The organism is Streptomyces sp. NPDC045678, from assembly GCF_056432085.1.
Genome location: NZ_JBWKJS010000001.1, coordinates 1 through 57,671 on the forward strand (window position 1 = coordinate 1; position 57,671 = coordinate 57,671).

The following is a 57,671-nucleotide window of genomic DNA, read 5'->3' on the forward strand; positions in this document are numbered from 1 at the left end:
AGATCTGGAAGCCCGGTAACGGGTGGAGGTGACTGGTACTAATAGGCCGAGGGCTTGTCCTCAGTTGCTCGCGTCCACTGTGTTGGTTCTGAAACCACGAACAACCCCATGCCAGGTCACGGTGTGGTGCGGTTGACAGTTTCATAGTGTTTCGGTGGTCATAGCGTGAGGGAAACGCCCGGTTACATTCCGAACCCGGAAGCTAAGCCTCACAGCGCCGATGGTACTGCAGGGGGGACCCTGTGGGAGAGTAGGACGCCGCCGAACTTTTTTTGGGAAAACCCCCGCACCCTTTGGTGCGGGGGTTTTCTGCGTTCCAGGGGGATTTCCGTGCGGCGCCTCTTTACGCTGAAGTGTGCTGGGCTTTCATTTACTTTCCTACAGGCGGCCCGCTGATTTCAGGGTCAAATACGCGTCAGCCAGGGCAGGGGCCAGAGTTTGGGGAGTGGCGTCTACTACTGTGACGCCCCGGTTCCTGAGTTGGTCTGCCGTGCGGTGGCGTTCCGACCGGGCCTGGGCGGCTGATGCTGCGTCGTAGACCGCTTCCGCCGTTCCGCGTGCGGCCGCCATTTCCTCGATGTGAGGATCGGCGACCGAGGCCACCACGACCTTGTGGCGCTTTGTCAGGCGGGACAGGACAGGGAGCAGGCCCTCCTCGATGGGGGCCGTGTCGAGGCCGGTGAGCAGCACGATCAAAGAAGCCCGCGGGGCGGTGCGGAGAGCTGTCGAGGTCAGGCTTCGGGCGTCTGTTTCGACGAGTTCCGGCTCCAGCGTCGCCAGGGCGTTGACCAAGGAGGGAAGTACGTCTCCGGCGGAGCGGCCCTGGACCAGGGCGCGTACTCGGCGGTCGTAGGCGAGGAGGTCCACGCGGTCGCCGGCGCGGGAAGCGAGAGCTGCGAGGAGCAGGGCCGCGTCCATGGAAGCGTCCAGGCGTGGGGCATCGCCCACGCGGCCGGCCGACGTACGGCCGGTGTCGAGGACGATGAGGATGTGACGGTCGCGTTCCGGGCGCCAGGTGCGGACCGCGACGTTGGAATGCCGGGCGGTGGCGCGCCAGTCGATGGAGCGGGTGTCGTCACCGGGAACGTATTCGCGGAGGCTGTCGAATTCTGTGCCCTGGCCGCGCGTCAGCACGCTGGTGCGGCCGTCGAGTTCGCGGAGGCGGGCCAGTTTGGAAGGGAGATGCTTCCGGCTGGCGAAGGGCGGCAGGACACGCAAGGACCAGGGGACTCTGTGGCTGCCCTGGCGGGTGAAGAGGCCCAGGGGACCGTACGAGCGGACCGTTACGCGGTCGGCCTCGTGGTCGCCCCGGCGGGTCGGCTGCAGGCGTGTCGTGAGGCGGCGTCGTTCGCCCGGAGGGATGGCCAGGCGGTGACGTGATGCCGTGACCTCTGTTCCGGGCCGCCAAGTGCTCGGGGGCCAGGCGTCGCGCAGGTCGGCGCGCAAGGTGCGGCCCGAGGGGTTGGTGACCGTGAGGTCGACGTCTGCGGTCTCGCCCAGACGTACCGACGTATCGCCGGAGCGGGTCAGGCCGAGGCGGCGTACCGGGGTGGCCAGGGCGAAGTCGCAGGCGCAGGCCAGGGCCAGTGGGGCGTTCACGGCGAGGATGCCGGTCCAGCCGGGGCCCCAGAGGCCGACGGGGAGCGTGCCGAGGGCCGCCAGGAGTGCGGCGCGTCCGGTGAGGGCCATCAGCGGGGGACCGGGACGTGGGCGAGGATCGCCTTGATGACGGAGTCGGTGGTGACGCCCTCCATCTCTGCTTCCGGGCGGAGCTGGATCCGGTGGCGGAGAGTGGGGAGGGCGAGGGCTTTGACGTCGTCGGGGATGACGTAGTCGCGGCCGGTGAGCCAGGCCCATGCGCGGGCCGTGGAAAGCAGGGCCGTGGCGCCTCGGGGGGAGACGCCGAGAGTGAGGGAAGGGGACTCCCGGGTGGCGCGGCAGACGTCCACGACGTACGCGGTGATCTCGGGGGAGATGGACGTTTTCGCGATGTCGGCGCGGGCGGCCTCCAAGTCGGCGGCGCCCGCCACGGGGCGTACGCCGGCGGCGCGCAGGTCGCGCGGATTGAAGCCTTCCGCGTGCCGGGTGAGGACGTCGATCTCGTCCTGGCGGGAGGGGAGAGGGACCGTCAGCTTGAGGAGGAAGCGGTCCAGTTGGGCTTCGGGGAGGGGGTATGTGCCCTCGTACTCGACCGGGTTCTGGGTGGCCGCGACGAGGAAGGGCTCGGGGAGCGGGCGCGGTGTGCCGTCGACGGTGACCTGGCGTTCTTCCATCGCTTCGAGGAGCGAGGACTGGGTCTTCGGCGGGGTGCGGTTGATTTCGTCGGCCAGCAGGAGGTTGGTGAAGACCGGGCCGGGCTGGAAGGAGAACTCGGTGGTGCGGGCGTCGTAGACGAGGGAGCCCGTGACGTCGCTCGGCATGAGGTCCGGGGTGAACTGGACGCGCTTGGTCTCCAGTTCGAGGCTCGATGCGAGGGCGCGCACGAGCAACGTTTTGGCCACCCCAGGGACTCCTTCTAGTAGGACATGGCCACGGCAGAGCAGGGCGACGACGAGTCCGGTGACGGCGGGGTCCTGGCCGACCACGGCCTTGGAGATCTCGGCGCGCAGGGCTTCGAGGGAAGCGCGTGGGCTGCGGGAAGCTCCGGTGGGCCCGGTGTCAGTGGTCGGGTCCATCATGAGTGGCGTACCTCTCTTTCGAGGGCGTCGAGTTGGTCGGCGAGGTCGATGAGTGCTGCGTCGTTGCCGGGTGGCGGTCCGAAGAGGAGGGGGTGCAGGTCTTGGCCGGGGGCGCGCAGGCGGGAGGAGAGCGCGGGGAGCAGGGTCTCGGGCGCGTGTGCCTGGGTGGGGGGTACGCCGACGAGGGAGGCGAGACGGGTGCGGGAGGCGGTACGTAGGGCGGCGGCTGCGCGGTCGCGGGCGTTCACCTTGCGGTACAGGCGGGCGCGTCCCTCGACTGCCTCGGAGGCGCGGATGACGACAGGGAGGCGTTCGGCGACGAGGGGGCCGAAGCGGCGGGCGCGCCACAGGGCGGCGAGAGCCGCGGCGATGGCGAGTTGCAGGACGCCCCAGAGCCAGCCGGACGGAATCAGGTCGAAGAAGCCGCGGCGTTCGGATCCGGTGGCTGCCCGGTCGTCGGAGAGGGAGGGGAGGTACCAGACCAAGTGGGGTCGGGAACCGAGGAGTTGCAGGGCTAGCGAGGCGTTGCCCTGCTGGTCGAGGCGGTCGTTGTAGAGGATGTCGGGGGCGCCGAGGACGACGGTGTCGCCCTTTCCGTGGGGGGCGGGGAGATGCAGCAGGCTGGGCAGACCATCGCTGAGGTAGCAGGCCTCGGCGTCAGGGGCGAGGGTGTCGTAGCGGATTCCGCCCATGTCGGCGGGACCCGCGCGGCGGGCGGCCGGGAGGGAACAGCCGGGGGAGAGCGTGGAGTCGGCGCTGGTCGCGCCGTTCGCGGTGACCCCGGGGGCCAGGGCGCCGATGGAGCGGGCGCTCGGGGCGACGAGGACGGTGCGACCGCCTGCGTCCTCGGTGGCCGCGTGGAGGCGGGAGCGCTGGCGTTCGGTGAGTACGTCGGGGTTGGCGACGAGGAGGGTCGTGTCGGGGCCGGTCGCGGAGCGGGCCTCTTCGGTGCTGGTGACCACGCGGGTGGACACCCCCCGGTCGGCGAGCAGTTCGGCGACGGCCCGGCTTCCGCGGGAGTCGGCGGAGCGGGGATCGAGGCGGCCGTGCTCGGTGCCGGAGCGGACCGCGGCGATGACGACGGCTGTCGCCAGCAGGATGACCAGGGCGAGGACGATGCCTCGAGAGCGGGTCCAGAGCTGGCGGGGTGTGGGGGAGACCGAGGTCGACGCGGCGGGGGGTGGAGTGCCTGTCGCTTGTTCCGTGGCGGTTCGTGGGGCGGGGCCGGTCATTCGGCGGCCCCCTGGGAGCTGTTGCTCGGTGTGGTGTGGGCGGTGCTGGTCAGGACCGGTTTGGTGTTCTCCAGGTCGCGGTCGAGTTCGGCGAGGCGGAGGTATGCCGGTTCGTCGGCGGTGCGGCCGCCGTATGTGACGTCGTCGAACGCGCGGGCGGCTGCGCTGAGCCGGTCGCTGTGGGAGGGGAGGGTGCGGCCCGCTTCCGCCGCGGCTTCGTCCGCGGTGCGGCCCGGGCGGGGGTCCAGGAGTGCGCGTTCCTCCAAGGCGCGGACGACGGCGCGCATGCGTTCCTGGACGGCCTGGTTCCAGTGGGCCCGGGCGGCATGGGCCTCGGAGGCGGCGCGGTGTTCCGCTGCGCTGCGGGGGCGGTCGTCGAAGAGGGCCGGGGCCGACGTGGCGGCACGGCGGGGGGAGCCGAGGCGCCACCACAGGGCGGCGGTCAGGAGCAGTACGGCCAGGACGATGACCAGGAGGCCCAGCGCGCCGCCCGGGGTGGCCCCCGAGGCGGCGGAGAACAGGTCGTCGACCCAGCCCCAGAAGCGGTTCAGGGCGCGCTCGAAGAGGCTGGGGTCGTTCTCGTGGTACATCGGTTTGGACAGTTCGCGTTCGGCGGCCTCCCGCGCGGGGTCGCGCGGGATCGTCACCGGTGGCTCGTCGCCGGTGCGCGGCAGGAGCGGTGCCGCGCCGAGCTCTCTGAGTACTGTTCCCGCCGCGGTCACCGCATCAGCTCCCCGAGGCGCCGGGAGGGGTGGGGCCGTGGCCGGGGAGGCCGGCGGCGCGGGCGAGTTCGAGGTCGAGGGCCTCGCGGCGGATCCGCTGGTCGATGTAGAGGAGCACGGTGACTCCGGCCGTGATCGGGAACGTCAGCATGGAGCCGATGATGGAGCCGACGCCGCTGACGATCAGGAACGTCCAGCCGAGCTCGCCGGTGCTGTCGAGGAAACCGGTGACGCCGTCGCCGCTGACCGCGCCGGCGATGAACGTGAACGGGATGACGATGATCGACGCCACGACGTTGGCGATGATCGCCGCGAGCAGCTGGATGCCGAAGACCCGCCACCAGGAGCCGCGGACCAGTTTGGCGGAGCGGGTGAGGGACTTCTTGATGCCCTGCTTCTCCAGCATGAGGGCCGGGGAGGCGAGGGAGAGCCGGACCACCATCCACAGGGCGGCCACGCCCGCGCCGAGACCGCCGAGTACGGCGAGGCTGGCTCCGGCCTCGGACGCGCCGGCCAGGGCGATCAGCAGGCCGGGCAGGGTGCCGACGGCGACGATGGCGACGCCGATGAGCGGGATGAGCAGAGTCAGGCCGAAGAGCTTGGCCAGTTGCGGGCGGGAGTCCTGCCAGGCCTCGGCGATGGTCACCGACTTACCGAGCACCGCGCGGCTGGTGACCATCGTGAGCAGGGCTGTCGCGACGATCGTGCCGAGCAGGGTGACGAGGAGGACCACTCCGGAGCTGAGCATCGTGTCGCCCAGGGCGCGGGTCAGTTCGCCGACGGTCGCGCTCGGGTCGTCGAGGGCTTCGGTGTCGACGGACTCGTTGAGGACGAGGCCCTGCAGGAGGACGACGACGATCTCCGTGAGCACCGCCACGGACAGGGAGATGCCGAGCACCGTGCGCCAGTGGGCGCGCATGGTCGACACCGCGCCGTCGAGGATCTCGCCGACGCCGAGCGGGCGGAGCGGGATGACGCCGGGCTTCGCGGCGGGCGGGGGGCCCTGCCAGGCTCCCCAGCCGCGGTAGCCGCCCGGACCACCGGGGCCTCCCGGAGCGCCCGGGCCGCCGGGACCCGTGGGGCCTCCGGGGCCGGGGGGCGGGCCGCCCCAGCCCCAGCCGCCGCCCTGGCCGGGCGGAGGGGGCGGCGGAGGCGGTGTCTGGCCCGGGACCGGCTCGCTGGGCGGGGACCACTGGGCGGGCGGCGGCTGCTCCTTGGACCACTTGGACGGGCCGTCCTGTCGGCCGGCGTCCCCGGTCCCGGCGCTGCCGGGCTCGGTGTCCGCGGGACCGGTGGCGTCCGGCTTGCCGGAGTCCTGTCCTTCGGATCCTTCGGAGGGGGCAGATCCGGGCGAGGCCCAGCCCGGAGTGTCGTTCATCGTCGCTCCTTCAAGGTGCCCGTCCGCGGGTGCGGCGGCAGGTTGCCAGCCATCGTGCCACGGGGTGCCCGCGAGGTGACCGGCCGCCGTAGTGGCTGGACACCTTCAATTGTCCGCCGGGTACGGGGCAGACTGGGCGGATGGCTGATCAGTACGCGCAATCCAGCGAGGACAAACGGCCGACAGAGATCCCCGCGGTTCCCGCGATCCGCTGGGACGACCCACCCGAAGGCCCCGTCCTGGTCCTCCTCGACCAGACCAGGCTGCCGGGCGAGGAGAGCGAGCTGGTGTGCACCGACGCACCGGCTCTGGTGGACGCGATCCGGAGGCTCTCGGTGCGAGGGGCACCGCTCCTGGGCATCGCGGGGGCGTACGGCGTCGCGCTGGCCGCGGCCCGGGGTTTCGACGTGGACGAGGCGGCGGACTCGCTGGCGGGGGCGCGGCCCACCGCGGTCAACCTTGCCTACGGGGCGCGCCGGGCCCAGGCCGCGTACCGCACCGCGGTGGCGGGCGGTGCCGATCCGCGGCGGGCGGCGGGGGCCGCGCTCGAGGCGGCGCGGGCGCTGCACGCCGAGGACGCCGAGGCGAGCACCAGGATGGCGGCGCACGGGCTGGCGCTGCTCGACGAGCTGCTGCCCGGTGGCGGGCATCGGATCCTGACGCACTGCAACACGGGGGCGCTGGTCTCCGGAGGGGAGGGCACGGCGTTCGCGGTGGCGCTCAAGGCGCACCGGGAGGGGAGTCTGCGCAGGCTGTGGGTGGACGAGACGCGACCGCTGCTTCAGGGGGCGAGGCTCACCGCATATGAGGCGGCGCGGAACGGAATGGCGTACACCTTGCTCACGGACAACGCGGCGGGTTCGCTGTTCGCGGCGGGAGAGGTGGATGCCGTGCTGATCGGTGCCGACCGCATCGCGGCCGACGGTTCGGTGGCGAACAAGGTGGGGAGCTATCCGCTCGCCGTGCTGGCGCGATATCACCATGTGCCGTTCATCGTGGTGGCGCCGGTGACGACCGTGGACCTGGGCACCCCGGACGGGGCGGCCATCGAGGTGGAGCAGCGGGGTGGGCATGAAGTGACGGAGGTCACGGCGCCGTACGTGCCGGTGATCGGGATGGAAGCGGGGGGCGGGATACCGGTGGCGCCCCTGGGAACGCAGGCGTACAACCCTGCGTTCGATGTGACACCACCGGAGTTGGTGACGGCGATCGTCACCGAAGAGGGCGTTCTGTCACCTGTGACAGCAGAGGGCCTTGCCGAGCTGTGTGCCAGGTCACGCCAGGTAACGATTAGCTAATGGGATGATGTCAGGCATGAAGGGACGAGTCCTTGTCGTCGACGACGACACCGCACTGGCCGAGATGCTCGGGATTGTGCTGCGTGGTGAAGGTTTTGAGCCGTCGTTCGTAGCTGATGGCGACAAGGCGCTGGCCGCTTTTCGGGAGGCCAAGCCTGATCTTGTGCTGCTCGACTTGATGCTGCCGGGGCGTGACGGCATCGAGGTGTGCCGCCTGATCAGGGCGGAGTCCGGAGTGCCGATCGTGATGCTCACGGCCAAGAGCGACACCGTTGACGTGGTGGTCGGTCTGGAGTCGGGGGCGGATGACTACATCGTCAAGCCGTTCAAGCCGAAGGAGCTCGTGGCCCGGATCCGGGCGCGGCTGCGGAGGTCGGAGGAGCCTGCTCCCGAGCAGCTGGCCATCGGTGACCTGGTCATCGATGTGGCGGGGCACTCCGTGAAGCGGGACGGGCAGTCGATCGCGTTGACGCCGTTGGAGTTCGACCTGCTGGTGGCGCTGGCACGCAAGCCGTGGCAGGTGTTCACGCGTGAGGTGCTGCTCGAGCAGGTCTGGGGCTACCGGCACGCGGCGGACACCCGGCTGGTGAACGTGCACGTCCAGCGGCTGCGGTCCAAGGTCGAGCGGGATCCTGAGCGGCCGGAGATCGTGGTGACCGTCCGTGGTGTCGGTTACAAGGCCGGACCGAGCTGACATGTCCCGGGACAGTTCTCCCACGACTCCCGGGGGTTCGGGGGCTCGCTCGGGGCGGACTGGACCGGGGCGACGCTCGTCCGGGTTTGGGCGGCTCGTCGACGGCGGGTTGCTGCTGCAGGGCGGGGTGCAGGGCAGTCCTGTGCTCCGGCTCTTCGTGCGCTGGGTGCGCCGTCCCCTGCTGCCCGCGGTGCGGCTGTGGCGGCGCAACATCCAGCTGAAGGTCGTCGCGACGACCTTGCTGATGTCGCTCGGCGTGGTGCTCATGCTCGGTTTCGCCGTCATGAGCTCGGTGAACAACGGCCTGCTCAAGGCCAAGGTGAAGGCTTCGCAGAGCCAGGCCGACGGTGGTTTCAGGGCCGCGCAGGACAGTGTGAACGCCGCGCGGCAGAGCGCGGGTCAGGGTCAGGGGCAGGGCCAGGACGGCAGTACGGCGGACGGGCGCAACGCCGCCTTGTGGATGTCGGACCTCGTCGAGCAGCTTTCCAGCGGTGGGCAGAACGCCTTCGCCGTCGTGACGCTGAGCCCGACTTCCGCGGGCGACTCCGGGAGCGTGCGGGGCTCGCGTGCCTCGGGCGGTGTGGAGCCGATCCTGAGCGTGCCGGAGGAGCTGCGCCGCCAGGTCGACAACGGCACGGGTGTCTACCAGGCCAATACGCGGGTCATCTACGACGACGGCCGGGAGCCGCAGTCGGGCCTGGTGATCGGCAAGCGCCTCAACGACCTCAACGGCGATCCGTACCAGCTGTACTACCTCTTTCCGCTGACGCAGGAGGAGGAGTCGCTGAACCTGGTGAGGACGACCCTCGCGACTGCGGGGCTGTTCGTCGTGGTGCTCCTCGGGGCCATCGCCTGGCTGGTGGTGCGCCAGGTCGTCACGCCGGTCCGGATGGCCGCGGGCATCGCCGAGCGGCTCTCCGCCGGGCGCCTTCAGGAACGTATGAAGGTCACCGGAGAGGACGACATCGCACGGCTCGGTGAGGCCTTCAACAAGATGGCGCAGAACCTTCAGCTGAAGATCCAGCAGCTGGAAGAGCTGTCGCGGATGCAGCGGCGGTTCGTGTCCGACGTGTCGCACGAGCTACGGACGCCGTTGACGACGGTCCGGATGGCCGCCGATGTCATTCACGAGGCGCGGGTCGACTTCGATCCGGTGACCGCGCGGTCGGCCGAGCTGCTCGCCGATCAGCTGGACCGGTTCGAGTCGCTGCTCGCCGATCTGCTGGAGATCAGCAGGTTCGACGCGGGGGCGGCCGCGCTCGAGGCCGAGCCGATAGACCTCCGTGAGGTCGTGCGCCGGGTGGTCGGCGGTGCGGAGATGCTCGCCGAGCGCAAGGGCACGCACATACGGGTCGTGGGGGACCAGCAGCCCGTGGTCGCCGAGGCCGACGCGCGGCGTGTGGAGCGGGTGCTGCGCAACCTCGTCGTCAACGCCGTGGAGCACGGCGAGGGCAAGGACGTCGTGGTGCGGCTCGCCGCCGCGGGCGGCGCGGTCGCCGTCGCGGTGCGGGACTACGGAGTGGGCCTGAAGCCCGGCGAGGCGACGCGGGTGTTCAGCCGCTTCTGGCGGGCGGACCCGGCACGCGCGCGTACCACCGGTGGTACGGGGCTCGGGCTGTCCATCGCCCTGGAGGACGCGCGACTGCACGGCGGCTGGTTGCAGGCGTGGGGCGAGCCGGGCGGGGGTTCGCAGTTCAGGCTCACGTTGCCGAGGACGGCGGACGAGCCGCTGCGGGGTTCGCCGATACCGCTGGAGCCCGACGACTCCCGCAGGCGCCGCGGTCTGAACGACACGGGGCTGCCCACCGAGGGCGCGGGCAAGCTGGCCACGGTTCCCGCGCAGGCGGCCGCGACGGCGTCCGAGAGGGTGCCGCCGCCCGTGCCGGCGAAGGGGCCCATACCTCCGCGGCTGCTGCACGCGGGACCCGTCGACCCGACGGCGCTGCCCGGCAACGGGTCGAGGGTCGTGCCGCGTCGGCCGGTGGACGGCGAGCCGGCCGGGGAGCCGGGTGGGGTGAACGGGTCGCGTGCGGACGGCGCCGAGGAGTCGGGGCCGGCTGTGGGCCCGGGCAGGGAAGAGGGGAACAGGCGTGGGCGCTGACCACGACGGGCGGCGCGGCCGCCGTGCGGGCCGCGGACGTTCGCTGCGCACCGGGCTCGTGCTGGGCAGCTGCGGGGCGCTCCTGGCGGGCTGTGCCTCGATGCCGGACAGCGGGAACCTGAAGTCCGTCGACGCCTCGCAGCGCCCGGACTCGCAGTCGCAGGTCCGTGTCTACGCGATGCCGCCGCGCGAGGGCGCCCGGCCCATAGAGATCGTGCAGGGCTTCCTTGAGGCTCTGACCAGCGATGATCCGCAGTTCGCGATGGCGCGCAAGTATCTGACGAAGAAGGCGTCGCGGGAGTGGGACCCGGAGGAGTCCACGACGGTGCTCGCCGACGGTCCGAACACGGACGCGGGGAACGCGGGCAACGAGGGCGACGGCAGCCGTCGGTACTCCCTGACCGGCCGGCAGGTCGCGCGGGTCGACGCCCAGCACGCGTACCGGCCGGAGGACGCGGCGTACACGCAGTCCGTGCACCTGAGCCAGAGTGGCGGGCCGGGCGGGAACGAGTGGCGGATCGACAAGCCGCCGCCGGGCGTGGTGCTCGGGGAGTCGGATTTCCTGCGGATCTACCGGTCCGTCAACAAGTACTACTTCGCGGGGCCCAGTGGGGCGGGTGTGAGCGGCAGGACGGGGCTCGTCGCGGACCCCGTGTACATCCGCCAGCGCATCGACCCGTTGACGCAGACGGTGAAGACGCTCCTGGAAGGGCCGACGAACTGGCTGCGGCCGGTGGTGCTTTCGAGTTTCCGTAGCGGTACGGAGCTCAAGGACCCCGACAAGTCGCTGACGATGGACGACCAGAACCGGCTGACCGTGCAGCTGAACAGTCGGTCGGACGGCACCGGTCAGACGAAGTGCAAGGAGATGGCGGCTCAGCTGCTCTTCACCCTGCGGGACTTGACGCCTTCGGGAGTCGAGCAGGTGACGTTGCAGCGTTCCAACGGCTCGATGCTCTGTGTGCTGAGTCAGGAGCGTGCCGCGACCGTCGCGGCCCACCCCAGCACGGACCGGCCCGGCTACCAGTACTTCGTCGACGAGAAGCACCGGCTGGTGCGGATGTCGGCCAACGCGGGGGGCTCGGTCGACCCCGAGCCGGTCACGGGTGCCCTCGGCACGGGTGACCAGCCGCTGCGCTCGGCCGCGGTCTCGCGTGACGAGCAGCGTGCGGCCGGGGTGTCCCTCGATGGCAAGTCGCTGTACACGGGGTCGCTGCTCGCCGACGACACGCTCGGCAAGGTGCGGCTGCGCAGCAAGGCGAAGTCGGAGAAGGACCGTCTCTCCACGCCGAGTTGGGACGGCAGGGGCAACCTGTGGGTGGCCGACCGGGACCCGAAGCGGCCCCGGCTGCTCTGGCTCGAACAGGGCTCGGGCGATCCGGTCGAGGTCGAGGTTCCCGCTCTGGACGGGCACATCCGCGAGGTGCGGGTGTCGGCCGACGGCGTGCGGATCGCCTTCCTCGTGGAGAAGGACCACAAGACGTCCCTGTGGATCGGCCGTGCGGACCGTGACACGCGCAAGGGGGAGCGCCCCGAGATCTCCGTCCTCGACCCGACTCCCGCGGCGCCCCAGATGGAAGAGGTCACGGCCATGTCGTGGGCGGGCGGCAGCCGGCTCGTGGTGGTCGGGCGGGAGACCGGCGGGGTCCAGCAGATCCGGTACGTCCAGTGCGACGGATCCGTGAGGTCGGGCACCGCGCTGCCCGGTCTGACCGGAGTCAGGGAGATCGCGGCGTCCGAGGACGAGCGGCAGCCGTTGGTGGCGCACTCGGACGACGGGATCGTGCGGCTGCCGACGGGTTCGCAGTGGCAGACGGTCGTGAAGGAAGGGCTGGCGCCGGTCTATCCGGGGTGAGCCGGGCTGCCCGGGGTGCGTGTCTGTCCGGGTTGAGCCCGGGTGGGGTGCGCGTCTGTCCGGGGTGCGCGTCTGCACGGCGTGAGTCGGGCTGTCCCGGGTGAGCGGGCCCGTCTCAGCGGCCCGTCTCGGCGGTGTTCGGTTCTGGGTGGGCCGGCGTGCTCGACTCCCTCCCGGGGCGGGTCCGGCGTGCTCCGTCGGTTGTCCACAGGTGGTTATCCACAGGGGTGGTCGCGCCGTCCCGCCCTTGGCACAGTGGGGTCATGCGGGGGTGGTGGCAGGACCTCACCGACCTGGTGTTGCCGACCGAGTGCGGAGGCTGTGGGAGGCCTCGCGCGGCTCTGTGCGCCGAGTGCCGTGCCGCTCTGTGCGGGGCGGTGCCGCGCCGGGTGCGGCCGGATCCGGCGCCGCCGGGGCTGCCGGTGGTGTTCGCGGCCGTGCCGTACGAGGACGCGGGGCGGTCCGTGCTGCTCGCGCACAAGGAACGCGGCTCCCTCGGGCTCGCCGGGCCGCTCGGCGTGGCGCTGGCCGGAGCCGTGTGTGCCGGTCTGCGGGGCGAAACCCGGGCTCCGGGTGATACGGGGGCGCCAAGTGGGGTAGGCGGCACACAGGATGGCCCACAGGGGCGTGTGATGCCGGTGTCGCTCGTGCCTGTGCCCTCGTCGCGGGCCGCTGTGCGGGCCCGCGGGCACGACCCGGTGCGGCGGATCGCGTTCGCCGCGGCGGGTGAGCTGCGGCGGGCAGGTGTCCCGGCGCGGGTGCTCGCGGTGCTGCGTCAACGGCGCGCGGTGGCCGACCAGTCGGGGCTCGACTCCCGGCAGCGGCAGGCCAATCTGGCGGGCGCCCTGGAGGTGACCGCCGACGGCGGACGGTTGCTGGGAGGTGGTGGCCGCTGTGTGGTCGTGGACGACCTGATGACCACCGGTGCCTCTTTGGCGGAGGCCGCCCGTGCATTACGTGCCCTACGCATGGAAAAGAACACGGGAGCGGAGGACGTGCGAGATCCCGTAACGGGGGTCATGCGGAGGACCGTATTGAGCCACGGGAACGCGATCGGTGCGGCCGTTGTCGCTGCTCCACCGGATTCTTTCGAAATAAACCGGAACTGATTGGGAACTTGCATCGTTGCAGGTAGTGAGAGGGTGGATACACCTGAATGGAGGTATGCGTCAGTAGAGGGTGACGACATCCGCCCAGGCGAGATATGTTCGGTTGTATGAGGAAAGGCGGACGCCGGACCTCGTATATCGGAATGCCGGTCCGCGGGTTTTCCGCAATCACCCGGGCCGGTGGGGTGGAGATCTCGCCCACGGGGGAGGAGGAGGTGGACGTCACCGAGTCCGAGGCTCCGGGAGTCACCGGAGCCTGGTGCAAAAGGGAGATGCTCCGCAGCCGAAGCGGGGCGATCCGGGAACGGAGTTCTGCGTGGACATCGTCGTCAAGGGCCGCAAGACCGAGGTGCCCGAGCGGTTCCGCAAGCACGTGGCCGAGAAGCTGAAGCTGGACAAGATCCAGAAGCTCGACGGCAAGGTGATCAGCCTCGACGTCGAGGTGTCCAAGGAAACCAACCCGCGACAGGCCGACCGTTCCGACCGAGTGGAGATCACTCTCCGCGGGCGCGGACCCGTGATCCGCGCGGAGGCCTCGGCAGCCGATCCCTACGCGGCGCTCGACCTGGCCACCGCCAAGCTCGACGCGCGACTGCGCAAGCAGCACGAGAAGCGCCACAACCGGCGTGGCAACGGCAGGCTTTCGGCCGCCGAAGTCGCCGAGCGCGTCCCGGAAGCGGCGTCCTTCAACGGGGACGGATCCCTCGCACGTGACGAAGAGCCGGACGGCGTTCCGGTCAAGAGGATCGGCACCCTCGAGATTCAGGGCGAAGGCCCCCTCGTGGTCCGCGAGAAGACACACGTCGCGGCCCCCATGTCGCTCGACCAGGCGCTCTACGAAATGGAGCTGGTCGGACACGACTTCTACTTGTTCGTCGACTCCGAGTCCAAGGAACCCAGCGTCGTCTACCGACGGCACGCGTACGACTACGGCGTCATCCGCCTGAACACCGACCCCATGGTCGCCAAGGCCGAGTCGGGTGGCGGAGGCGGGGCCCTCGGCGGCTGACCGCCGGCCCCCCGTGACAACCGTGGTGGTGCCCCTGGAGCGCCTGTGCGCCCCCAGGGGCACCACCGTGCGCCCACTGCGCGCACCGCACCGGCGCCGGGCATGAAATCATGGGCGAGCCGGTCAACCGGTGTGCTGCCGCCTGGCGTTGGCGCAGCAGAGGCACAACAGGCCGCGGGCCTTCATGGGGGAGGAACGATGGCGGACAGCTTCGGACCGATGCGTCACGAGGGTGCCGGGGACGGCACCGGCATCGGCACGGATGCGGGCGCCCCACGCAAGGAGCCCATCAGGGTCCTTGTGGTGGATGACCACGCCCTCTTCCGCCGGGGCCTGGAGATCGTTCTCGCCGCCGAGGAGGACATCCAGGTCGTCGGGGAGGCGGGTGACGGCGCGGAGGCGGTGGACAAGGCCGCGGATCTGCTGCCCGACATCGTGCTCATGGACGTACGCATGCCGAAGCGCGGTGGCATCGAGGCGTGCACCTCCATCAAGGAGGTGGCACCCAGCGCGAAGATCATCATGCTGACGATCAGCGACGAGGAAGCCGACCTGTACGACGCGATCAAGGCGGGCGCCACCGGTTATCTCCTCAAGGAGATCTCCACGGACGAGGTGGCCACGGCGATCCGCGCGGTGGCCGACGGGCAGTCGCAGATCAGCCCCTCGATGGCGTCCAAGCTGCTCACCGAGTTCAAGTCGATGATCCAGCGCACGGACGAGCGGCGGCTCGTCCCCGCGCCCCGGCTGACCGACCGGGAGCTCGAGGTGCTGAAGCTCGTCGCCACCGGGATGAACAACCGGGACATCGCCAAGGAGTTGTTCATCTCCGAGAACACCGTGAAGAACCACGTGCGCAACATCCTGGAGAAGCTGCAGCTGCACTCCAGGATGGAGGCCGTCGTCTACGCGATGCGGGAGAAGATCCTCGAGATCAGGTGAGGGCTCGGACCAGGTCGGCCGTCAGTTCGGGGCGGTCGACACGCTCCACCCGTACGGCGTCGCAGTCCACCCAGGACGCCGCTTCCAGCAGCGCCTGCGCCATCGGCGCGACAGCCTTCGGGGAGTCCAGCGACACCTGCCTGGCCACCAGCGTGCTGCCCTCGCGCGCAGGGTCGACCCGGCCGAGGAGCCTGCCCCCGGCGAGCAGCGGCATCGCGAAATAGCCGTGGATCCGCTTCGGCTTCGGCACGTACGCCTCCAGGCGGTGGGTGAAGCCGAAGATCCGCTCCGTGCGCGCACGCTCCCAGATCAGCGAGTCGAAGGGGGAGAGCAGCGTCGTGCGGTGGCGGCCGCGCGGCGTCGTCTCCAGCGCCTTCGGGTCCGCCCAGGCCGGCTTGTCCCAGCCCTGCACCGTCACCGGCACCAGACCGGACTCCGCGACCACCGCGTCGAACTGCTCGCCCTTGAGGCGGTGGTAGTCCGCGATGTCCGCGCGCGTGCCGACTCCCAGCGCCTCGCCCGCCAGGCGGACCAGACGGCGCAGGCACTCCGCGTCGTCCAGGTCGTCGTGGAGCAGGGCGTCCGGGACGGCACGCTCCGCCAGGTCGTACACCCGCTTCCAGGAGCGGCGCTCCGTGCACACCACCTCGCCGTACATCAGCGCCCGCTCGACGGCGATCTTCGACTCGGACCAGTCCCACCACTCGCCCTTGTTCTTCGCGCCGCCCAACTCCGTCGCGGTGAGCGGGCCTTCGGCGCGCAGCTGCTTGATGACCTGGTCGTACGCCCCCGAGGGCAGGTCGTGGTGCCATTGCGGGCGGGTGCGGTAGGCGCGGCGGCGGAAGGCGAAGTGCGGCCACTCCTCGATGGGGAGGATGCACGCGGCGTGCGACCAGTATTCGAAAGCGTGGGTCTCCGTCCAGTACGCCGACTCGACCGTGTCGCGGCCGACGGCGCCCAGGCGTGCGTACGGAACGAGTTCGTGGGAACGGGCCAGGACCGAGATCGTGTCGAGCTGGACCGCGCCGAGGTGGCGCAGGACGCCCCGCACGCCGGACCTGCGGTCGGGGGCGCCCAGAAAACCCTGCGCGCGCAGGGCGATCCGGCGGGCCTCGTCGGCGGAGAGGTCGATGGCGGGACTCGGCAGGCTCGTCATGGTCCGAACGATAGGGGGAGGCACTGACAGTCGACCTCTCAGATCTCCGCGCCGGTCCCGCCCGCCCTCGCGGGCAGGTCCCTCGCGGGCAGGTACGGGTGCGGCGAGCGCACTCCGATGTCCGAGGGGAGCAGCGAACCCACCCAGCAGTCACGGAGCGTGCCCTTGTTGAGCAGGCCCGCGCGGTGCACGCCCTCCACGGTGAACCCGGCCCTCTCCACGACGGCCCGCGAGCCGGCGTTGCCGACCTCGGCACGCCACTCCAGGCGGGTGCACCGCAGCTCCGTGAACGCCCAGCGGGCGAGGCCGAGCACGGCCTCCGTCATGTAGCCGCGGCCCCGGTGTTCCTTGGCCGTCCAGTAGCCGACCTCCCAGGTGCCCGAGCGCGGGTGGTGCAGGCTGGCGGCGGCGAGCAGCGGACCGCCCTCCCGGGGGCGTACGGCGAAGGTGTACTCCACGTCGTCGCGCCAGTCGTCCGGGACCACGCGGTTGATGAAGGCGTCGGCGTCCACGCGCGTGTACGGCGACGGGATGGTCGTCCAGCGCTGGATGTCCGGGTCCTGGCAGGCCGCGTAGGTCTCGTCGGTGTCCTCGGGCGCGAAGGCGCGGAGGAACAGACGTTCGGTGGTGAGAGTGACGGGCTCCATCAATCGATTCTGCTGGGGCGGAGCGTCCGGATCCAGCGTTTTACCGGCTTCCGTGATCACCTCGCACGAGCACCCCACACGAGGCACTCATGGGCCCAACCCGGCACCTTCGGCACTCCTCGTCCGTTGACCTCATGGCACACCTCCCGGCGCGGCCCGGTCCTCGCATACGATGGCCGTTGCCCGACGAGTAAAACCGACCATGCCAGGCCCGACCGGCAAGGAGACCAACCCCCGTGTCCGTCCTCTCGAAGATCATGCGTGCAGGCGAAGGCAAGATCCTGCGCAAGCTGCACCGCATCGCGGACCAGGTCAACTCCATCGAAGAGGACTTCGTCAGCCTCTCCGACGCCGAGCTGCGCGCGCTGACCCAGGAGTACAAGGAGCGTTACGCCGACGGCGAGACGCTCGACGACCTGCTGCCCGAGGCCTTCGCGACGGTCCGCGAGGCCGCCAAGCGCGTCCTCGGCCAGCGGCACTACGACGTCCAGATGATGGGCGGCGCCGCGCTGCACATGGGCTATGTGGCCGAGATGAAGACCGGTGAGGGCAAGACCCTCGTCGGCACCCTGCCGGCGTACCTGAACGCCCTGTCCGGCAAGGGCGTCCACCTGATCACGGTCAACGACTACCTGGCCGAGCGCGACTCCGAGATGATGGGCCGCGTCCACAAGTTCCTGGGCCTCGAGGTCGGCTGCATCCTGGCCAACATGACGCCGGCCCAGCGCCGCGAGCAGTACGCCTGCGACATCACGTACGGCACGAACAACGAGTTCGGCTTCGACTACCTCCGCGACAACATGGCGTGGTCCCAGGAAGAGCTCGTCCAGCGCGGCCACAACTTCGCGATCGTCGACGAGGTCGACTCGATCCTCGTCGACGAGGCCCGTACGCCGCTGATCATCTCCGGCCCCGCCGACCAGGCCACCAAGTGGTACGGCGACTTCGCCAAGCTGGTCACCCGCCTCACCAAGGGTGAGCCCGGTAACCAGCTCAAGGGCATCGAGGAGACCGGGGACTACGAGGTCGACGAGAAGAAGCGCACCGTCGCCATCCACGAGTCCGGTGTCGCCAAGGTCGAGGACTGGCTCGGCATCGACAACCTGTACGAGTCGGTGAACACGCCGCTGGTGGGTTACCTGAACAACGCCATCAAGGCGAAGGAACTCTTCAAGAAGGACAAGGACTACGTCGTCATCGACGGCGAAGTCATGATCGTCGACGAGCACACCGGCCGTATCCTCGCCGGCCGCCGCTACAACGAGGGCATGCACCAGGCGATCGAGGCGAAGGAAGGGGTGGACATCAAGGACGAGAACCAGACCCTCGCGACCATCACCCTCCAGAACTTCTTCCGCCTCTACAAGCGCGACGGCTACGACAGCGGCCTCTCCGGCATGACCGGTACGGCCATGACCGAGGCCGCCGAGTTCCACCAGATCTACAAGCTGGGCGTCGTGCCGATCCCGACGAACCGGCCCATGGTCCGCGCCGACCAGTCCGACCTGATCTACCGCACCGAGGTCGCGAAGTTCGCCGCCGTCGTCGACGACATCGCGGAGAAGCACGAGAAGGGGCAGCCGATCCTGGTCGGCACCACCTCCGTGGAGAAGTCGGAGTACCTCTCCCAGCAGCTGTCGAAGCGCGGCATTCAGCACGAAGTGCTGAACGCGAAGCAGCACGACCGTGAGGCGACGATCGTCGCCCAGGCCGGCCGCAAGGGCGCCGTCACCGTCGCCACGAACATGGCCGGACGAGGCACCGACATCAAGCTCGGCGGCAACCCCGACGACCTCGCCGAGGCGGAGCTGCGCCAGCGCGGCCTCGACCCCGTCGAGCACGTCGAGGAGTGGGCCGCGGCGCTGCCCGCCGCCCTGGAGAAGGCCGAGCGGTCCGTCAAGGCGGAGTTCGAAGAGGTCAAGGAGCTCGGCGGGCTGTACGTGCTCGGCACGGAGCGGCACGAGTCGCGTCGTATCGACAACCAGCTGCGCGGTCGTTCCGGCCGTCAGGGCGACCCCGGCGAGTCGCGGTTCTACCTGTCGCTGGGCGACGACCTGATGCGTCTGTTCAAGGCCCAGATGGTCGAGCGCGTGATGTCCATGGCCAACGTGCCGGACGACGTGCCGATCGAGAACAAGATGGTGACGCGCGCGATCGCGTCGGCGCAGTCGCAGGTCGAGCAGCAGAACTTCGAGACGCGTAAGAACGTCCTCAAGTACGACGAGGTCCTCAACCGGCAGCGCGAGGTCATCTACGGCGAGCGGCGGCGCGTCCTGGAGGGCGAGGATCTGCAGGACCAGATCACGCACTTCATGGACGACACCATCGACGCGTACATCGCCGCGGAGACCGCGGAGGGCTTCGCGGAGGAGTGGGACCTCGACCGGCTGTGGGGCGCGTTCAAGCAGCTCTACCCCGTCAAGGTCACCGTGGAGGAGCTCGAGGAGGACGCGGGCGACCGTGCGGGCCTCACCGCCGAGTTCATCTCCGAGTCCATCAAGGAAGACATCCACGAGCAGTACGAGGCGCGTGAGGCGCAGCTCGGCTCCGACATCATGCGTGAGCTCGAGCGGCGGGTCGTGCTTTCGGTCCTGGACCGTAAGTGGCGTGAACATCTGTATGAGATGGACTACCTCCAGGAGGGCATCGGCCTCCGTGCCATGGCGCAGAAGGACCCGCTGGTCGAGTACCAGCGCGAGGGCTTCGACATGTTCAACGCCATGATGGAAGGCATCAAGGAGGAGTCCGTCGGCTACCTGTTCAACCTGGAGGTCCAGGTCGAGCAGCAGGTCGAGGAAGTCCCCGTCGACGACGCCGCTCCCTCGCTGACGAAGGACGGCGCCCAGGACGCGGTTCCCGCGGGTGCGGGAGCCGGTGCGGGGGCGGGTGGCTCTCGGCCGGAGATCCACGCCAAGGGGCTCGAGGCTCCGCAGCGGCCCGACCGGCTGCACTTCCAGGCGCCGAACGCCGAGGGCGGGGTCGACGAGGGCGACTTCGTCACGGACGGCTCCGGGGTTCGGTCCGAGGCGGACGGGATGACTCGGGCGGAGCGGCGCAAGGCTCAGAAGGGTGGGCGGCGCCGCAAGAAGTAGGCGGTTTCGCTGTCGCTGTGACGTGAGCGGAGGGGCTGGACTTTTGTCCGGCCCCTCTTTTGTTGTGCTGTCCCTCTATCGGTGGGTGGCCTCTCTTTCGGCGGGTGGCGTCTCTTTCGGTGGGTGGTCTCTCTTTCGTTGTGTGGCCAGGTGTGGCCAGGTGTGGCTAGGTGTTTTGGGGTTCTGTTTCTACTGCTGTGCAGCGCCACTTTCGGTCCGCTCCCAGCGTCAGGCGGAACGCCAGCGCGCGCAGTCTCGGGCCCGTCGCGATGCGGGCGAACACCTCGTACGTCTCGGGGTGCGGCTGGTAGTGGCCGATGCGGTGGATCGTGGGACGGTGGCCGTCCGTGCAGAGCGGCCTCAGCTCCGCCAGGCGCGCCAGCTCGTCGAACGCCGTGTTGGCGATGTGGCGGGCCACCCAGTGCATCGGGCGCTGGCCGCTGAGGACCAGGACCAGGCGCTCCGCGAAGATCTCCGTGGGGTGTGGGGGTGGTTGGGCCGGGATCGTGCGGGGTGGCGTGGAGGGCCGTGGTGTGGGGGGCCGTGGTGTGGAGGGGCGTGGTGTGGAGGGGCGTGGTGTGGGGGTGGGGGTGAGCGTGGGGGTGGGGCCTGTGCGGGAGTCCTTTCGGGTGGGAGGCCGGCCTCCGGGTGGGCGGGTTGTGGTCGGGCGGGGGCGGGGCCTTGTCATCACCTTGCGCATGGGTGCCTCTTGTTCGGTCGTGGGGAGGGGGCTAAGGCTGGGGTGGCTGGTACCGGTGGGTAACTTTTTGTTGGGGACCTTGTACGGGGGCGGGGCGTGGGGAGGCAAGGGGCGCGGGGCGTGCGTGGAGGTGGGGTGAGGGTTCACCTATCCGGGGGGTGCGGGGGGTTGTCGGGCTTGGGAGCGTGGGGGCGGGGTGGGTGAGGGCGTGGGGGCGCAGTTGACGGCTGGGGGGTGTGGGTGGGGAGCTCGATGGGGGACTCCCGCACGTATCCTGGAGGTCTTCCGAGCCATCTGATCCGCCCGCGTGCGGACACCGACGAAAGCGGTCAGCCATGCGCGTCTACGTTCCTCTGACCCTGCCCCGGCTCGCCGAGGCGCACGAGGCGGGGGAGCTGGGGCCCGGGCCGCTGGTCGCCTACGCCGTGACCCCCGCGCTGCGGGAGTGGTACGTCTCGGACGACATCGAGGAGCTCGAGTACGCGGCGTTGAATCGTGCCGCGGCGGCGTCGTTGCGGCTGATCGCGGGGGATCCGGGGGCGGCGCGGCGGCGGGTGGTCGTGGCGGCGGACGTGCCGGACGGGGCGGCTGTGGCCGACCCCGACCGGGGGCTCGACCGCGGGGCGCTCGGGGAGGTGCGGATCGCCGAGGCGCTGCCGTTGGCCAAGGCGGCGGCCGTGCACGTGGACTCCGGGGACGCGGAGGGGGACGTGGCCGCGGCGGCTTCCGCGCTGGGGGCGGCGGATCAGGGTGACGATGATGCGCGGTTCGTGGTGGACGGGGTCGAGGATCATGAGCTGCTCTGGTTTGCGACGCAGGAGATTCCTGGGCTGATCGCGGGCTAGTTCTGGGGGCTGGGGGCTGGGGGCTGGGGGCTGAGGGCTGGGGCCTGGAGGGCCTGGGGGTTCTGCGGGTTCTGGCGGGGCGCCTTGGGTGCGTCTGTGGGTGCGGGGCCGCGGGGGTATGTGCGTACTCGCCATCCCTGCGCCGCGTTGCGTGTTTGTGGGCGTCAGGGTGGGCTCGGTGCTCCGTGCGCACATACCCCCGCGTCCCCTCGCGTTTCGCTCGCGGGTGCCGGCCGGGTATGGGTGCGCTCGCGCAGGGGGCGGGCTGGGTGCGGGCCGGGCGTGGGTGTGCTCGCGGGAGCGGGCTGGGTGCGGGCCGGGTGTGGGTGTGCTCGCGGGCGTCGGCTGGGTGCGCTCGCGGTGGGCCGGGTGTGGGTGTGGTCGCGGGTGGGGGCTTCGGGTGGTTGGGCTCGCGTCTTGGTTGTGGGGGTGGGTAAGTTCTTGGGATGGGGAAGCTGCTGCGCGGGGCGCATATCGTGTGGGACTGGAACGGGACCTTGCTGCATGACATTCATGCGGTGATCGAGGCGACCAACGCCTCATTCGCTGAGCTCGGGCTCGAAGCGATCACGTTGGAGCGGTACCGCGATCTGTACTGCGTGCCGATTCCCCGGTTCTACGAGCGGCTGATGGGGCGGCTGCCCACCGATGCCGAGTGGCGGGTCATGGACGCCGTCTTCCACAAGCACTACTGGGCCCGCGCCGAGGTCTGCGGGCTGGCCGAAGGGGCTGCCGAGTTGTTGGCGGCGCGGCGGAACGACGGGCGTACGCAGTCGTTGCTGTCGCTCGCCCCGCACGAGCGGCTGATTCCGATCGTGCGTCGGCACGGCATCCACGAGTACTTCGTACGGATCGACGGGCGGACCGACGAGTCGCACGCCGGCAAGGCCGAGCGGATGGTGCGGCATCTGGATGCCTTTGACGAGCCTCTTGATGTGGGGCGGGTCGTCGTGGTGGGCGATGCGGTCGATGACGCCGTCGCCGCTGATCACGTGGGGGCGCAGGCCGTGTTGTACACCGGCGGATCGCACAGCCGGGCCAGTCTTGAGCTTGCCGGGGTGCCCGTCGTCGACAGTCTCGCGGAAGCCGTCGACGTGGCCGAACGGCTCGTCGCCTGAGGGTGGTTGCGGGGATTTCCGCTTACGCTCCGCGCTGATCTGCGTACGCTGAGGTGAGTTCCCAGGCCTGGCGGGACGACGTGACGGGGGCGGTTTCGCGATGGGTTTCGGCTTCGGGCAGCGACGGGGCGGGCAACTCCCCGCCGAACTGACCTCGTTCGTCGGTCGGGTGGACGAACTGGCGCAGGTGCAGGCGGCGTTCGAGTACGCGCGGCTCGTGACGTTGGTGGGGCCGGGCGGGGTGGGCAAGAGCCGTACCGCGCTGCGGGCCGCCGCGGGGCTCGGGAAGCGGTTTCCCGACGGGGTGTGGCTGGCGGAACTGTCCGCGTTGCGGGACCCGGAGCTCATTCCGGCGACTCTTGCGGCGGTTCTCGAACTGCCGGAGCAGTCGGGGATGGCGCCCCTCGACGCGGTGGTCGCGCACTTGCAGGGGCGGCGGCTGCTCATCGTGCTCGACACCTGTGAGCACCTCGTCGACGCGTGCGCGATGCTCTCCGACATCCTGCTGCGCGAGGCCGCCGACGTGTGTGTGCTCGCCACCAGCCGGCAGCCGCTGGACGTGCCGGGGGAGCACTGTTGCCCCGTCTCGCCGCTCGCGCCGGACGACGCGGTGGAGCTGTTCGCACAGCGGGCCGCCTCCGTGGTGCCCGGATTTCGCGTGAGCGACGCGAACCGGGAGCGGCTGGAAGCGCTGGTGCACCGGCTCGACTGCATTCCGCTCGCTCTGGAGCTCGCGGCGGTGCGGTTGCGGGCCGTCTCCGTGGAGGAGCTGGTGGCGCGGCTGGACGATCGGTTCCAGGTGCTCACCGGGGGGCGGCGCACCGCCTTGTCGCGGCATCAGACGCTGCGTACCGCCATCGACTGGTCGCACGACCTGTGCGCCCCGGACGAGCAGGTGCTGTGGGCGCGACTGTCGGTTTTCGCGGGCTCCTTCGAGCTGGGCGCCGCCGAGCAGGTCTGCGGGGACGAGGCCCTGCCCGTGGGGGAGGTGCTCGGGCTGCTCATCGGGCTCGTCGACAAGTCGGTGGTGCAGCGGCTCGGCGAGTCCGGGAGCCGGTACCGGCTCCTCGACACGCTTCGGGAGTACGGGGCGGAGCGGCTCGACGCCGTGGAGGCCGACGGAGGCGCCGCGCTCCGTGCGCGGCACTTCGCGTACTACCGGGATCTGGGGCGGCGTTTCGAGGACGGGCTGCTGGGGGCCGGTCAGCCCGGGCTGCACCGGGTCGTGCGGGCGGAGATGGCGGGTCTGCGGGCCGCCCTCGAGTACGCGTACGAGACGGATGGGCGGGCGCGCGAAGGGCTCCGCCTCGCGGCGCGGCTCTGGCCGCACTGGCGGGCCTCCGGGACGCTCTCGGAGGGTGGGTACTGGATCGAGAAGGGGCTCGAGCGCGTTCCCGAGGACTGTTCGGCGCGGGCCTGGGGGCTGCTGGCGACCGGTGCGTTCGGGGTCTGGACCGCGGATCTCGCGACCGCGGTCGAGCGGATGGCGCTGGCGCGGGAGTCGGCGGAGCGGGCGGGTGACGAGACGGTCGCGCAGCTCGCCGAAGGGTACGTCCACGGGCTCGCGGTGCTGTGCGGTGACGGGGCAGGGCTGGAGCGGCTCGCGGACGTGCGGCGGCGGATGGCCGAGAGCGACAACCGGCTCGGGCTCGTGGTGATGAGTTACGAGGCGGCGCTGCTGCGGGCGGTCCTCGGGGACACGGCTGGGGCCCTTGAGCTGTGCGAGCAGGGGCTTCGCCTGCTGGAGGGCACGGGCGAACGGCAGGTGTACGGGTCCACGCTGATGGCTCAGGGGCTCGTACGGTGGCTAGCGGGCGAGAGGGAGGCGGGGGTCGACTCGCTGCGCCGGGGCATAGAGGCGGCCGGGGAGGTCGACGAGGTCCTGGTGGCCGCGATGTGCTGCCACGGTCTTGCGTGGGCGGCGGCGTACGAAGGGCGGCTGGTGCGGGCGGCGTGGCTGTTCGGGTACGCGGAGAACGCGCGGCGGCTGGGCGGGGACCCGATCGGGATGCTCCCTTCGCTCTTCGAGCAGCAGGAGGCTGCCCGGAAGTCCGTGCGGGAGGCGTTGGGCGGGAAGCAGTTCGACCGGTGGCATGCGGTGGGGGCGCGGTTGTCGGGGCGGCAGGTCCTGGAGGCGGTTCGGGGGGATGCGGAGACGCCTGGGCGGGGGTCCGGGGTGGGGGACGGCACCTCTGGGGTGGCGGCTTCGGGGGCGGGGGTAGGGGCGGGTGCGGGTGCGGGTGCTGGGCGTGCTGCGTTGACTCGGCGGGAGCGGGAAGTGGCTGCGCTGGTTGCTCAGGGGCTGTCGAATCGGGAGATCGCTGAGCGGCTTGTCATCTCCAAGCGGACTGCGGACGCGCACGTCGAGCACATCTTGGCGAAGCTGGGGGTGGGGTCGCGGAGGGAGGTGGCCGGGGCGGTCGCTGGCGGGGCGCCTTGAGTGGTGGGGGTGGCGTGGGTGCGGGTGTGTGTTTCCCCTTGGCCCGGGGGTGGGGTCTGTTTCGCCGCTTCGCGGTGGAGTTTCCCACCCACCCGCCCGTTTGCCCCGCGACGTCCTGCGGGGGTGGATGCGGGTGTGTGTTTCCCCTTGGCCCGGGGGTGGGGTCTGTTTCGCCGCTTCGCGGCGGTGTTTCCCGCCCGCCCGCCCGTTTGCCCCGCGACGTCCCGTGGGAGTAGGGGCGGGTGGGTGGGCGGAAGCGTCTGCCAGGGGTGGGGTGGGGGCTGTGGTGTTCGCTCGGTGGGGGTTGTGACGCTCTGGCCGGGTGGGGCCGGTGTGGGCCGGTCCGCCCTGACAGGGGCTTCTTGGGGTGGCCGGGGTCTGGGGCCGGGGTGGCGGGCCCTGCCCTCGCCGACTAGGGCAGGGCTCCGCGGTGCCGGGTGTCGGGCCGGGTGGTCCGAGTGGCGGCGGGACAAGAGGCTGCCCGGTACGGGCGTCACCCCGCATCGGTATGCGTGCGGATCCGCATACCGACGTTGCCCCGGCGGGCGACGAGGCCTTGCTCCGTATACCTAGAGCGGGGTGGGATGGGGTGGGGTGTCCGGGTGTCCTCGGATTCGTGCCTTGCGTTACGTCACCGGTGCCTTTGCCCTCAGCACCGTGAGGAACTCCCGCATCCAGCCCGAGTGGTCGGGCCACGCGCGGGCCGAGACCAGGGTGCCGTCCACCACCGCCTCCGCGTCCTGGAACGTCGCGCCGGCGGCCTGCATGTCGATTTCCAGGGCCGGGTACGCCGTGACCCTGCGCCCGCTCAGGCCGCCGATCGCGGCGGTGAGGAGCGGGCCGTGGCAGATCTGGGCCACGGGCTTGTCCGCGTCGAAGAACGATTTGAGGATCTTGCGGAGTTCGGGGTCGTTGCGGAGGTACTCGGGGGCCCGGCCGCCCGGGATCACCAGAGCGGCGTACTGGCCGGGATCGACCTCTGCGAAGGCGAGGTCCGCCGGCCAGGTGTACCCCGGCTTCTCCGTGTACGTGTCGAAGCCCGGCTCGAAGTCGTGGACCACGAAGCGGAGGTTCTTGCGGGCCGGGGCCGCGATGTGGACGTCGTAGCCCTCTTCGCGGAGCCGTTGGTAGGGGTAGAGGACTTCCAGTGACTCGGCGGCGTCGCCGGTCACGATCAGGATCTTGGCTGCCATTTCGCTGCGCTCCCCTCGGGCGGGGGGCCGCCTGCGCGGACCCTCAGGGCCAACCTGCCCGCGCCGTGGCTCTTTGCCAAGGGGGAGTGGTGGCCGAGGGCACTGTGCAGAGTGTCAAAGTTCGGGCCCCGCTTTTGTACACATACGGCTCATGACGGCTCCCCGGTCCGGAGCGATAGCCTGGACCCGTGATCAGCGCGATATCCCGCGGGGGCATAGGTGCCCCCGTCCTGCGCCCGGGGAGAACGGTGGACAACCGTGCCCGGGCGCTCGCTGACGCTTCTTCGCGGTGCGGCTGGACAGGCCGAGCAGGCCGGACAGGCCATCTGTCAGTGGAACCGCTGAAAATGGCGGAAAGCTGTCCGCTCTTCCCTCACCGCGGCATAACGTCGAACACGGCCGGAGACCCCGTGCCGCGGCGTTACGGCACATCACCTTCTACGTCACGCAACGGCGCGCGACAGGAGTCAGAGGACAATGCAGACCAAGCTGGACGAAGCCAAGGCCGAGCTGCTCGCGCGGGCCGCCCGGATCGCTGAGAACAGCCCGGTCGGGGGGCGCCTACCGAGCGGTGCACCGACCGGGAAGACGAGCGGGGCCACGCCGGACCAGGACACGGCTCTCGCGTTCCTCCAGCGCTACTACCTGCACACCGCCCCCGAGGACCTGGCCGACCGCGACCCGGTCGACGTCTTCGGAGCCGCCTTCTCCCACTACCGGCTCGCCGAGAACCGCCCCCAGGGGACGGCGAACGTGCGGGTCCACACCCCGACGGTCGAGGAGAACGGCTGGACGTGCAGCCACTCCGTCGTCGAGGTGGTCACCGACGACATGCCCTTCCTCGTCGACTCCGTCACCAATGAGCTGTCCCGGCAGGGCCGCGGCATCCACGTCGTGATCCACCCGCAGGTCGTGGTGCGCCGTGACCTGACCGGAAAGCTCCTGGAGGTGCTGAGCCCCGAGGCCGGTGCCGAGCTGCCGCACGACGCGCTCGTCGAGTCGTGGATCCACGTCGAGATGGACCGCGAGACCGACCGCGCCGACCTGAAGCAGATCGCCGCCGATCTGCTGCGGATCCTCAGCGACGTACGGGAGACCGTCGAGGACTGGGAGAAGATGCGTGACGCCGCGCTGCGCATCGCCGACGAGCTGCCCGCCGAGCCCACCGCGGGCGACCTGCCCGACCAGGAGGTCGAGGAGGCCCGCGAGCTGCTGCGCTGGCTCGCCGACAACCACTTCACGTTCCTCGGCTTCCGTGAGTACAACCTCACGGAGAACGACTCCCTCGCCGCCGTCCCCGGCACCGGCCTCGGCATCCTGCGCGCCGACCCGCAGCACGACGGCGACGACCACCACCCGGTGAGTCCGTCCTTCAACCGGCTGCCCGCCGACGCGCGCGCGAAGGCCCGTGAGCACCGCCTCCTGGTGCTGACCAAGGCCAACAGCCGGGCCACCGTCCACCGGCCGTCCTACCTCGACTACGTCGGCGTGAAGAAGTTCGACGCCGAGGGGAACGTCGTCGGTGAGCGGCGCTTCCTCGGGCTCTTCTCGTCCGCCGCGTACACCGAGTCCGTGCGCCGCGTCCCCGTCATCCGCCGCAAGGTGGCGGAGGTGCTCAAGGGCGCCGGTTTCTCGGCCAACAGCCACGACGGGCGCGACCTGCTCCAGATCCTGGAGACCTACCCGCGCGACGAGCTCTTCCAGACGCCCGCCGACGAGCTCCGCTCCATCGTGACGAGCGTGCTCTACCTCCAGGAGCGGCGTCGGCTGCGGCTGTACCTGCGCAAGGACGAGTACGGGCGCTACTACTCGGCGCTGGTCTACCTGCCCCGCGACCGCTACACCACCGGCGTCCGCCTGCGGATCATCGACATCCTCAAGGAGGAGCTGAACGGCGCCAGCGTCGACTTCACCGCCTGGAACACGGAGTCGATCCTCTCCCGCATCCACTTCGTGGTGCGCGTTCCCAAGGGCGCCGAGGTCCCCGACCTCTCCGACGCCGACACCGAGCGCATCGAGGGGCGGCTCGTCGACGCCGCCCGCTCCTGGGCCGACGGCTTCGCGGAGGCGCTGACCGCCGAGTGCGGCGAGGAGCGCGCCGCCGAGCTGCTGCGCCAGTACGGGGGCGCCTTCCCCGAGGGGTACAAGGCCGACCACACGCCGCGCGCCGCCGTCGCCGACCTCCAGCACCTGGAGCAGCTCTCCCAGGGCGACAAGGACTTCGCGCTCTCCCTGTACGAGCCGGTGGGCGCCGCCCCCGGCGAGCGGCGTTTCAAGATCTACCGCGCGGGCGGCCAGGTCTCGCTCTCCGCGGTCCTGCCGGTGCTCCAGCGCCTCGGCGTCGAGGTCACCGACGAGCGTCCGTACGAACTGCGCTGCACGGACCGTACGAACGCGTGGATCTACGACTTCGGGCTGCGCCTGCCCAAGTCGCAGAACGGCAACGGCGACTACCTCGGCGACGACGGCCGTGAGCGCTTCCAGGAGGCCTTCGCCGCCGCCTGGACCGGTGAGGCCGAGGTCGACGGGTTCAACTCGCTGGTGCTGCGGGCCGGTCTCAACTGGCGTCAGGCGATGGTGCTCCGGGCCTACGCGAAGTACCTGCGCCAGGCCGGTGCGACGTTCAGCCAGGACTACATGGAGGACACCCTCCGCAACAACGTCCACACCACCCGGCTGCTCGTCTCGCTCTTCGAGGCGCGCATGTCGCCGGACCGCCAGCGCGCCGGGACCGAGCTGACCGACGGGCTCCTGGAGGAGCTGGACGGCGCCCTGGACCAGGTCGCGTCCCTGGACGAGGACCGCATCCTGCGGTCCTTCCTCACCGTCATCAAGGCGACGCTGCGCACCAATTTCTTCCAGGAGTCGGCGGGCGGCAAGCCGCACAGCTACGTCTCCATGAAGTTCGACCCGCAGGCCATCCCCGACCTGCCCGCGCCCCGTCCCGCGTACGAGATCTGGGTGTACTCGCCCCGTGTCGAGGGCGTCCACCTGCGCTTCGGCAAGGTCGCGCGCGGCGGTCTGCGCTGGTCCGACCGGAAGGAAGACTTCCGCACCGAGATCCTGGGTCTCGTGAAGGCGCAGATGGTGAAGAACACCGTCATCGTGCCCGTCGGCGCCAAGGGCGGCTTCGTCGCCAAGCAGCTGCCCGACCCGTCGGTGGACCGTGACGCGTGGCTGGCGGAGGGCGTCGCCTGCTACAAGACGTTCATCTCCGCGCTGCTCGACATCACCGACAACCTGGTGGCGGGCGAGGTCGTGCCCCCGGCGGACGTCGTCCGGCACGACGAGGACGACACCTACCTCGTCGTCGCGGCCGACAAGGGCACGGCGACGTTCTCCGACATCGCCAACCAGGTCGCCGAGTCGTACAACTTCTGGCTGGGCGACGCCTTCGCCTCCGGCGGCAGCGCCGGGTACGACCACAAGGGCATGGGCATCACCGCCCGCGGCGCCTGGGAGTCCGTGAAGCGGCACTTCCGCGAGCTCGGCTGCGACACCCAGTCCGAGGACTTCACGGTCGTCGGCGTCGGCGACATGAGCGGCGACGTGTTCGGCAACGGAATGCTGCTCTCCGAGCACATCCGTCTCGTCGCGGCCTTCGACCACCGGCACATCTTCATCGACCCCAAGCCGGACGCCGCGACCTCGTACGCCGAGCGCCGCCGCCTCTTCGAGCTGCCGCGCTCCTCCTGGGCCGACTACGACAAGGAGCTGCTCTCCGCGGGCGGCGGGATCTTCCCGCGCAGCGCCAAGGCGATCCAGCTCAACGCCCAGATCCGCGAGGCACTCGGCATCGAGGGCAAGATCGCCAAGATGACCCCGGCCGACCTGATGAAGACCATCCTCCAGGCGCCGGTCGACCTGCTGTGGAACGGCGGCATCGGTACGTACGTGAAGTCGTCCGCCGAGTCGAACGCGGACGTCGGCGACAAGGCCAACGACGCGATCCGCGTGGACGGCCAGGACCTGCGCGTCAAGGTCGTCGGTGAGGGCGGCAACCTCGGTCTGACCCAGCTGGGCCGCATCGAGTTCGCGCGCTCCGGCGGCCGCATCAACACCGACGCCATCGACAACAGCGCGGGCGTGGACACCTCCGACCACGAGGTGAACATCAAGATCCTGCTCAACGCGGTCGTCGCCAACGGCGACATGACGGTCAAGCAGCGCAACAAGCTGCTCGCCGAGATGACCGACGAGGTCGGGCACCTGGTCCTGCGCAACAACTACGCGCAGAACACCGCCCTGGCCAACGCCGTCTTCCAGTCGTCGTCCCTGCTCCACGCCCACCAGCGCTTCATGCGCAGGCTCGGCAAGCAGGGCCACCTCGACCGCGGCCTGGAGTTCCTGCCCAACGACCGGCAGATCCGCGAGCTGCTCAACTCCGGGCGCGGCCTCTCCCAGCCCGAACTCGCCGTGCTCCTCGCCTACACGAAGATCACGGCCGCGGACGAGCTGATCCAGACGACGCTGCCCGACGACCCGTACCTGCAGCGCCTGCTGCACGCGTACTTCCCGAAGGCGCTGCACGAGAGGTTCCCCGAGCAGGTCGACGGCCACGCGCTGCGCCGCGAGATCGTCACCACGGTCCTCGTCAACGACACGGTCAACAGCGGCGGCTCGACCTTCCTGCACCGCCTGCGGGAGGAGACCGGCGCCTCGCTGGAGGAGATCGTGCGGGCGCAGCTGGCCGCCCGTGAGATCTTCGGCCTCAGCGAGGTGTGGGACGCGGTCGAGGCGCTCGACAACGTCGTCGCCGCCGACGTCCAGACCCGGATCCGGCTGCACTCGCGCCGGCTCGTCGAGCGCGGCTCGCGCTGGCTGCTCAACAACCGTCCGCAGCCGCTCCAGCTCGCCGAGACCATCGGCTTCTTCGGCAAGGGCGTCACGGAGGTCTGGGAGGAGCTCCCGCAGCTGCTCCGCGGCTCCGACCTGGAGTGGTACGAGGGCATCCGCGACGAGCTGACCGGGGCGGGCGTGCCGGAGGAGCTGGCGCGTCGCGTCGCCGGGTTCTCGTCGGCCTTCCCGGCGCTCGACATCGTCGCGGTCGCCGACCGGACCGGCAAGGAGCCGATGGCGGTCGCCGAGGTCTACTACGACCTCGCCGACCGGCTCCGCATCACGCAGCTCATGGACCGCATCATCGAGCTGCCGCGGGCCGACCGCTGGCAGTCGATGGCGCGCGCCTCCATCCGCGAGGACCTGTACGCGGCGCACGCGGCGCTGACGGCGGACGTCCTCGCGGCGGGCAACGGCCAGTCCACGCCGGAGCAGCGCTTCAAGGCGTGGGAGGAGAAGAACGCGCCGATCCTGAGCCGGGCGCGGTCGACGCTGGAGGAGATCCAGAGCTCGGACTCGTTCGATCTGGCGAACCTGTCGGTGGCCATGCGGACGATGCGGACGCTTCTGCGCACGCATTCGTAGTTCCGCGGCGGTACGTGTACAGGGGCGCCCCGGGCCTTGTCGGCTCGGGGCGCCCCTGTGTGTGCCCCGGAGTGCCCGGTGGGCGGAATGGTTGCTTCCGTGGCGCGGAACGGGTGATGAGATTCGCCATACCCCATCAATTCAGACATTTGGTCTAAGGTGGGTGAGATTGTCTGATGACGGTGCAGGCGCACGGAACGTAGGGAAGGTCGCGGTACAGCGATGACGGAAGCCATTCTGCTGGTCGGCGGGCAGGGCACCCGGCTGCGGCCGGTCACGGTCCACACGCCGAAGCCGATGGTCCCGACGGCAGGTGTCCCCTTCCTCGCGCACCAGCTCGCCCGCCTCGCCGCCGCCGGCGTCGACCACGTCGTGATGGCCACGTGCTACCTCGCCGAGGTCTTCGAACCGTACTTCGGCGACGGGGCGGCGTACGGCCTGGAGCTGGAGTACGTCGTCGAGGACGAGCCCCTCGGCACGGGCGGCGCCATCCGCAACGCGGCGGCGCGGCTGCGGTGCGGGGGCGGGGCGGACGCCGGTCGGAGCCGTGGGGGTGACGAACCCGTCCTCGTGTTCAACGGGGACATCCTCAGCGGCCTCGACATCCGCGACCTGGTCGACACGCACGTGCGCCGGAACGCCGACGTCACGCTCCATCTCGCCCGCGTCGACGACCCCCGCGCCTTCGGGCTCGTGCCCACCGACGACGACGGTCGTGTCCTCGCGTTCACCGAGAAGCCGACGACGCCCGAAGAGATCGTCACGGACCAGATCAACGCGGGGGCGTACGTCTTCCGCAGGTCCGTGATCGACGAGATCCCGCGGGGGCGCGCGGTGTCGGTGGAGCGGGAGACCTTCCCGGCGCTGCTCGCGCGGGGAGCGTATCTGCACGGGAAGGTCGAGAACGCGTACTGGCTGGACCTCGGGCGCCCCGAGGCCCTCGTCCAGGCCTCGGCCGATCTCGTACGCGGGGTCATCGACTCGCCCGCGCTGCCCGGGGAGCGGGGGGAGTCCCTGGTCCTGCCCGGCGCGGAGGTCGCCGCGGACGCCGTGCTCGCCGCGGGGACCGTCGTCGGCGCGGGTGCCCGGATCGGGGCGGGGGCGGTCGTGCACGGCTCGGTCGTGCTCGACGGAGCGGAGGTCGGCGCCGGAGCCGACGTCCGGCAGAGCCTGGTCGGCGCGGGCGCCCGCGTCGGCCGTCGCACCGTTCTGCACGGCGCGGTCGTGGGGGACGGTGCGCGGGTGGGCGCCGACAACGAACTGCGGACCGGGGCGCGGGTGTGGTGCGATGCGGTGCTGCCGGATGCGGCGGTGCGGTTCTCGCCCGATGTGCCGGGCGGGCCTTGTACGGGCGTCGTGCAGGGTGAGTCTCGTGCCGACGCCGTGCCGGGCAGGTCTCGTGCGGGCGTCGTGTCGAGTGGGTCTGATACCGGTGCTGTGCCGAGTGAGTCGCGTTCCGGCGTCGTGTCGGGCGGGGCTCGTGCGGGCGTCGTGCAGGGTGAGTCTCGTGCCGACGCCGTGCCGGGCGGGTCTCGTGCGGGCGTTGTGTCGAGTGGGTCTGATGTCGGCGCTGTGCCGAGTGAGTCGCGTTCCGGCGCTGTGCCGGGCGGGTCTCGTTCCGGTGCCGTGCCGGACGGGGCTCGTGCCGATGCCGTGCCGGGTGGGGCTGCTACCGGTGCTGTGTCGAGTGAGTCTCCTACCGGCGTCGTGCCGACTGGTTGCCGTATCACCGAAGGGCTTGTGCAGTGACTGTGAACCCTCCCCAGAACGACCTGTCCGAGAGCCTTGCCGCCCGGCTGCCCGAGGCGTGGGCCGCGACGCCGCTGACCGTCGTCATGCCCACGTACAACGAAGCGGGCAACCTGCCCGGCATGGCCGAGGCTCTCATGGCGCTCCCCCTGCCCGGCCTGCGCCTCCTCGTCGTCGACGACTCCAGCCCCGACGGCACCGGGCAGATCGCCGAACGCTTCGCCGAGCGGTACGGCGGCGCCCGCATGAGCGTCCTGCACCGCACCGAGAAGGACGGCCTCGGCCGGGCCTACGCCGCCGGTATGGCGCAGGCCGTCGCCGAGGGCGCGCACTACGTCCTCCAGATGGACGCCGACGGCAGCCACCCCGTGGAGAAGGTCGCCGAGCTGCTCGGCGTCGCCCTCGCCACGGACGCGGGCGTCGTCATCGGCAGCCGGTACGTCGAGGGCGGCACGCTCTCCGAGGCGTGGGGCGCGCACCGCAAACTGCTCTCGCGCTGGGCCAACGCCTACGCGGGCACGATCCTCGGCACCCGCGTCCGCGACATCACCGGCGGCTTCAACCTGTGGCGCGCCGACGCGCTGCGCGCGATCGACCTCGCGTCCGTGGACAGCGCGGGGTACAGCTTCCAGGTCGAGATGAAGTACCGCGCGCTGCGGCGCGGCTTCGACGTCATGGAGGTACCGATCCACTTCGAGGACCGCACGGTCGGCGAGTCGAAGATGAGCCTGATGGTGCAACTGGAGTCGGTGGTCATGCCGTGGAAGCTGCGGCTTGACGCGAGTACGCGTGGCCGCGGGGCGGGGGTGCGCGGATGAGCCCGTCGACCCTGCACGAGGAGGCGCCACAGGCCGCGCCGTCGGCCGCGCCGCCGGCCCCCAGGGCGCCCGACTCCGTTCCGGCGTCGTCCGCCTCGGCGTCCGCACCCCGCCTCACCGTCGCCCGCCTGCGCAGGCTGTCCCTGGAACTCGTGAAGTTCGGCGTCGTCGGCGGCAGCGGCGTGGCAGTGAACCTCGTGGTGTTCAACCTCCTGCTGCACGGCATGTCCTCGGGCCCGATGACGGCGACGGTGCTGGCCAGCTGTGTCGCCATGGGCACGAACTACCTGGGCTTCCGCTTCTTCGCGTACCGCGACCGCGCCTCGCGTACGAAGCGTCAGATCGCCCTCTTCTTCGCCTTCAGCGGGATCGGCGTGGCGATGGAGAGCCTGCTGTTCTACGCGGCGTACCACGGCGCGGGCATGAGCGGACCGCTCGGCTCGAACATCGCCAAGGCGCTGTCGATCGTCCTCGCCTCGGCGTTCCGCTTCCTCGTCTACCGGACGTGGGTCTTCCAGCACGATGCGCGTCACGATGCGCGTCGCCACTAAACACGATGCGCGTCGCCACTAAACCGGTCATACGCCGGGCCGCCTGGGCGCCGGCGGCCCTCGTCCTCGCCCTGCTCGTCCTCGCCCTGCTCCTTCTCGTGATCGTCCGCCTGCCCTGGGCGGGCGACCTCGGCGTCCACGCGGCGACGATCGAGCGCCTGCGCCACCACCTGGCCGACCCGGGCAACCCCCTGGTCGACGCGGACACCCCGAGCCCGTACTACTCCCCGTGGATGCTGCTGCTCGGCTGCCTGGCCAAGGTGACCGGGCTCGGCACGTTCGTGGTGCTGCGGGTCGCCGCGCTGGTGGGACTCGGCTTGCTGGTGACGGGAGTCGTCCATCTTGTACGCACGTTCACCGCGCGGCGGGCCGCGCCGCCTCTGGCGTCGCTCTGCCTGGTCCTGCTCTGGGGTCCGGCGCTGTTCAACTGGAGCGGATTCCCGGGGCTCAACTCCCTTGCTCTGACGATCTCCTACCCCAGTACGTTCGCGCTGGGGCTGTCCTTCCACTTCTGGGCGCTGCTGCGGAAGGCGCTGCGAGGGAGCGGGGGCGGGTGGCCGGTCTTCCTGGGGCTCGGTCTGCTCTGGGCGGTGATTCTCCTCAGCCACCAGTTCACGGGGGTCGTGGCGTCGTTCGGCGGCCTGGCGATGGTCCTCGGGGCGCGTCCTTGGCCGTCGAGGGCGCTGCTGCTGCGGATGGCGGGCGGGCTGGCAGCGGGGTTCGCGGTGCTGGCGATCTGGCCGTACTACTCCTTCTTCGGCCTCTTCGGAGCGGGTGGCCTGGAGCAGATCCACCGCTCCCTCTACCGGGACCTGCTGCCGCACTTCGGCCTGGCGTTGCTGGGTGTGGCGGCGTTGGGGCTGCGATGGCGCAGAGATCGCCGGGACCCGCTGGTCCTCTTCTTCCTCCTGGGCGCGGCGGTGTTCGCGGCGGGCGGCCTGACCGGCCACTACTCGTGGGGCAGGGTGCTGCCGGCGGCCCTGATCCCGGCGCAGCTTGCGGCGGCTCTTGAGGTCTTCGAGGCGGGGCGCGTGACGGGGCGCGTGACGGTGCGGCGTGCCTTCGCGGGTGTGCTGGGCGTGGCGCTGCTGGTCGGCGCGTGGACGCAGGCGGGGACGCTCGGCTATGTGGTGCCGAAGGGTTTCCTGCCCGGGCCGGTCGCCGCCAAGTACAAGCCTCCGTGGCCCGGCTACGACTGGCTTGCCCCGAAGGTGGGGTACGGCGACGTGGTGATGGCCAAGACCTTCCCGTCCCGCCAGATCCCGGCGTACGGCCCCTACACCGTCGCCCCCGGCTACCCGGACTTCTTCCTGCCGGACCAGGAGGAGCGGGTGGACGCGATGCGGGACTACTTCGCACCGGGCACGTCGCGGGCGGAACGGCTGGACATCCTGCGGAGGTACGGGGTGCGGTGGGTCGTGGAGTATCCGGGGGACGGGGGGCTGTGGGCGGACGACGCCGCGCTGCGGCGGGTGGCTACGGGGCCGAGGGGACAGGTTCTGTATGAGGTGCTGGGCTGAGGCTGCGGTGTTCGCCCTGAGGTCAAGGGCGTTGAGGCCTACCATCGGAGTTCAGCAGCTTGCAGCTTGAGCAACCCATTGGGGCGATCGTGAGCAACTGGGCCGACCTGACGACCGGTAAGCGCATCAAGCATCTGCGGGGCACCGATCTGACGCAGCAGGGGCTCGCCGAGGCGGCGGGGCTGTCTCTTGCGTTGGTGCAGAAGGCTGAGCAGGACCGCGGGGAGTTGTCCATCGGCTCGCTGCTCAAGCTGGCACATGCGCTCAGCACGGACGTGTCCGTCATCCTTGGGCAGCAGGCCCCGAGGCGGGCGACGAACCAGGACACCCGGGCGGCCCTGCGTCGCCTTTCCGACGCAGTGCACGACAGTGCTCTCGGAGACTGGGACGGCATCGAGGACCCGAGCTCCCTCACCGAGCTGTCGGCAGCCCATGAGCGCGTATGCGTCTCCTATTGGCGGGGCGCGTACGGGGAGTTGAGCGAACTCATCACGAAGGTCCTGCTGGAGGGAAGCGTCAGGTACGGGCAGGCCACGGGCGAAGAACGCGAAAGGCTGGGGTCGGTCCTCGCCGGCACGTACCAGTTCGCCTCGTCGGCGGCGATCCTGCTCGGCCAGCGTGACCTCGCCCTGAGCGCGCTGACCTCCGCGCGGCGCCTGGCGGAGGAGTCCGGCGACTCCGTGCAGGTCGCGCTCATCGAGTCGACGTTGTCGTGGATCTATTTGCGCAGCGCGAAGGTGTCCAGGGCGATCACGGTGGCGGAGCGCGCGGCACTTCGTATCGAGCCGTCGTTCAGCAAGGCGTCCAGTCCGCAACTGCTCGGGTACGGACGGCTGATGATCTCCGCGGCGGTGGCGGCGTCGCGCAAGGGAGACCCGGTCGCGGCGGACGACTACCTCTCCCAGGCCCATGCGGCCGCCGCGCGGCTCGGGCGTGACGTGACGCTGCACGGCACGCACTTCGGTCCGACCGCGGCGAGTACGGAGGCGGTGGGAATCGCCGTGGCACTCGGGAACCATGGCAAAGCACTGGCTCTGGCGGCACGCACTGACCTCCCCCGCACCATGCCCAAACTCGCCCGCAACCGGTACAAGCTCGACGTCGCCCTGGCCCAGTGCGCGGTCGGCCTGCACGACCAGGCGGCGGACACCCTCATCGAAGTGGCGCTCGACGCCCCCGAGTGGGTCAGGCACCAGGCGCTGCCCGGCGTCATCGGCAAGCGGCTCGCGAAGGTGTCGACGGCGCGGGTTCGTAACATCGGCGAACTCATCGGGATGCCGCTCATCGCGTAGGTCGTACGGAGCGTAGGAGCCGGGGCGAGGCAACCCCCACTGGTCGGACGCCCCGTCTCTTCACTATGAGTGATCGAACCGACACGATATCCGCATGGTCGGCAGTGAACGTGATCAGGGGCAGGAGCCGCGTGCGGCTCGTCGTACGAGGGGCAGCTGAGGCGACGGCAGGGCCTCGCCGACGCGTCGGCGGGCGTCACGCCGGGCGAGACCGGCGTACCGGCCGCGGTCGCACGTATAGAGCGGTTCCGCTGTGTGATCTACCTGTCCGGCGCCGCCGGGGCGGATATCGCCGCCCCGCGCAGGGAATGCACGGAGTGCGCCACCGCCTTCGGCTGGGAGATCACGGACGTGATCGAGGAGCACGTCGGGTTGTTGCCACCGCATGGGCGTGCGGGGCTGGGGCAAGCCTTGGATCGGATCAAGGCGGCCGAGGCGGGAGCGGTGCTCACGGCGGGGCGGTCGATGATCTCGCCTGTCGCGCAGGAGTACGACGAGGTCGCCCGCGCGATCGAGAAGGCGGGAGGTTTCCTGCACGTCAGGGACTCGGCGCGCGGCGCGGAGGGGGCGAGGCGGTGACTCGCCGTGTGTTCCGCTACGTCCCGTTCGTCATCGAGCAGGACCGGACGGCCGAGCCGGAGTACGAGGCGCGGTGTGTGTCCGGTGACGAGAGCGAGTGCGGAGCGGAGTCCGGCCCGCACGGTGCGCCGGGACCGGTCGAGGAGTGGCAGCGGCTGCACATGCAACGGTCGGGACATCGGCGCTACCGCCGGAACTTCGGCGACTACGCGGTGCTGCGCCCCTCGGGAGAGTGGGCCGGTCCCCCGATGCCCCAGGATGACGGGTGACCTTTCAACCGGCCGTCGCGCGCCCGTGGCGCGACGCGTGGCCGCTCGTCGCGCAGGTCGATGACGGCAACTCGTGGGTGTCCGGAACCTGTTGGCTGTACTGCCGACGCGAAGACGTACGTGTTCTGTGGGTCGGCTCCGTACACACCCCCGGAGCAACGGGCGACGTGTACGGGTGCGGCCCATGCCTCGCGGAGCTCGACCACATGGTGCGCGTTCAGGCGCACGGCCGCGACAGGAAGACGATCGAGGAGGAGCAGCGCAAGCACTGACCCCAGGTACAGGGACAAGGGCGCGGAGCCCGTGGGCGCTGCGACGGCTGGTCCCGTTGCGCAACGGATCGCCCTCTCCCTGTCAGTACGCGGGCATCGACCCCGTCACCCAGACCGGTCGGTGGGTCGGGGGTGACGGTGTGAAGAGGTCGGCCGAACTCGGCAAACACGGGACGTCGGTCAACACCTACCCGCCCACGCAGGTCGGCAAGGACGGCAGGATGGACGCCGACTCCGGTCATGACGCCACCCAGGATTAGGAGTGGGGGACATGGACGGACGTGCGGTGCTCGTCTGTACGGAGTACGAGGACGCGACCGCCGATCTGGTCATCGCGGAGTTGAACCGACGACGAGTGCCCGTCCTCCGGTTCGACCCGGGACGCGACTTTCCGGGGTCAGCGGTGCTCGCCGCACGGCTCGGCGCGGACGGGTGGAACGGACGACTGACGGTCGGACAGCGCACGGTTGACCTGGCAGCGGTGCGTGCCCTCTATCACCGGCGGCCGAGCCCCTACCCGACCGGCGACGGCGAGCAGGCGGGCCGGTTCGCGGGGCAGGAGAACCGGCGCGGCCTGGGTGGCGTGCTGGGAGCGCTGTCGGGGTGCTCGTATGTGAGTCATCCGCAGGCCATCGCGCGGGCGGAGTACAAGCCCGTGCAGCTGGCAGCAGCACTCAAGGCCGGGTTCACCGTTCCTGCCACCCTGATCACCAACGACCCGGTGGAGGCCAAGGACTTCTGTGCCCAACAGGACACGATCTACAAGCCTTTGCATGCGGGGGCTTACTGGCTCGGCGACGAGCCTGCCGGTATCTGGGCCGCTCCGGTCGAGGCGGACGAGGTCGACGAAGACGTGGGCCACAGTGCGCACCTGTTCCAGGCGCGGGTGCCCAAGGCGGCCGATGCCCGGGTGGCCGTGGTCGGGGAGCAGGCCCTCTGTGCGCGGATCGTCGCTCCGCCAGGGGTCGTGGACTGGCGGGCCGAGTACCGGAATCTCCGTTACGAGGCGGTGTCCTGCCCGGACGCGGTGCGCGCGGCCCTGATCCGGTTCCTCGCCATCTTCGGGCTGAACTTTGGTGCCTTCGACTTCGCGTTGACCGCGGACGGCACATGGTGGTTCCTGGAGTGCAATCCCAATGGCCAGTGGGCGTGGCTCGAAGACGCGGCCGGCCTGCCGATCACGACCGCGGTCGTCGACCTTCTGGAGAACGGAGCGAGCCATGATGGCTGACACCGCGCTGTCGGAGCAGCTGCGAGTCGATCTCGCGCGGAGGCTGTCCGCGTCGGGTGCCCTGCGAGGACCGGAATGGAGAGCCGCCGTGCTGTCCGTGCCCCGCGAGGCGTTCCTCGCGCGAGGATGGTTCGAGTACGAGGATGGAGGCTGGTACCGGCCCGTGGCCCCGGTGGCCGGGGAACTCGCCGTCGGATCGGCACGGATCTACGAGGACGACACCCTCGTCACACAGGTGGCCGGGAGTGTCTTCCCCGATCAGGTGGAGGGACGCATCGCGGCGGCTCCGTCGTCGTCCTCCACCATGCCGAGTCTCGTCGTGCGGATGCTGGAAAACCTGCGGGCGGCGGAGGGGACGCGCGTCCTCGAGATCGGCACGGGCACGGGCACGGGCTATTCGACCGCTCTGCTCTCCCATGTCGTCGGCGAGGGCAACGTCACCACGGTCGAGGTCGACGCGGAGGTGTCGGCGCGTGCCGGTATTGCTCTCGCGGGCGCCGGTTACTGGCCTGCGTGCGTGACCGGGGACGGGCTGGCGGGGTACGAGCAGGGCCGCCCTTACGACCGCGTGATTGCCACGTGCGGCGTCCGTACCGTGCCCGGCGAGTGGCTGGCGCAGACTCGGCCCGGGGGTGAGGTCCTGGTCACCGTCGGCGGATGGATGCAGGCATCCGAACTCGTACGGCTCACGGTCGCCGACGACGGCACGGCGACCGGCCCGGTGCTCGGCGGACACGTCTCCTTCATGCTGGCCCGTCCTCACCTTCCGCCGCCGCTCGGGGTCCTGCCGAACCTGGACGACGGCGATGAGCGGCCCACGGAGTTGGGGGCGGACGTACTGGACGACTGGACGGCGCGGTTCGTGGCGCAGTTCGCGGTGCCGGGGGCACAGCGGTTCGTATGGGAGCGGGCCGGGCGGACCGAGCATGTCGTGATCGACGTGGCCGCCGAGGCATGGGCGGTCGTCTTCCACGACGGCGCGCGGTGGTTGGTCCGGCAGGGCGGCGCGGAGCGCGTGTGGGACCGGATCACCGAGCGGGTCACGCGGTGGCGGTCGGACGGGCTTCCGGCGGCGGACCGCATGCGGTTGAGTGTCGGTCCGACGGGACAACGACTCACCTGGGCGTGACGCGAGCGGTCTGCGCCATTGCCTGGCGTGCGGTGCGGTCAGCTGATGCTGATCTCGTAGCGGAGCTGTTGGCGGTGGGCGGGCATGACCATCTGGTCGGCCTGGATGGGGTGGCCTTCGGCGTCCAGCGTGACCCTGTTGATCCGGAGTACCGGTTCGGACGGGCCCAGGTGGAGGGCCGCGCGTTCGTCGGCGTCGGGCATACGGGCGGTCACATCCTCCCGCACGCGTACGCCGACGTGCCCGAGCCCGGCGAGGAGACGACGAGGAGGAGGTCCGCGACGTCGTCCGGGGCGGGCACCTCTCCGGCGTGGGCGATGCGCTGGGTGCCCTTGCCTCCGCGTGCGGCGCCTCTTCCGCCCAGGCATCGGACTGGCTCCTGCTCCGCGGACGCAGGTACGGCATCGAGGTGCTGACCCACATGCTGTCGCTCACGCCTTGGACGACAGAGCCGTGGGCGGCGCGCGTACCCTCGCTGCCTAGGCCCTCGTCCGTTCACGGCCGTGTGGTCGCCCCCCGCTCGCGTTCGGCTACGGGCAGGTGGCCAGGATGATGGAGATTGCTGTGCAGGTTGTCGAGGCCGTGTCGTTGGTGGGGTTGGGGTCCGTGGGGGACGAAGCCGTGCGGTGGGCTGTGACCTTGACCGGGCCCAGGGTCAGCAGGTGCAGGGGGACTCGGAACGTCTTGGGGGCGGAGGCGTTCGCGGGGATGGGGGCGTAGGCGCACGTCACCGTCGTGCCGGACGTCGTGCATCCGGGGGAGAGGTTGGTGGCCCTCGCGCCCGTCGGGAGCTTCGCCGTCACGGTCGCCGATGTGACGGCCGCCGGGCCCGTGTTGTGGGCCGTGAGCGTGTAGGTGAGGTACGGGACCAGGAGGCTCAGGTGCGGTTGGGCCGTCAGGTTGACGTCGATGTCCGCCTGCGCGGCCGGGGGTGCGGCGGTGAAGCCGATGCCGTACGGGCCCGTGAAGCCGCTGATGGTGTCGATGATCGTGTTCGTCCCGGGGTCGATGACCGAGACGGTGTCGTCCGAGAGGTTGGCGGCGTAGACGGCGGCGCCCGACGGGTCCGCCGCGACCCTGACCGGGCCGTCGCCGACCGCGACGGTCGCCGTCACCGCACGGGTCGCCGTGTCGATCACCTTCACGTCACCGCTGCTGCGGTCCGCGACGTACGCTCGGCCGCCCGACGGGGCGAATGTGACACTGTTCGGGGAGCCCCCGACCGGGATCGTCGCACTCACCGTGTTCGTTGCCGTGTCCAGCACCGACACCGAGTCGGAGTTGTTGTTCGTCACGTAGGCCGAGGCCCCGGACGGGCTGACCGCCACGCCGGCCGGGGCGGCCCCCACCGGGACCGTCGCCGTCACCGTGTTCGTCGCCGTGTCCACCACCGACACCGAGTTGCCGTTGTTGTTCGTGACGTAGGCGGACGTCCCGGAAGGGCTGATCGCCACGCCGTTCGGGGCCTCTCCGACCTGCACCGTGGCGGTCACGGTATTCGTCGCCGTGTCGATGACCGAGACCGTCGTCCCACCGCTGTTCGCCACGTACGCGCGAGAACCGGAAGGGGTCACCGCCACGTTCAGGGGGTTGCTGCCGACGGGGACGGTCGCCGTAACCGCGTTGGTGTCCGTGTCGATCGCCGAGACGGTGGCCTCGTCGAAGTTGGTGACGTACGCCCGCTCGTCGGCCGGGGCGACCGCCACGCCCACCGGGCTGTTGCCGACGGTGATCGTGTCGGTGACGGCGTGCGTGCTCGTGTCGACCACCGAGACCGTGTCGCCGTGGAAGTTGGCCACGTACGCCGACGCTCCTGCCGCGGCCTGCGCGGGCGGCGCGGGGAGCGCCACCACGCCCGTCAGGGCGAGAGCGCCACCGGCGGCCAGCACGGCGAGCCGCCGCAAACGTCTGGCGGGTCCGGAGGGTGTAGGTGTCATGGACTTCCCCCTTCAGCGGATGCGCACGAGCGACGCCCGGCGACGTGACCGGAATCTTCTCGCCCCCTCAACCACTCAGGAGCGGGAAATCCACTGTTGTCCGAATGCGGTCAGAAGGTGTCCATACGGCGGCTTGACACCATGACCCCAGGTACCCCCAGAGACTCCCGACCCGTCAGATATGGTGCCTATCGCAACTTTTGCCTGGGTTTTGGGGAGCGATTCGGCCGTGCATCCTGTGAGTGTCATGGTCGTCGACGATGACAAGCTGCTGCGATACGGCCTCCAGCGCATCCTGGAGAGCTCCGGGAGCATCACCGTCCCCACGGTGTGCGACGGCGCCGACGCCCTGGAACAGGCGGCGCTCCACCGGCCCGACGTCGCGCTCGTCGACATCCAGATGCCGGACCTCGACGGCCTGAGCGTCCTGCGCGGCCTGCGCCGCCTCGAGGCCCCGCCCGTGGTGGCCATGCTGACGGGGTTCGGGACGGACGGGAACGTGGCCGACGCGCTGGCCGCGGGCGCCGCGGGGTTCTTCCTCAAGGACGCCGCGGCCCGGGAACTCGTACCGGGCGTGCTGCTGCTCGCCGCGGGCGGGAGCGCGCTGTCCGCGCGGGTCATGCGCTCACTGCGCGCGGTGCCGGACCCCTCGCGCCGGGCGGCCTCCCCCAGCGCCCCGCTGCCCGTCGCGCTGACCGGCCGTGAGCGCGACGTACTGGACCTGCTCGCCACCGGGATGACCAATGCCCAGATCGCCGAGCGGCTGCTCCTGAGCCGTTCCACGGTGAAGGACCACGTCAGCTCGGTGCTCGCCAAACTCGGCGCGAGCAACCGGATCCAGGCCGCGGTACTGGCGCGCTCGGCGGGCTGACGTGAGGTTCCGACTCCCGCCCCGGGCGGTGGACGCCGGGGTCGTCGCGGTGGCCGCGGCAGAGCTGGTGACCGTCCCCGACGGAGTCGGGCCCGCGGTCACGGCCTCCTACCTGCTGGCCGTGGCGGCACTCGCCGTACGCCGACGGTGGCCCCTGCCGGTCGCGCTCGCCACGATCCCCGCGGCCGCGAGCGGCTACCTGTGGCTGGCGCCGATGTTCGCCCTGGGGACCACCGCTGCCGCCCTGCCCGGCCGTGCCCTGACCTACGGCTGCGCCACGGCGATGTTCCTGGCGGCCGCCGCCCCCTCCTCCCACGCCGAGGCGCGCGCGTGGAGCGCCCACGAGTGGGCCACGGCCGCGCTGGGTCCCGCGCTGTTCAGCGTCGGCCCGACCGTGCTGGGCAGGCTGGCCCGCACCCGGCGCGAGCTGGCCGAACGTCTGGTGGAGCTGAACGCGGTCCGGGAGCAGGAGCGCGCGCAGGCGGCCGAGCGCGCCATCGTCGCCGAACGGGCGCGGGTGGCCCGGGAGATGCACGACGTGGTCTCGCACCAGGTGAACCTGATCGCCATGGAGGCGGGCGTGCTCGCGCTGACTTCGCGGGACGACGAGGCCCGCGGGGCCGGGGAACGTATCGGGGAGCTGAGCAGCAGGACGCTCGACGAACTCCGGGACATGCTGGGGGTCCTGCGCGCCCCGGCCCCGGGAGGGCGGGCGGTAGGGGACGGCCGGGCGCCGCACGGCCCAGGGCGGGCGCCGGGGCTCGCCGATTTGCCGGCCCTCGTGGCGGCCAGCGGCGTTTTGGTGCACACCGAGTACCTCTTGGCGATGTCACCGCCGCCGTCGCCGGAGACGGAGCTCGCCGTCTTCCGGACCGTGCAGGAGTGCCTGACCAACGCGGCCAAGCACGCGCCCGGCAGCCCCGTCGGCGTCGTCGTCTCCGGCGGTGCGGCAGTCGGCACGCTGACGGTCGAGGTCACCAACGGCCCGGCGAGCGGCGGCGCGTGGTCCGCGCCACCGGAGCGCGGCCGCCGCACGTCGCCCGGCCACGGTCTGACCGGCCTGCGGGAACGGGCGGCCCTCCTGGGAGGTTCGGTGCGCACGGGTCGCACGGCCGACGGCGGCTTCACCGTCCGGGCCGAACTCCCCTTCCTCGACCCGCCCTCGGCCCGCCGCCCACCCCCGCCACCCGGCGGAGCGCTGGATTCCCCCCGCCACCTGTCTGAATGAACCGGACCAAAAGCCGATGTAGCTGGAAAAGGGGACATAAGGCGCTTGGGTGTGCCCCTTTGGGGGCGATACGTTCATGCCGCCCCGCCCAAGGTCTGGACCAAGGTCGCGGGAGGGGGCGTTCACATCAGTCATCCGGTGGCCGTGACCAGGCGGCCGGATCAGCTGTGCCCAGGGGGGAGCCGGGCGAGACCAAGGTTTCGCAGGCCGGGCATCGCCACGACTTCGCCCCTTCGCGCACTGACACCCAAGGGAGCATGCACAGATGAACAAGCGTACGCGCATCGGCGCCGCGACCGTTTCCGGACTCGTGGCCCTGTCCGTCGGCGTCACGGGCGTGTCGCAGGCCTTCGCGACCGACGCCACGGACCGCGGGTCCGTCCGCGCAGAGCAGGTCACCGAGGCCCAGATCGACGAGCTCGCCCACTACCTGGAGGCTCTCGACAAGGGGGAACACCTCGACGCCGACGGCAAGTTCGACTACGAGGCCACCAAGGCGAAGTTCGGCGCCGAACTCGCCGACGCGCTGAGCGTCTACTTTCCGGACGGTGAGCTGGACACCCCGGAGGGCGTGCAGCGCTCCTACGCGTCGTGCCTGATGGCCGCGGTCGGCCTCGGCGGCGTGCAGGGCGTCGTGGACAAGGTCAAGCACCACATCGAGAAGAAGAACTGGCGCAAGGTCGCCGAGATCGGCCTGAAGGAGGCGGCCAAGCGCGGCATCAAGATCGCGGGCAAGGGCGGCGTCGCGGGGATGGCCACCGCACTTGCGGTGGCTGCCATCGGCTGCATCTGGGCCGCCCCGCAGAAGCCCGGCGCGCAGGAGGGTCCGGAGGGCTTCACGCCAGTCTCCTTCGCGGGCCGCGACGCGGCGTCCTTCGCGCCGGCCGCCTGATGGTGACCTGACGAGCTGAGCAGGGGGGCGGGGGTTGACGGGCGATCCGTCAGTCCTCGCCCCTGCCTCCCTTTTCGCCGCCGCCCTCCACGATGGCGCGCAGATCGGCCAGATAGGCAGTGAACCGCTCGCGCCCGGAGTCGGAGAGGCGGACGTGGGTGACGGGAACACGCTTGATCCGCAGCTTGGCCACCTCCACCATCCCCTCCTTCTCCAGGATCGCGATCTGCCGGGAGAGTTCGGGCGTCGTCAGGTGCAGGCTGTCGCGCAGTTCGGCGAACGCGACGTGCTGGACCCGGTTGAGCACCGCGATGATGGCCAGCCGGTTCGGGGAGTGGATGAGGTTGGCCAGGGCCTCCCGGGGCGGCCTCGCCGCCGTGTCGTCGGTCACTTCTCACCGCCTCCAGCGCAGGAGGAAGTAGACCGCGGCCGCGGCGGTGGGCAGCGCGGCCGAGATCAAGTGGCCGGTGAGGGAGTCGGACCCCTCGCCGAAGATCAGCTCGGCGCCCGGCATGCAGAGGAAGACGACTCCGCAGAACCGGACGGCCATCTCCACCTTGGTGTGGGGGCGCCGCCTGGCCGCCCCGTCATGGTGTCCGTTCCAGGTGAGCAGGAGCAGCGTGGCCGCGACGAACACGGCGGCGCCCGCCACGGGGGGCAGGTCGCTCTCCAGGCTGACGACAAGGCCCCCGTACAGCGCCACGAGCGTGATGACGCCGGTGACGCGTTCGCCGACGGACGCGGGACGCGAGAGGTCGGGGGCGGAGTTGATCACCGCCAGCTGGTCGGCGGGGTCGGTGCGGGGCTCGTCGTGCATCATGCCTGCAACTTTTCCATCTACTTGCACAAAGCGCAACTGGTTGGCGTGATGCCAGGCGCGGCCTCGCGGGGCGGCGGTTCACACCCTCCGCGAGGCCACGCTCAGGTCAGGATCAACGCGCCAGGCTCGCCGCCAGCCGTGCCGCCCGGCGGACCCGCGAGCCCGCCTTCGCGCCCGCCTTGCGGGCCAGGGGGCGTATGACCTTCGATGTGACGCCCACCGGGGTCCAGCGGAGCTGGAGGCGGCCCGAGGCGCGGCCCTCCGGTTCCACCGTGACCTCGTGGGGGAGTACGCCGCCGCGGTAGTCGACGCGGGCCCTGAGCGTGGGGAACGTGAGGGGCGCCAGGAGCAGGGCCGTGTTGCGGAGTTGGCCCGATGTCAGCTGGAGGACCGGGTGGCGCGTGCCCGCGAAGCCGTTGAGGGGGAGCGGGGCCGCCGCCAGGTCCAGGCGGACCGTGCCCTCGAAGACGCCGGGGCGGACCGGGTCCAGGCGGAACGGTGTCTTCATGCGGCGCCGGCCGGGGGCGAGCAGGAGCGTGGCCACCTGGGGGCCCACGGGGAGGCGCAGGCCCGGGTCATAGGTGCGGACCGACAGGACGACCGTGGCCGCGGGGCCCCGCTCCACGCGCGTGATCTCGTGGCGGAACTGCGCGCTCGCGAAGGGGCGGGAGTCCAGGCCCAGGTCCGTGACGTCGAGCTCCGTGCGGGAGGCCGCGGACTCGGGGACGTACGGGCCCCAGTAGACGTGGCCCGCGGAGTCCATCGTCGTTTCGCGGGGTGCGACTCCGTGGCCCAGACCTCGCGCCGCCAGTTGCGCCTCCGCCAGGCGGCCGTCCTGTACGAGTCGGAGGACGACCCGTTCGGCCCGGGGCAGCCGTGCGTACGCTCCGGGGGCCAGCTCCGCCAGGTACGGGTTCACGATCTCCGCGAAGCCCGTCAGCCACTCCTCGTCCCGGAAGGGCAGGTCACCCGCGTACATCCGGAAGTCGTGCTTCAGGAACTTGTAGTCCTTCGCCTCCCGCACGGCCTCGTGCCCGCTCGAGACCAGGAACGCGTCTATGAGGCGCTGGACGTGGATGCGGTCGCGTACGTTCGTCAGCTTGTGGCGCTGGTTCGAGATCGACGCGGACTCCGCCGCCTCGTAGGGCGCGATGTACCAGCGGTAGACGGGGTCGGGGATGACCGTGAACGCCTTCGCGAGGCAGTACGCCTGCGCCGAGAACAGCTGGTCCTCGTAGTGGATGCCCTCCGGGAAGCGGAGGTCGTTCCGGTCCAGGAAGGACTTCCGGTACATCTTGCTCGTCGACAGGTGCTCGAAGAACAGGGCCGGTTCCGCCTCGATGCCCTCGACCGTGCGCCGCTCGGCGACCAGGTGCGGCATCCACGTGGAGGTGCGGCCCGTGTCGACCCGTACCCGCTCCACCGCCCCCATCACGAAGTCCACGTCCCGTTCGTGATGGGCGGCGAGAAGCAACTCCACCGCCCGTTCCGGCAGTTCGTCGTCGCTGTCCAGGAACATCAGGAACGGGGCGCGCGCGATCTCGAGGGCACGGTTGCGGGGCGCGCTGCAACCGCCGCTGTTCTCGGGCAGGCGGAGGTAGCTGACGCGGTCGTCCTCCGCTGCCAACTGCCGTGCCACCTCAGGAGTGTTGTCCGTCGAGTGGTCGTCGCTGATGATGACCTCGATGTTCGCGTGCGTCTGGCGGCGCAGCGAGGCGACGGCGCGCGGGAGGCGTTCCGCGTCGTTGTAGACGATCACCGTCACGGTGACGTCGGGAGTCGTGACCGTCACGTCCGGAGTCGCGGGTATCGGGGTCATCGGGTCGTCGCCTCCTCGGGCGTCGGTGCCGGGGTGCGCTCGTCGACCGGGGTGACGGGCGGCAGGGACTCCTCGCTCTCGCCGAGGAAGACACGGCGTACGACCCGTTCGGCCGCGCGCCCGTCGTCGTACTCGCAGAAGCGGTGCCGGAACGCGCGCCGCGCCTTCGCGGCCGACTCGTCGCGCCACGCGTCGGAGGTGAGCAGCGCCGTCAGCTCCTCCTGCGTGCGCGCCACCTTGCCCGGCGCCTCCGCCATCAGGTCGAAGTACACGCCGCGCGTCGTCGCGTACGTCTCCCAGTCGTCGGCGTAGATGACGATCGGGCGGTCGAGGTTGGCGTAGTCGAACATGATCGACGAGTAGTCCGTGATCAGCGCGTCCGCCGCGAGCGCGAGCTCCTCCACGGGGTCGTACGACGACACGTCGATGACCCGGCCGCTCTTGCGCAGGCCGGCCAGCGGGGACGCGGCGCCGCCGTAGAAGTAGTGGCCGCGCACGAGCAGGACGGTGTCCTCGCCGAGGCGGTCGGCGAGGGTCGCGAGGTCGAGGCGCGGGGTCCAGGCCGCCTCGTAGTCGCGGTGGGTGGGCGCGTACAGGATCGCCCGCTTGCCCGGCGCGATGCCCAGCTTCTCGCGGATCGCGCGGATGTCGGCGGCGGTCGCGCTGTAGTACACGTCGTTGCGCGGATAGCCGTAGTCCAGCGAGGTGTAGTGCGAGGGGTAGGCGCGCTCCCACATCTCCGTGGAGTGGCGATTGGAGGAGACGCTGTAGTCCCAGCGGTCGACGCGGGCCAGCAGGTCGTGGAAGTTGAGTCCCTTCGCAGCGGCCGGGTAGTCGAGCTGGTCGAGGCCCATGCGCTTCAGGGGCGTGCCGTGGTGCGTCTGGAGGTGGACCGCGTCCGGGCGCTTCACGATCGCGTTGGGGAAGTTGGCGTTGTTCACCAGGTACTTGGCGCGCGCCATCACCTCCCAATAGCGGCGCGTGCCGGGCACGACGTGGTCGGTGCCGGGCGGCAGCAGCGGTACGTTCGCCGCCGAGACGACCCACACCGCGTGGATGCGCGGGGCGAGTTCGGCGAGCTTCGCGGCGACCGCGGCCGGGTTGCAGGCCACACCGCGGTCCCAGTACGCCGTGAACACGGCGAGGTTCGGGTCGACGGGCCGCTCCAGCGCCCTGCGGTAGCGCAGGTCGCGGACCTTCACGCCCACCTTGTGCTTGCGCGAGACGACCGCCGACCGCAGCTTGCGCCGCTGTTGGTTAGCCGTCTGGAACGTGCGGTACTTCGTGTACGCGTCCTCCTCGAGGAGGCGGCGCCGCACGCCCTCCAGGCCGCCGGGGTGCTGGTGCCCCTCGGGGCGCCAGGCGACGGCGGCCTTCGACGCGCGGTGGAAGAACTCCCTGCGGACCGGGTCCGGCAGCTGCTCGCGGGCCACGACGCGCAGACAGTCGCCGACCATCACGTCGTAGAGCGCGGCGCGCGGCGCGGTGGGCAGGCCGCGGTCGGCGGCGAGGCCCAGCAGTGACTCGTAGCGCCCGATGACGCCGAACCGTTCCTCGGGCGCTCCCTTCGGAAGGCTCTCGGCACGCAACTCCCGTACGTTCAGCGCCACTTGGTCGAGCGTCGCGACGCGGTCGGCGAGGAGCAGCGCGGCGTACGCGGCGAACGTCTCGTCGTCCACCGCCAGTTCGGCGCGGTGCGCACGCCAGAAGTCGGCGCGCAGCACGCGGTTGCCGAGCAGAGGGGTGACCTTCAGGAGGTTCGGGCAGTCCGCGAGCGGCAGGTCGCGGCGGCCCTGCTTGGCGAGGTGCTTGCCGTCGGGGCTCGGCATGCCCTGGTGCCGCCAGGTGGAGCGGACGTGGTCGACGCACAGGACGTCCACGCCGTCCGGCAGGTCCGCGGCGCGGTCGGCGACGGCACGCGGGGCGCCCGTCGGCACGCTGTCCTTGCTGTGCACGAAGTGCAGCCAGCGGCCGCCCGCCCGCTCGGCGCCCGCGGTGCGGGCATCGCCGTCGCCCGTGTCCTCGGGCAGCGGGACGACGGTGACGCCCGGCCGGTCCGCGGCGGCGGCCTGCGCGGAGGCGCCGACCGCGGCGACGATCACCTCGACGCCGGGCGACGCCTGCGCGGCGAGAGCGTCCAGACAGGCGCCGAGGTGACCCTGGACGTTGCGGCCGTGGACGACGACGCTCAGCTCGGGTCCTGCGCTCTCACCCTGCGCCGGTCCTGTCTCTCCACCCTGCTCGGGCACGGCGGTGCCCCCCTTCCGTGTGCTCATGCGGTGGTCGCCCCCCGGTGGGCGAGCATCCGGTCGACGACGCGGGCCGCGGCCCCGCCGTCGTCCAGGTCGCAGAACTCGGCGCGGAACGCGTCGTACGCGTCGGCGTACGGCGCACTCGTCGCGTCGAGGTCCTTCAGCGCGGCGATCAGCTCGTCGGAGGTGGGGACCAGCGGTCCCGGCGCGCGCTTCTCGAAGTCGAAGTAGAAGCCGCGCAGCCGGTCCCGGTAATGCTCCAGGTCGTACGTGAAGAACAGCATCGGACGCCCCGTCACCGCGAAGTCGAACATCACCGAGGAGTAGTCGGTGACGAGGACGTCGGCGATCAGGAGCAGATCCATGATGTCCGGGTAACTCGCGACGTCCCACACGAAACCGTCGCCCGCGCCCGGCACCGGCTCCACGATGTGCGCGTGCGGCCGGACGAGGAGGACGTGGTCGTCGCCCAGCTCGGCCCGCGCCTTCGCCAGGTCGACGCGCAGGTCGAGCAGGAAGCCCCCGCGGTGGCGCTGCTTGTCCTCGCGCCACGTCGGCGCGTACAGGACGACCTTCTTGCCCTCGGGCAGGCCGAGCGCGCGCCGCACCTTGTCGGCGCGCTTGGCCCGGTCGGGGGCGAGCAGCACGTCGTTGCGGGGGTAGCCGGCCTCCAGGAGCTCACCGCCCACGTCGCCGCCGAACCGGAACGCGCTGCGCATGATCGGGGTGCTGAACTTGTTCGGGGAGAGCAGCATCGTCCACTGGTGGCGCTCGCGGTCCAGGTCCTGGAGGTACTGGGTGCTCGCGAAGTGGTCGTTGTCGAAGTCGAACCCGATGCGCTTCAGCGGGGTGCCGTGCCAGGTCTGGACGATCTGCTGGCCCTCGCGCCGCTCCAGCCAGCGGGGGAAGTGCGTGTTGCCGACGATGTAGCGGGAACGGGCCATCGCCTCGTAGTACTCGGGGCTGTGCACGCGGACGGCCTTCGCGGTGGGCGGGACGTCGCACTGGCCGTCCTTGACGACCCACAGGTGGTCGACGGGCAGGGCGCGGCGGACCATCTCCTCGTGGATGGCGCGCGGCGAGTCGCCGTACATGCGGCCGCCGAAGACGTCGTACAGGACGGCCTCGCGCAGCGGCTCGTGGCGGGCGGCCGGGTAGGCCTCCGTGCGCAGGCGCGTCTGGCGGTGGCGGCTGCGTTCCTCGGGGCGCAGTTCGGAGTGGGCCATCAGGGCGAGCTGGTCGTACTGGCGGGCCTGCAGCTCGACGCGCTTGCCGTGCGCCTTCACCTCCAGGGGGAGGTCGCCGTGGACGGGCGGGGCGAGCTGGACGGCGGTGCGGGAGCCGTCCGGCTTCTGGACCGAGGGCCACCAGAATCCCGCTCGGAGCGGGGTCTCTCCTGCGTGGCGGTGGGTGGGGGCGGGTACGAAGCGCGCCTCGAACCGGCCGTCCTCCGCCTTCGCCGGGAACGTGTACTCGTGGCCCGACCAGGTCTGGCGGAGCACGAGCTCCAGGGCGTGCTCACCCCGCGCGGGGTAGCTGCCGGTGAGCTCGACGCTTCCGTCCGGGTGGACGGAGACGTGGTCGACCAGGGGCTGGACGGGCTGGTCGCAGAGCTGGAGGTAACCGCCGGGGCTGCGGCGGGCGTAGACGGTACGGGCGGTGTCCGCCTGCGCGAACTGGGCGCCCGAGAAGCCTTCCCTGTCGTCCAGGATGAGGGCGAGACGGGTCGTCTTGACCGGAGCCTCGGTCGCGTCACCCTGCACCGTGGGCTGTGCCCACCCGTGCCGCCCTGCGGCACGCCTGCCCACAGCGGAAGCGGCTGCGGCCTGGTCGTTTGCGGTCGTCGGGGTGATCTCCACCGACATGTCCCAGCGGGCTATCGAGCGTTCCGCCTGGGTGGGGCGGAGGCGTTCGTGGTTGACGCGGACGTCCGTCAGGGCCGCCGTGTCGAGGTGGGCCGTGAAGGGGACGCGGCCCTCGCGCGGGGCGCCGAGGTCCAGGGGGGCCGTCAGGATCGTGCCGGACTCGCGCATGCGCAGGCGCAGGCAGGCCGTGCCCTCGGGGGCCGTGCGCAGGATGCCGCGGACGACGAGGTGGGGGCCCTCCGCGCGGACCTCCAGGGCGCGCGCGTGCGCCGTCTCCACGCGGATCGCCAGCTCACCGTCCTGGATCTGCGGGGCCACCCGCACGTCCTCGGTCACCCAGTGCGCGGGCGGCGTCTGCCCGGACCCCGTGCCGGCCCCGTACAGCGGACCGCGCCGCGGCGTCGACCCCGTGCCGGCCACGGCGACCCGCACGTACCAGACGCCGTCCACCCACGTGCCGCGGTGCCGCAGCCGCGACGGGTTCACCAGCGCGCCGAAGCCCGCCCAGTCGGCGTGCCGGAACTCGGCTCCGGAGGCCACCGTCGCCTCCGGGTCGAGGTGGCTGCGCGCGGGCACCAGGACCGTGCGGCGGCTGCCCTTCTCCTTCAGGATGAGCGACTTCAGCGCCTTGCTCCGCGACTCGGCGCCGAGCTGGCGCGCGAACGCCCAGCCGGACAGCCACAGCTTGCCGTCGTGCCAGGCGGCCTCGTCGAGGCGGCTGCGCAGGCGCAGCTCCTGGTCGAGGCGGAGGACGGCGTCCGGGACGGGGGCGGCCGGGTCGAGGAAGGGATAGTCGGCCTTGGGGTGCAGCGTGCCGGAGACGGGGATCGAGCCGGGGTGCTCCTTCTCGAACTCCAGCAGGGCGATCAGCTCGTCCATGCGCCGGTGCACGGTCAGGTACAGCTTCAGCTTGTGCGGCACGTGCAGCGCGCGCACCGCGTCCTGCCCGATCTCGCGGACCAGGCGGCCCACGTGCTCCAGGAACGCTTCCTGGTAGGCGGCGTCCGAGCCGGGGAGCACCTTCCAGAAGAGGGGGATCTCCTCGGCGAGCGCGTTGTTGTCGTACACCTTCAGGTGCTCGGCGTACATCGGGTCGTCGCCGACGCGGGCGAGCATGAACTCGCGGACCATGCGGATCGACTTCACGCGGTCGACCAGGCCCTGCGGGTTGGTGCGGTTCTGCGTGATGGACCGTTCGCCGATCTCACGCTCGCGCCAGTTGTAGATCGGCTCGCTCAGGACGTCCACGGACTCGGCGAGGTAGTGCGCGGGGACGCTGACGGGCGCGTCCTCGTAGAGCATGGCTTCCGGGTACGCGAACGAGTGCCGTTCCCAGAAGGTGCGGCGGTAGACCTTGTTCCACGCGGTGCGGTCGGTGAGCAGCGGCCGGAACTTCGACACGTGGGTGCGGAGCCGGGTCGCGGCGAAGGGCACGCGGTGGACGGGCGACTGGACGTGGCCCGCGGAGCGGAACCGGGTCACGTTGCCCGCCGCGAAGTCCGAGCCCGTCTCGTCGAGCGTCTCGATCAGCAGCGCGTACGCCGTGGCGGGCAGCGTGTCGTCGCTGTCCACGAACGCGAGGTACTCGCTGTCGGGGGACATCTCCCGTACGCCCGTGTTGCGCGCCGCCCCCAGGCCCTTGTTCTCCTGGGATATCAGGCGGAACCGCGGATCCGCCGCCGCGAAGGCCTCGGCGATGGCGGCGCTGCCGTCCGTCGACCCGTCGTCGACCATGATCACTTCGAAGTCCTGGAACGTCTGGGCGGCCAGGGACTCCAGGCACTCGTCGAGGTAGAGCTCGACGTTGTAGACGGGGACGACAACACTCAGCCGTGGCTGCACGCGTACTCCTTCTGTTGCTAAACGCTCCCATAGTGTAAGGATCTGCGTATTGATGCGACAAAAGGGATAGTCCTGTGCGGCTCGGCCGGGTACCTCTCCCGGTCAGCCCTTGCCGCCGCCCGTGAAGCTCTCGTACTCCTTCAGGACCTCCGCCGTCGGCCCGTCCATGCGCAGCTCACCGCGCTCCAGCCACAGCACGCGGTCGCAGGTGTCACGGATCGACTTGTTGTTGTGGCTGACCAGGAAGACCGTGCCCGCGCGCTTGCGCAGCTCGCGGATGCGGGACTCCGAGCGCTTCTGGAAGGAGCGGTCGCCGGTGGCGAGCGCCTCGTCGATGAGCAGGACGTCGTGGTCCTTGGCGGCCGCGATGGAGAACCGCAGGCGGGCGGCCATGCCGGAGGAGTACGTGCGCATCGGGAGCGTGATGAAGTCGCCCTTCTCGTTGATGCCGGAGAACTCGACGATGTCGTCGTAGCGCTCCCGGACCTGCTCGCGGCTCATGCCCATCGCGAGCCCGCCGAGGCGTACGTTGCGCTCGCCCGTCAGGTCGTTCATCATCGCCGCGTTCACGCCCAGGAGGGACGGCTGGCCGTGGGTGAAGATACGGCCGTGCTCGACGGGCAGGAGCCCCGCGACGGCCTTGAGCAGCGTCGACTTCCCGGAACCATTCGTGCCGATCAGGCCGATGGCCTCGCCCTTGTACGCGGTGAACGACACCTTCTTCACGGCGTGCACCTTGCGTACGCCGGCCCGTGCCTCGGTCTTCTTGCGGCCGCCGATGATCCGGTTGAGTGCGGCGGTGGCGGTGCCGCGGCCCGCGCCGGTGCCGTGCACGCGGTAGACGATGTCGACGGCGTCGACGATGACGGTGGGAGCTCGGTCCAGCTCCGGGGAGGTGTCAGCCACGGCCGTACGTCTCCTCTGCCTTCCAGAAGTAGATGAACCCGCCGACGCCGGCGAGCAGGGCCCAGCCCAGGGCCCAGGCCCACACGTGGTGCGGGAGCTGGTCGCGCTGGAAGCTGTCGATCAGCGCGAACCTCATGAGGTCGATGTACACGGCCGCCGGGTTGGATTCCAGGAGGACCTGCATGGCGTGCGGCAGACGCTGGTCCTTGAGGACAGCGTCGATGCTCCACATCACCCCGGACACGTACATCCAGGTCCGCAGCACGAACGGCATCAGCTGCGCGATGTCCGGCGTCCTGCTGCCGAGTCGCGCCATGACGAGCGCGAGGCCGGTGTTGAACGTGAACTGCAGCGCGAGGACCGGGACCACCAGGAGCCAGGAGGGGGTGGGCGGGACGCCGAAGCAGAGCAGGATCACGAAGAGCGCGCACATGGAGAACAGCAGCTGCTGGAGCTGTTGCAGGCAGTACGAGATCGGCAGTGAGGCGCGCGGGAAGTGCAGGGCGCGCACCAGGCCGAGGCTGCCGGAGATCGCGCGGGTCCCCGCCATCACGGACTGCTGGGTGAAGGTGAAGACGAAGACCCCGGTGACCAGGAACGGGACGTAGTCCTCCACGTCGCGCTTGGTGTTCATCAGCACGCCGAAGATGAAGTAGTAGACCGCCGCGTTCAGGAGCGGGGTCATCACCTGCCAGACCTGGCCGAGCTTGGCCTGGCTGTACTGGGCCGTCAGCTTGGCCGTCGCGAAGGCGGTGATGAAGTGACGGCGCTGCCACAGCTGGCGCACGTAGGCGGGCAGGGAGGGGCGGGCGCCGCTGACGGTCAGGCCGTGGAGGGCGGCGAGGTCGGCGGGGTCGGTGGGGGAGGGTGTCGGGTCGGCAGGGTGCGCCGCGCGGGACGGTGTGTCGAGGGCCTGGCTCACGTCCGTTGCTTTCGCTCGGGGAGGCTGGAGGCGTACGTCGGGACGGGCCCGTATCGTCGCAACGCCGAGAGTAGGACGTCGGCACGTCGGAACGCAACCGTATCGTCGTCACGCTTTATGCTGTCCGTATGACGACGAGCAGGCCACAGGGTGAACAACCGCGCCGCCGCGCCCCCGCCGGGGCCGCCGTGCTGCGCGAGGACGTGACCGAGGCGATCCGCGACGCGGTCTTCGGGGAACTGGCCTCCGTCGGCTACGCGCGCATGTCGATCGAGGGCATCGCGCGCCGTGCGGGCGTCGGCAAGACGGCGGTCTACCGCCGGTGGCGCTCGAAGCTGCACCTGGTGCTCGACCTGGTGTCGGCGATAGCGGTCCAGGGGCTCCCGGCACCGGACACCGGGTCGCTGGAGGGGGACCTGCGCCTGCTGTACGAGGTCACCTCGCGCGCCCTGCGCCACCCCGTCGCCTCGCAGATCATCCCCGACCTCCAGGCGGAGGCGGCCCGCAACCCCGAGATCGCGGAGGCGCTCCAGAAGGCGCTGCGCGAAGGCCAGTACGGCGTGGCCAGCGGCATTGTGCGGGCGGCGGTCGAGCGGGGCGAGCTGCGGGACGGGGTCGACGAGGAGCTGGCCCTCGACCTGGTGTCGGGGCCGCTCTACTGGCGTTCCGTGGTCGTGCGGGCCGATCTCCCCAAGGGCTACCTGGGGAGGCTCGCGGCGGCTACGGCGGCGGGGCTGCGGGCCTTGTGAGGGGGCGTCGGATCACACCCGCCGCGGACGCTGCCGCCCGCACCGCTTCAGAGGGCAGGCTCTAAACGGCGCGACGCCTGCGGGACGTGAGGGCCAGCGCGATGCCGGCCGCCAGGGCGATCAGTCCGGTGGGCACGCTGATGAGGGCTTGCCGGAGGCCGTCGGCGACGAAGAGGCCGGCGATGTTCGCGGCGAGCGCGAGGAGCAGGACGAGCCAGAGGGTGGTCTTCATGCGGGAAGGTCTTCCTTTGCCGGTCATAGAAGTTGATCTACGGACCAGTCTGCCCGGTGGCTCCCGTCCCGGCTTCCGGGTGCCTGCGGACCCAGCCCGCCCACGCCGACGCGATCATGTCGCGTACGTCGCGCTTCGCGGACCAGCCGAGTTCGGTGGCGATGCGGTCCGCGGAGGCGACCACGCGGGCCGGGTCGCCGGGGCGGCGGGGGGTGACCTCGGCGGGGGTGGTGTGGCCGGTGACCTCGTTGATGAGGGTCGTCATCTCGCGGACCGACACGCCCTCGCCGCGG

The 57,671-nt window shown here is 70.9% G+C and carries 45 protein-coding genes, 1 rRNA gene and 2 pseudogenes (1 of these 48 running past the window's edge); 28 read left to right on the forward strand and 20 right to left on the reverse strand.

Going from position 1 to position 57,671, the window contains the following annotated elements; all coding sequences use genetic code 11:
• Window positions 1-150: 150 nt before the first annotated feature.
• Window positions 151-267 (forward strand): 5S ribosomal RNA (gene rrf, locus AC07DO_RS00005).
• A 111-nt stretch (window positions 268-378) separates the two neighbouring features.
• On the opposite strand, the gene AC07DO_RS00010 is transcribed toward rrf, so the two are convergent.
• The 5 genes from AC07DO_RS00010 to AC07DO_RS00030 are packed head-to-tail and all read right to left on the reverse strand — an operon-like array spanning window position 379 to window position 6,010.
• On the reverse strand, window positions 379-1,689 hold the full coding sequence (locus tag AC07DO_RS00010; RefSeq protein ID WP_479055933.1) for a DUF58 domain-containing protein: 1,311 nt from the start codon (window positions 1,687-1,689) through the stop codon (window positions 379-381).
• The gene (locus AC07DO_RS00015; RefSeq protein ID WP_479055934.1) at window positions 1,689-2,678 is read right to left on the reverse strand and encodes an AAA family ATPase; all 990 of its coding nucleotides are present in this window, start codon (window positions 2,676-2,678) and stop codon (window positions 1,689-1,691) included. The genes AC07DO_RS00010 and AC07DO_RS00015 overlap by 1 nt, the downstream gene beginning before the upstream one ends.
• The gene (locus AC07DO_RS00020; protein WP_479055936.1) at window positions 2,675-3,910 is read right to left on the reverse strand and encodes a DUF4350 domain-containing protein; all 1,236 of its coding nucleotides are present in this window, start codon (window positions 3,908-3,910) and stop codon (window positions 2,675-2,677) included. The genes AC07DO_RS00015 and AC07DO_RS00020 overlap by 4 nt, the downstream gene beginning before the upstream one ends.
• Window positions 3,907-4,632, reverse strand: coding sequence for a DUF4129 domain-containing protein (locus tag AC07DO_RS00025; protein WP_479055937.1), 726 nt, complete (start codon window positions 4,630-4,632; stop codon window positions 3,907-3,909). The genes AC07DO_RS00020 and AC07DO_RS00025 overlap by 4 nt, the downstream gene beginning before the upstream one ends.
• 4 nt (window positions 4,633-4,636) lie before the next feature.
• The gene (locus AC07DO_RS00030; RefSeq protein WP_479055938.1) at window positions 4,637-6,010 is read right to left on the reverse strand and encodes a DUF7847 domain-containing protein; all 1,374 of its coding nucleotides are present in this window, start codon (window positions 6,008-6,010) and stop codon (window positions 4,637-4,639) included.
• A 140-nt stretch (window positions 6,011-6,150) separates the two neighbouring features.
• On the opposite strand from AC07DO_RS00030, the gene mtnA reads away from it, so the two are divergent.
• The 7 genes from mtnA to AC07DO_RS00065 all read left to right on the forward strand — a co-directional run bounded on the left by mtnA (window position 6,151) and on the right by AC07DO_RS00065 (window position 15,018).
• A complete protein-coding gene (gene mtnA, locus AC07DO_RS00035; protein ID WP_479055939.1) occupies window positions 6,151-7,308 on the forward strand; it encodes an S-methyl-5-thioribose-1-phosphate isomerase in 1,158 nt (385 codons plus the stop codon).
• 4 nt (window positions 7,309-7,312) lie between these two features.
• The gene (mtrA, locus tag AC07DO_RS00040; protein WP_189176211.1) at window positions 7,313-8,002 is read left to right on the forward strand and encodes a two-component system response regulator MtrA; all 690 of its coding nucleotides are present in this window, start codon (window positions 7,313-7,315) and stop codon (window positions 8,000-8,002) included.
• A gap of 1 nt (window position 8,003) precedes the next feature.
• Window positions 8,004-10,103: an MtrAB system histidine kinase MtrB gene (mtrB, locus tag AC07DO_RS00045; protein ID WP_479055940.1), complete on the forward strand. Its 2,100-nt coding sequence runs from the start codon at window positions 8,004-8,006 to the stop codon at window positions 10,101-10,103.
• A complete protein-coding gene (locus AC07DO_RS00050) occupies window positions 10,093-11,958 on the forward strand; it encodes an LpqB family beta-propeller domain-containing protein (protein WP_479055942.1) in 1,866 nt (621 codons plus the stop codon). The genes mtrB and AC07DO_RS00050 overlap by 11 nt, the downstream gene beginning before the upstream one ends.
• Window positions 11,959-12,221: 263 nt before the next feature.
• Entirely contained in the window at window positions 12,222-13,067 is an 846-nt protein-coding gene (locus tag AC07DO_RS00055; protein ID WP_479055943.1) for a ComF family protein, read from the forward strand.
• Window positions 13,068-13,383: 316 nt separating this feature from the next.
• Window positions 13,384-14,076, forward strand: a complete 693-nt coding sequence (gene hpf / locus AC07DO_RS00060; RefSeq protein WP_479055944.1) for a ribosome hibernation-promoting factor, HPF/YfiA family — start codon at window positions 13,384-13,386, stop codon at window positions 14,074-14,076.
• A 198-nt stretch (window positions 14,077-14,274) separates the two neighbouring features.
• Window positions 14,275-15,018 carry a response regulator gene (locus tag AC07DO_RS00065; RefSeq protein WP_150184407.1) on the forward strand — a complete coding sequence of 248 codons (744 nt, stop codon included), beginning with the start codon at window positions 14,275-14,277 and terminating at the stop codon, window positions 15,016-15,018.
• Here the strand turns inward: AC07DO_RS00065 and AC07DO_RS00070 are convergent.
• Together AC07DO_RS00070 and AC07DO_RS00075 are read right to left on the reverse strand one after the other, a co-directional pair.
• Window positions 15,011-16,174: a winged helix-turn-helix domain-containing protein gene (locus AC07DO_RS00070; protein ID WP_479055946.1), complete on the reverse strand. Its 1,164-nt coding sequence runs from the start codon at window positions 16,172-16,174 to the stop codon at window positions 15,011-15,013. The two genes, AC07DO_RS00065 and AC07DO_RS00070, sit on opposite strands and share 8 nt — an antisense overlap.
• 38 nt (window positions 16,175-16,212) lie before the next feature.
• A complete protein-coding gene (locus tag AC07DO_RS00075) occupies window positions 16,213-16,821 on the reverse strand; it encodes a GNAT family N-acetyltransferase (protein WP_479055948.1) in 609 nt (202 codons plus the stop codon).
• A 236-nt stretch (window positions 16,822-17,057) separates the two neighbouring features.
• Here AC07DO_RS00075 and secA point away from each other — a divergent pair, with 236 nt between their 5' ends.
• Window positions 17,058-19,913, forward strand: coding sequence for a preprotein translocase subunit SecA (secA, locus tag AC07DO_RS00080; RefSeq protein ID WP_479055950.1), 2,856 nt, complete (start codon window positions 17,058-17,060; stop codon window positions 19,911-19,913).
• Window positions 19,914-20,079: 166 nt separating this feature from the next.
• On the opposite strand, the gene AC07DO_RS00085 is transcribed toward secA, so the two are convergent.
• Entirely contained in the window at window positions 20,080-20,613 is a 534-nt protein-coding gene (locus tag AC07DO_RS00085; RefSeq protein WP_479055952.1) for an Rv3235 family protein, read from the reverse strand.
• A 335-nt stretch (window positions 20,614-20,948) separates the two neighbouring features.
• On the opposite strand from AC07DO_RS00085, the gene AC07DO_RS00090 reads away from it, so the two are divergent.
• From AC07DO_RS00090 to AC07DO_RS00100, 3 genes are all read left to right on the forward strand, one after another.
• Window positions 20,949-21,458, forward strand: coding sequence for a DUF6912 family protein (locus tag AC07DO_RS00090; RefSeq protein WP_409240430.1), 510 nt, complete (start codon window positions 20,949-20,951; stop codon window positions 21,456-21,458).
• A gap of 446 nt (window positions 21,459-21,904) precedes the next feature.
• Window positions 21,905-22,576, forward strand: coding sequence for an HAD family hydrolase (locus AC07DO_RS00095; RefSeq protein WP_479055953.1), 672 nt, complete (start codon window positions 21,905-21,907; stop codon window positions 22,574-22,576).
• A gap of 100 nt (window positions 22,577-22,676) precedes the next feature.
• Window positions 22,677-25,016 (forward strand): ATP-binding protein, encoded by a 2,340-nt coding sequence (locus AC07DO_RS00100; protein WP_479055954.1) that lies wholly within the window; start codon window positions 22,677-22,679, stop codon window positions 25,014-25,016.
• Window positions 25,017-25,642: 626 nt separating this feature from the next.
• Here the strand turns inward: AC07DO_RS00100 and AC07DO_RS00105 are convergent.
• Window positions 25,643-26,209 carry a DJ-1/PfpI family protein gene (locus tag AC07DO_RS00105; protein ID WP_479055955.1) on the reverse strand — a complete coding sequence of 189 codons (567 nt, stop codon included), beginning with the start codon at window positions 26,207-26,209 and terminating at the stop codon, window positions 25,643-25,645.
• A 477-nt stretch (window positions 26,210-26,686) separates the two neighbouring features.
• Between AC07DO_RS00105 and AC07DO_RS00110 the strand changes: the two genes are divergently transcribed.
• The 12 genes and pseudogenes from AC07DO_RS00110 to tgmC all read left to right on the forward strand — a co-directional run bounded on the left by AC07DO_RS00110 (window position 26,687) and on the right by tgmC (window position 41,043).
• A complete protein-coding gene (locus AC07DO_RS00110; protein ID WP_479055957.1) occupies window positions 26,687-31,633 on the forward strand; it encodes an NAD-glutamate dehydrogenase in 4,947 nt (1,648 codons plus the stop codon).
• Between the two features lie 222 nt (window positions 31,634-31,855).
• Window positions 31,856-32,962: pseudogene (gene manB, locus AC07DO_RS00115) on the forward strand (mannose-1-phosphate guanylyltransferase); the annotation flags it as partial.
• Between the two features lie 422 nt (window positions 32,963-33,384).
• Window positions 33,385-34,200, forward strand: coding sequence for a polyprenol monophosphomannose synthase (locus AC07DO_RS00120; protein ID WP_479057472.1), 816 nt, complete (start codon window positions 33,385-33,387; stop codon window positions 34,198-34,200).
• Entirely contained in the window at window positions 34,197-34,751 is a 555-nt protein-coding gene (locus tag AC07DO_RS00125; RefSeq protein ID WP_479055958.1) for a GtrA family protein, read from the forward strand. Before AC07DO_RS00120 ends, AC07DO_RS00125 begins: the two co-directional genes overlap by 4 nt.
• A 5-nt stretch (window positions 34,752-34,756) precedes the next feature.
• A complete protein-coding gene (locus AC07DO_RS00130) occupies window positions 34,757-36,271 on the forward strand; it encodes a hypothetical protein (RefSeq protein WP_479055959.1) in 1,515 nt (504 codons plus the stop codon).
• 89 nt (window positions 36,272-36,360) lie between these two features.
• The gene (locus AC07DO_RS00135) at window positions 36,361-37,563 is read left to right on the forward strand and encodes a helix-turn-helix domain-containing protein (protein WP_479055960.1); all 1,203 of its coding nucleotides are present in this window, start codon (window positions 36,361-36,363) and stop codon (window positions 37,561-37,563) included.
• A gap of 255 nt (window positions 37,564-37,818) precedes the next feature.
• Window positions 37,819-38,142: a hypothetical protein gene (locus tag AC07DO_RS00140; protein WP_479055961.1), complete on the forward strand. Its 324-nt coding sequence runs from the start codon at window positions 37,819-37,821 to the stop codon at window positions 38,140-38,142.
• The gene (locus AC07DO_RS00145) at window positions 38,139-38,411 is read left to right on the forward strand and encodes a DUF7848 domain-containing protein (RefSeq protein WP_479055963.1); all 273 of its coding nucleotides are present in this window, start codon (window positions 38,139-38,141) and stop codon (window positions 38,409-38,411) included. Before AC07DO_RS00140 ends, AC07DO_RS00145 begins: the two co-directional genes overlap by 4 nt.
• Window positions 38,408-38,683, forward strand: coding sequence for a hypothetical protein (locus AC07DO_RS00150; protein ID WP_479057552.1), 276 nt, complete (start codon window positions 38,408-38,410; stop codon window positions 38,681-38,683). The genes AC07DO_RS00145 and AC07DO_RS00150 overlap by 4 nt, the downstream gene beginning before the upstream one ends.
• Window positions 38,596-38,943: a putative ATP-grasp-modified RiPP gene (gene tgmA / locus AC07DO_RS00155; protein WP_479055965.1), complete on the forward strand. Its 348-nt coding sequence runs from the start codon at window positions 38,596-38,598 to the stop codon at window positions 38,941-38,943. The genes AC07DO_RS00150 and tgmA overlap by 88 nt, the downstream gene beginning before the upstream one ends.
• A gap of 11 nt (window positions 38,944-38,954) precedes the next feature.
• Complete coding sequence (tgmB, locus tag AC07DO_RS00160) at window positions 38,955-39,914, forward strand: ATP-grasp ribosomal peptide maturase (RefSeq protein WP_479055966.1); 960 nt, start codon at window positions 38,955-38,957, stop codon at window positions 39,912-39,914.
• Entirely contained in the window at window positions 39,904-41,043 is a 1,140-nt protein-coding gene (gene tgmC / locus AC07DO_RS00165; protein ID WP_479055968.1) for an ATP-grasp peptide maturase system methyltransferase, read from the forward strand. Before tgmB ends, tgmC begins: the two co-directional genes overlap by 11 nt.
• Before the next feature lie 38 nt (window positions 41,044-41,081).
• Here tgmC and AC07DO_RS00170 read toward each other — a convergent pair.
• Window positions 41,082-41,478, reverse strand: a pseudogene (locus AC07DO_RS00170) (UTRA domain-containing protein).
• Window positions 41,479-41,573: 95 nt separating this feature from the next.
• Entirely contained in the window at window positions 41,574-42,980 is a 1,407-nt protein-coding gene (locus AC07DO_RS00175; RefSeq protein WP_479055969.1) for a beta-propeller fold lactonase family protein, read from the reverse strand.
• Between the two features lie 247 nt (window positions 42,981-43,227).
• On the opposite strand from AC07DO_RS00175, the gene AC07DO_RS00180 reads away from it, so the two are divergent.
• The 3 genes from AC07DO_RS00180 (at window position 43,228) to AC07DO_RS00190 (ending at window position 45,971) form a co-directional block, all read left to right on the forward strand.
• Complete coding sequence (locus AC07DO_RS00180; RefSeq protein WP_479055971.1) at window positions 43,228-43,851, forward strand: response regulator; 624 nt, start codon at window positions 43,228-43,230, stop codon at window positions 43,849-43,851.
• Between the two features lies 1 nt (window position 43,852).
• Window positions 43,853-45,079, forward strand: a complete 1,227-nt coding sequence (locus AC07DO_RS00185) for a sensor histidine kinase (protein WP_479055972.1) — start codon at window positions 43,853-43,855, stop codon at window positions 45,077-45,079.
• A gap of 265 nt (window positions 45,080-45,344) precedes the next feature.
• Complete coding sequence (locus tag AC07DO_RS00190; RefSeq protein WP_479055973.1) at window positions 45,345-45,971, forward strand: hypothetical protein; 627 nt, start codon at window positions 45,345-45,347, stop codon at window positions 45,969-45,971.
• A gap of 49 nt (window positions 45,972-46,020) precedes the next feature.
• Here AC07DO_RS00190 and AC07DO_RS00195 read toward each other — a convergent pair whose 3' ends face one another.
• The 7 genes from AC07DO_RS00195 to AC07DO_RS00225 form a co-directional block, all read right to left on the reverse strand.
• Window positions 46,021-46,362 carry a transcriptional regulator gene (locus tag AC07DO_RS00195; protein ID WP_479055974.1) on the reverse strand — a complete coding sequence of 114 codons (342 nt, stop codon included), beginning with the start codon at window positions 46,360-46,362 and terminating at the stop codon, window positions 46,021-46,023.
• 3 nt (window positions 46,363-46,365) lie between these two features.
• The gene (locus tag AC07DO_RS00200; protein WP_479055975.1) at window positions 46,366-46,791 is read right to left on the reverse strand and encodes a hypothetical protein; all 426 of its coding nucleotides are present in this window, start codon (window positions 46,789-46,791) and stop codon (window positions 46,366-46,368) included.
• A 112-nt stretch (window positions 46,792-46,903) separates the two neighbouring features.
• The gene (locus AC07DO_RS00205; protein ID WP_479055976.1) at window positions 46,904-48,610 is read right to left on the reverse strand and encodes a glycosyltransferase family 2 protein; all 1,707 of its coding nucleotides are present in this window, start codon (window positions 48,608-48,610) and stop codon (window positions 46,904-46,906) included.
• Complete coding sequence (locus tag AC07DO_RS00210; protein WP_479055978.1) at window positions 48,607-50,886, reverse strand: CDP-glycerol glycerophosphotransferase family protein; 2,280 nt, start codon at window positions 50,884-50,886, stop codon at window positions 48,607-48,609. Before AC07DO_RS00210 ends, AC07DO_RS00205 begins: the two co-directional genes overlap by 4 nt.
• Window positions 50,883-54,569 (reverse strand): bifunctional glycosyltransferase/CDP-glycerol:glycerophosphate glycerophosphotransferase, encoded by a 3,687-nt coding sequence (locus tag AC07DO_RS00215; protein ID WP_479055980.1) that lies wholly within the window; start codon window positions 54,567-54,569, stop codon window positions 50,883-50,885. The genes AC07DO_RS00210 and AC07DO_RS00215 overlap by 4 nt, the downstream gene beginning before the upstream one ends.
• 102 nt (window positions 54,570-54,671) lie before the next feature.
• Window positions 54,672-55,475, reverse strand: a complete 804-nt coding sequence (locus tag AC07DO_RS00220; RefSeq protein WP_479055981.1) for an ABC transporter ATP-binding protein — start codon at window positions 55,473-55,475, stop codon at window positions 54,672-54,674.
• On the reverse strand, window positions 55,468-56,397 hold the full coding sequence (locus AC07DO_RS00225) for an ABC transporter permease (RefSeq protein ID WP_479055982.1): 930 nt from the start codon (window positions 56,395-56,397) through the stop codon (window positions 55,468-55,470). The genes AC07DO_RS00220 and AC07DO_RS00225 overlap by 8 nt, the downstream gene beginning before the upstream one ends.
• Window positions 56,398-56,525: 128 nt before the next feature.
• On the opposite strand from AC07DO_RS00225, the gene AC07DO_RS00230 reads away from it, so the two are divergent.
• Window positions 56,526-57,146, forward strand: coding sequence for a TetR/AcrR family transcriptional regulator (locus tag AC07DO_RS00230; protein ID WP_479055984.1), 621 nt, complete (start codon window positions 56,526-56,528; stop codon window positions 57,144-57,146).
• A gap of 61 nt (window positions 57,147-57,207) precedes the next feature.
• Here AC07DO_RS00230 and AC07DO_RS00235 read toward each other — a convergent pair whose 3' ends face one another.
• Both AC07DO_RS00235 and galE read right to left on the reverse strand, forming a co-directional pair.
• Window positions 57,208-57,378 carry a hypothetical protein gene (locus tag AC07DO_RS00235; RefSeq protein ID WP_479055985.1) on the reverse strand — a complete coding sequence of 57 codons (171 nt, stop codon included), beginning with the start codon at window positions 57,376-57,378 and terminating at the stop codon, window positions 57,208-57,210.
• 37 nt (window positions 57,379-57,415) lie between these two features.
• On the reverse strand, window positions 57,416-57,671 hold the 3' end of the coding sequence (gene galE / locus AC07DO_RS00240) for a UDP-glucose 4-epimerase GalE (protein ID WP_479055986.1). The gene runs 752 nt beyond the window's last position; only the last 256 of its 1,008 coding nucleotides appear in the window; its start codon lies off the right edge, out of view; it ends in the stop codon at window positions 57,416-57,418.

Bases quoted from the DNA above. Each gene is read 5' to 3' on its own strand.
- AC07DO_RS00030 (WP_479055938.1), bottom strand. From the start codon at position 6,010: ATGAACGACACTCCGGGCTGGGCCTCGCCCGGATCTGCCCCCTCCGAA.
- tgmC (WP_479055968.1), top strand. From the start codon at position 39,904: ATGATGGCTGACACCGCGCTGTCGGAGCAGCTGCGAGTCGATCTCGCG.
- AC07DO_RS00175 (WP_479055969.1), bottom strand. From the start codon at position 42,980: ATGACACCTACACCCTCCGGACCCGCCAGACGTTTGCGGCGGCTCGCC.
- AC07DO_RS00090 (WP_409240430.1), top strand. From the start codon at position 20,949: ATGCGCGTCTACGTTCCTCTGACCCTGCCCCGGCTCGCCGAGGCGCAC.
- AC07DO_RS00070 (WP_479055946.1), bottom strand. From the start codon at position 16,174: ATGACGAGCCTGCCGAGTCCCGCCATCGACCTCTCCGCCGACGAGGCC.
- AC07DO_RS00105 (WP_479055955.1), bottom strand. From the start codon at position 26,209: ATGGCAGCCAAGATCCTGATCGTGACCGGCGACGCCGCCGAGTCACTG.
- AC07DO_RS00235 (WP_479055985.1), bottom strand. From the start codon at position 57,378: ATGAAGACCACCCTCTGGCTCGTCCTGCTCCTCGCGCTCGCCGCGAAC.
- AC07DO_RS00125 (WP_479055958.1), top strand. From the start codon at position 34,197: ATGAGCCCGTCGACCCTGCACGAGGAGGCGCCACAGGCCGCGCCGTCG.
- AC07DO_RS00010 (WP_479055933.1), bottom strand. From the start codon at position 1,689: ATGGCCCTCACCGGACGCGCCGCACTCCTGGCGGCCCTCGGCACGCTC.
- AC07DO_RS00100 (WP_479055954.1), top strand. From the start codon at position 22,677: ATGGGTTTCGGCTTCGGGCAGCGACGGGGCGGGCAACTCCCCGCCGAA.
- AC07DO_RS00230 (WP_479055984.1), top strand. From the start codon at position 56,526: ATGACGACGAGCAGGCCACAGGGTGAACAACCGCGCCGCCGCGCCCCC.
- AC07DO_RS00015 (WP_479055934.1), bottom strand. From the start codon at position 2,678: ATGATGGACCCGACCACTGACACCGGGCCCACCGGAGCTTCCCGCAGC.
- AC07DO_RS00200 (WP_479055975.1), bottom strand. From the start codon at position 46,791: ATGATGCACGACGAGCCCCGCACCGACCCCGCCGACCAGCTGGCGGTG.
- AC07DO_RS00180 (WP_479055971.1), top strand. From the start codon at position 43,228: ATGGTCGTCGACGATGACAAGCTGCTGCGATACGGCCTCCAGCGCATC.
- AC07DO_RS00205 (WP_479055976.1), bottom strand. From the start codon at position 48,610: ATGACCCCGATACCCGCGACTCCGGACGTGACGGTCACGACTCCCGAC.
- tgmA (WP_479055965.1), top strand. From the start codon at position 38,596: ATGCCTCGCGGAGCTCGACCACATGGTGCGCGTTCAGGCGCACGGCCG.
- AC07DO_RS00130 (WP_479055959.1), top strand. From the start codon at position 34,757: ATGCGCGTCGCCACTAAACCGGTCATACGCCGGGCCGCCTGGGCGCCG.
- AC07DO_RS00210 (WP_479055978.1), bottom strand. From the start codon at position 50,886: ATGAGCACACGGAAGGGGGGCACCGCCGTGCCCGAGCAGGGTGGAGAG.
- AC07DO_RS00110 (WP_479055957.1), top strand. From the start codon at position 26,687: ATGCAGACCAAGCTGGACGAAGCCAAGGCCGAGCTGCTCGCGCGGGCC.
- AC07DO_RS00190 (WP_479055973.1), top strand. From the start codon at position 45,345: ATGAACAAGCGTACGCGCATCGGCGCCGCGACCGTTTCCGGACTCGTG.
- AC07DO_RS00065 (WP_150184407.1), top strand. From the start codon at position 14,275: ATGGCGGACAGCTTCGGACCGATGCGTCACGAGGGTGCCGGGGACGGC.
- AC07DO_RS00075 (WP_479055948.1), bottom strand. From the start codon at position 16,821: ATGGAGCCCGTCACTCTCACCACCGAACGTCTGTTCCTCCGCGCCTTC.
- mtrB (WP_479055940.1), top strand. From the start codon at position 8,004: ATGTCCCGGGACAGTTCTCCCACGACTCCCGGGGGTTCGGGGGCTCGC.
- AC07DO_RS00095 (WP_479055953.1), top strand. From the start codon at position 21,905: ATGGGGAAGCTGCTGCGCGGGGCGCATATCGTGTGGGACTGGAACGGG.
- AC07DO_RS00020 (WP_479055936.1), bottom strand. From the start codon at position 3,910: ATGACCGGCCCCGCCCCACGAACCGCCACGGAACAAGCGACAGGCACT.
- tgmB (WP_479055966.1), top strand. From the start codon at position 38,955: ATGGACGGACGTGCGGTGCTCGTCTGTACGGAGTACGAGGACGCGACC.
- mtrA (WP_189176211.1), top strand. From the start codon at position 7,313: ATGATGTCAGGCATGAAGGGACGAGTCCTTGTCGTCGACGACGACACC.
- mtnA (WP_479055939.1), top strand. From the start codon at position 6,151: ATGGCTGATCAGTACGCGCAATCCAGCGAGGACAAACGGCCGACAGAG.
- AC07DO_RS00085 (WP_479055952.1), bottom strand. From the start codon at position 20,613: ATGCGCAAGGTGATGACAAGGCCCCGCCCCCGCCCGACCACAACCCGC.
- AC07DO_RS00055 (WP_479055943.1), top strand. From the start codon at position 12,222: ATGCGGGGGTGGTGGCAGGACCTCACCGACCTGGTGTTGCCGACCGAG.